At 50.6% G+C, this 55,353-nt stretch carries 64 protein-coding genes and 1 pseudogene (1 of these 65 cut by a window edge); 35 read left to right on the top strand and 30 right to left on the bottom strand.

The window, feature by feature from the left end:
- Positions 1–73 precede the first annotated feature (73 nt).
- From AAHF05_RS23060 to AAHF05_RS23030, 7 genes are all read left to right on the top strand, one after another.
- The gene (locus AAHF05_RS23060) at positions 74–934 is read left to right on the top strand and encodes a broad-spectrum class A beta-lactamase TEM-1 (protein WP_000027057.1); all 861 of its coding nucleotides are present in this window, start codon (positions 74–76) and stop codon (positions 932–934) included.
- A gap of 329 nt (positions 935–1,263) precedes the next feature.
- Positions 1,264–1,644 (top strand): hypothetical protein, encoded by a 381-nt coding sequence (locus AAHF05_RS23055; RefSeq protein ID WP_001371925.1) that lies wholly within the window; start codon positions 1,264–1,266, stop codon positions 1,642–1,644.
- Positions 1,645–1,701: 57 nt separating this feature from the next.
- Positions 1,702–2,367: a hypothetical protein gene (locus tag AAHF05_RS23050; RefSeq protein WP_000490638.1), complete on the top strand. Its 666-nt coding sequence runs from the start codon at positions 1,702–1,704 to the stop codon at positions 2,365–2,367.
- 59 nt (positions 2,368–2,426) lie between these two features.
- Positions 2,427–2,798: a hypothetical protein gene (locus tag AAHF05_RS23045; RefSeq protein WP_000916940.1), complete on the top strand. Its 372-nt coding sequence runs from the start codon at positions 2,427–2,429 to the stop codon at positions 2,796–2,798.
- 54 nt (positions 2,799–2,852) lie between these two features.
- On the top strand, positions 2,853–3,158 hold the full coding sequence (locus tag AAHF05_RS23040; RefSeq protein WP_223152485.1) for a hypothetical protein: 306 nt from the start codon (positions 2,853–2,855) through the stop codon (positions 3,156–3,158).
- Positions 3,159–3,183: 25 nt separating this feature from the next.
- Positions 3,184–3,477, top strand: a complete 294-nt coding sequence (locus AAHF05_RS23035) for a hypothetical protein (protein ID WP_001100635.1) — start codon at positions 3,184–3,186, stop codon at positions 3,475–3,477.
- Positions 3,478–3,654: 177 nt separating this feature from the next.
- Complete coding sequence (locus AAHF05_RS23030) at positions 3,655–4,059, top strand: H-NS family nucleoid-associated regulatory protein (RefSeq protein WP_001287391.1); 405 nt, start codon at positions 3,655–3,657, stop codon at positions 4,057–4,059.
- A 606-nt stretch (positions 4,060–4,665) separates the two neighbouring features.
- Here the strand turns inward: AAHF05_RS23030 and AAHF05_RS23025 are convergent.
- From AAHF05_RS23025 to AAHF05_RS23010, 4 genes are all read right to left on the bottom strand, one after another.
- The gene (locus AAHF05_RS23025; RefSeq protein ID WP_000784387.1) at positions 4,666–5,523 is read right to left on the bottom strand and encodes an HNH endonuclease signature motif containing protein; all 858 of its coding nucleotides are present in this window, start codon (positions 5,521–5,523) and stop codon (positions 4,666–4,668) included.
- Between the two features lie 15 nt (positions 5,524–5,538).
- On the bottom strand, positions 5,539–5,847 hold the full coding sequence (locus AAHF05_RS23020; protein WP_001224686.1) for a hypothetical protein: 309 nt from the start codon (positions 5,845–5,847) through the stop codon (positions 5,539–5,541).
- Positions 5,848–6,395: 548 nt separating this feature from the next.
- On the bottom strand, positions 6,396–6,821 hold the full coding sequence (locus AAHF05_RS23015) for a hypothetical protein (RefSeq protein ID WP_000278471.1): 426 nt from the start codon (positions 6,819–6,821) through the stop codon (positions 6,396–6,398).
- 252 nt (positions 6,822–7,073) lie between these two features.
- A complete protein-coding gene (locus AAHF05_RS23010; protein ID WP_065945227.1) occupies positions 7,074–7,274 on the bottom strand; it encodes a hypothetical protein in 201 nt (66 codons plus the stop codon).
- Between the two features lie 33 nt (positions 7,275–7,307).
- Here AAHF05_RS23010 and AAHF05_RS23005 point away from each other — a divergent pair, with 33 nt between their 5' ends.
- On the top strand, positions 7,308–7,466 hold the full coding sequence (locus AAHF05_RS23005) for a hypothetical protein (protein ID WP_223230173.1): 159 nt from the start codon (positions 7,308–7,310) through the stop codon (positions 7,464–7,466).
- 32 nt (positions 7,467–7,498) lie between these two features.
- On the opposite strand, the gene merR is transcribed toward AAHF05_RS23005, so the two are convergent.
- Positions 7,499–7,954, bottom strand: coding sequence for an Hg(II)-responsive transcriptional regulator (gene merR, locus AAHF05_RS23000; RefSeq protein ID WP_001166628.1), 456 nt, complete (start codon positions 7,952–7,954; stop codon positions 7,499–7,501).
- 71 nt (positions 7,955–8,025) lie between these two features.
- Between merR and merT the strand changes: the two genes are divergently transcribed.
- The 7 genes from merT to AAHF05_RS22965 all read left to right on the top strand — a co-directional run bounded on the left by merT (position 8,026) and on the right by AAHF05_RS22965 (position 11,753).
- Positions 8,026–8,391 carry a mercuric ion transporter MerT gene (gene merT / locus AAHF05_RS22995; protein ID WP_001294656.1) on the top strand — a complete coding sequence of 122 codons (366 nt, stop codon included), beginning with the start codon at positions 8,026–8,028 and terminating at the stop codon, positions 8,389–8,391.
- A gap of 15 nt (positions 8,392–8,406) precedes the next feature.
- Entirely contained in the window at positions 8,407–8,682 is a 276-nt protein-coding gene (gene merP, locus AAHF05_RS22990; RefSeq protein WP_000732275.1) for a mercury resistance system periplasmic binding protein MerP, read from the top strand.
- Positions 8,683–8,709: 27 nt separating this feature from the next.
- Entirely contained in the window at positions 8,710–9,135 is a 426-nt protein-coding gene (merC, locus tag AAHF05_RS22985) for an organomercurial transporter MerC (protein WP_000522996.1), read from the top strand.
- A 38-nt stretch (positions 9,136–9,173) separates the two neighbouring features.
- On the top strand, positions 9,174–10,859 hold the full coding sequence (gene merA, locus AAHF05_RS22980; RefSeq protein WP_000209296.1) for a mercury(II) reductase: 1,686 nt from the start codon (positions 9,174–9,176) through the stop codon (positions 10,857–10,859).
- A gap of 17 nt (positions 10,860–10,876) precedes the next feature.
- Complete coding sequence (gene merD / locus AAHF05_RS22975; RefSeq protein ID WP_001277466.1) at positions 10,877–11,242, top strand: mercury resistance co-regulator MerD; 366 nt, start codon at positions 10,877–10,879, stop codon at positions 11,240–11,242.
- The gene (merE, locus tag AAHF05_RS22970) at positions 11,239–11,475 is read left to right on the top strand and encodes a broad-spectrum mercury transporter MerE (protein ID WP_001087807.1); all 237 of its coding nucleotides are present in this window, start codon (positions 11,239–11,241) and stop codon (positions 11,473–11,475) included. The genes merD and merE overlap by 4 nt, the downstream gene beginning before the upstream one ends.
- A 65-nt stretch (positions 11,476–11,540) precedes the next feature.
- Positions 11,541–11,753 carry a DUF3330 domain-containing protein gene (locus tag AAHF05_RS22965; protein WP_000993245.1) on the top strand — a complete coding sequence of 71 codons (213 nt, stop codon included), beginning with the start codon at positions 11,541–11,543 and terminating at the stop codon, positions 11,751–11,753.
- Positions 11,754–11,761: 8 nt separating this feature from the next.
- Here AAHF05_RS22965 and lspA read toward each other — a convergent pair whose 3' ends face one another.
- Together lspA and AAHF05_RS22955 are read right to left on the bottom strand one after the other, a co-directional pair.
- A complete protein-coding gene (gene lspA, locus AAHF05_RS22960; RefSeq protein ID WP_000118563.1) occupies positions 11,762–12,838 on the bottom strand; it encodes a signal peptidase II in 1,077 nt (358 codons plus the stop codon).
- Positions 12,835–15,240 carry a heavy metal translocating P-type ATPase gene (locus tag AAHF05_RS22955; RefSeq protein ID WP_001287661.1) on the bottom strand — a complete coding sequence of 802 codons (2,406 nt, stop codon included), beginning with the start codon at positions 15,238–15,240 and terminating at the stop codon, positions 12,835–12,837. Before AAHF05_RS22955 ends, lspA begins: the two co-directional genes overlap by 4 nt.
- Before the next feature lie 85 nt (positions 15,241–15,325).
- Here AAHF05_RS22955 and cadR point away from each other — a divergent pair, with 85 nt between their 5' ends.
- Both cadR and AAHF05_RS22945 read left to right on the top strand, forming a co-directional pair.
- Complete coding sequence (cadR, locus tag AAHF05_RS22950) at positions 15,326–15,760, top strand: Cd(II)/Pb(II)-responsive transcriptional regulator (protein ID WP_000405672.1); 435 nt, start codon at positions 15,326–15,328, stop codon at positions 15,758–15,760.
- A gap of 90 nt (positions 15,761–15,850) precedes the next feature.
- Positions 15,851–16,855 carry an IS110-like element IS4321 family transposase gene (locus tag AAHF05_RS22945; protein WP_000427623.1) on the top strand — a complete coding sequence of 335 codons (1,005 nt, stop codon included), beginning with the start codon at positions 15,851–15,853 and terminating at the stop codon, positions 16,853–16,855.
- 181 nt (positions 16,856–17,036) lie between these two features.
- Here AAHF05_RS22945 and AAHF05_RS22940 read toward each other — a convergent pair whose 3' ends face one another.
- The 9 genes from AAHF05_RS22940 to AAHF05_RS22900 form a co-directional block, all read right to left on the bottom strand.
- Positions 17,037–17,561 (bottom strand): hypothetical protein, encoded by a 525-nt coding sequence (locus tag AAHF05_RS22940; protein WP_001805097.1) that lies wholly within the window; start codon positions 17,559–17,561, stop codon positions 17,037–17,039.
- Between the two features lie 12 nt (positions 17,562–17,573).
- Positions 17,574–17,984: a hypothetical protein gene (locus tag AAHF05_RS22935; RefSeq protein WP_000985909.1), complete on the bottom strand. Its 411-nt coding sequence runs from the start codon at positions 17,982–17,984 to the stop codon at positions 17,574–17,576.
- A 100-nt stretch (positions 17,985–18,084) separates the two neighbouring features.
- The gene (locus tag AAHF05_RS22930; protein WP_000134171.1) at positions 18,085–18,291 is read right to left on the bottom strand and encodes a hypothetical protein; all 207 of its coding nucleotides are present in this window, start codon (positions 18,289–18,291) and stop codon (positions 18,085–18,087) included.
- 60 nt (positions 18,292–18,351) lie between these two features.
- Positions 18,352–19,677 (bottom strand): type II toxin-antitoxin system HipA family toxin, encoded by a 1,326-nt coding sequence (locus AAHF05_RS22925; protein ID WP_000088044.1) that lies wholly within the window; start codon positions 19,675–19,677, stop codon positions 18,352–18,354.
- A gap of 4 nt (positions 19,678–19,681) precedes the next feature.
- Positions 19,682–19,975: a helix-turn-helix transcriptional regulator gene (locus AAHF05_RS22920; RefSeq protein WP_012477377.1), complete on the bottom strand. Its 294-nt coding sequence runs from the start codon at positions 19,973–19,975 to the stop codon at positions 19,682–19,684.
- 400 nt (positions 19,976–20,375) lie between these two features.
- A complete protein-coding gene (locus AAHF05_RS22915; RefSeq protein WP_012695445.1) occupies positions 20,376–21,764 on the bottom strand; it encodes a hypothetical protein in 1,389 nt (462 codons plus the stop codon).
- Positions 21,765–21,768: 4 nt separating this feature from the next.
- Positions 21,769–22,266 (bottom strand): membrane protein, encoded by a 498-nt coding sequence (locus AAHF05_RS22910; protein ID WP_000340139.1) that lies wholly within the window; start codon positions 22,264–22,266, stop codon positions 21,769–21,771.
- A 202-nt stretch (positions 22,267–22,468) separates the two neighbouring features.
- Entirely contained in the window at positions 22,469–23,125 is a 657-nt protein-coding gene (locus AAHF05_RS22905) for a trypsin-like serine protease (protein ID WP_000462754.1), read from the bottom strand.
- A 658-nt stretch (positions 23,126–23,783) separates the two neighbouring features.
- Positions 23,784–24,176 (bottom strand): hypothetical protein, encoded by a 393-nt coding sequence (locus AAHF05_RS22900; protein WP_000341066.1) that lies wholly within the window; start codon positions 24,174–24,176, stop codon positions 23,784–23,786.
- Positions 24,177–25,096: 920 nt separating this feature from the next.
- Here AAHF05_RS22900 and AAHF05_RS22895 point away from each other — a divergent pair.
- Both AAHF05_RS22895 and AAHF05_RS22890 read left to right on the top strand, forming a co-directional pair.
- Positions 25,097–26,083 carry a hypothetical protein gene (locus tag AAHF05_RS22895; RefSeq protein ID WP_000211823.1) on the top strand — a complete coding sequence of 329 codons (987 nt, stop codon included), beginning with the start codon at positions 25,097–25,099 and terminating at the stop codon, positions 26,081–26,083.
- Positions 26,080–28,119, top strand: a complete 2,040-nt coding sequence (locus AAHF05_RS22890; protein ID WP_000166877.1) for an ATP-dependent helicase — start codon at positions 26,080–26,082, stop codon at positions 28,117–28,119. Before AAHF05_RS22895 ends, AAHF05_RS22890 begins: the two co-directional genes overlap by 4 nt.
- Positions 28,120–28,121: 2 nt before the next feature.
- On the opposite strand, the gene AAHF05_RS22885 is transcribed toward AAHF05_RS22890, so the two are convergent.
- Together AAHF05_RS22885 and AAHF05_RS22880 are read right to left on the bottom strand one after the other, a co-directional pair.
- A complete protein-coding gene (locus tag AAHF05_RS22885; protein ID WP_000880375.1) occupies positions 28,122–28,376 on the bottom strand; it encodes a hypothetical protein in 255 nt (84 codons plus the stop codon).
- A 140-nt stretch (positions 28,377–28,516) separates the two neighbouring features.
- Positions 28,517–28,737, bottom strand: a pseudogene (locus AAHF05_RS22880) (type I restriction-modification system subunit M N-terminal domain-containing protein); the annotation flags it as partial.
- A gap of 625 nt (positions 28,738–29,362) precedes the next feature.
- Here AAHF05_RS22880 and AAHF05_RS22875 point away from each other — a divergent pair.
- Together AAHF05_RS22875 and AAHF05_RS22870 are read left to right on the top strand one after the other, a co-directional pair.
- Complete coding sequence (locus tag AAHF05_RS22875) at positions 29,363–29,704, top strand: hypothetical protein (RefSeq protein ID WP_001151572.1); 342 nt, start codon at positions 29,363–29,365, stop codon at positions 29,702–29,704.
- Positions 29,705–29,795: 91 nt separating this feature from the next.
- A complete protein-coding gene (locus AAHF05_RS22870) occupies positions 29,796–29,987 on the top strand; it encodes a hypothetical protein (RefSeq protein ID WP_000398479.1) in 192 nt (63 codons plus the stop codon).
- 240 nt (positions 29,988–30,227) lie between these two features.
- Here AAHF05_RS22870 and AAHF05_RS22865 read toward each other — a convergent pair whose 3' ends face one another.
- The 8 genes from AAHF05_RS22865 to AAHF05_RS22830 form a co-directional block, all read right to left on the bottom strand.
- Complete coding sequence (locus tag AAHF05_RS22865) at positions 30,228–30,683, bottom strand: hypothetical protein (RefSeq protein ID WP_000374058.1); 456 nt, start codon at positions 30,681–30,683, stop codon at positions 30,228–30,230.
- Positions 30,684–30,773: 90 nt separating this feature from the next.
- Positions 30,774–32,015, bottom strand: a complete 1,242-nt coding sequence (locus AAHF05_RS22860) for a VWA domain-containing protein (protein WP_001053340.1) — start codon at positions 32,013–32,015, stop codon at positions 30,774–30,776.
- Positions 32,016–32,443: 428 nt separating this feature from the next.
- The gene (locus tag AAHF05_RS22855) at positions 32,444–33,019 is read right to left on the bottom strand and encodes a TerD family protein (protein ID WP_000301247.1); all 576 of its coding nucleotides are present in this window, start codon (positions 33,017–33,019) and stop codon (positions 32,444–32,446) included.
- A 68-nt stretch (positions 33,020–33,087) separates the two neighbouring features.
- Positions 33,088–33,666: a tellurium resistance membrane protein TerD gene (terD, locus tag AAHF05_RS22850; RefSeq protein ID WP_000116680.1), complete on the bottom strand. Its 579-nt coding sequence runs from the start codon at positions 33,664–33,666 to the stop codon at positions 33,088–33,090.
- A 48-nt stretch (positions 33,667–33,714) separates the two neighbouring features.
- Positions 33,715–34,755, bottom strand: a complete 1,041-nt coding sequence (terC, locus tag AAHF05_RS22845) for a tellurium resistance membrane protein TerC (protein WP_000255079.1) — start codon at positions 34,753–34,755, stop codon at positions 33,715–33,717.
- A gap of 22 nt (positions 34,756–34,777) precedes the next feature.
- A complete protein-coding gene (locus AAHF05_RS22840) occupies positions 34,778–35,233 on the bottom strand; it encodes a tellurite resistance TerB family protein (RefSeq protein WP_000007449.1) in 456 nt (151 codons plus the stop codon).
- 22 nt (positions 35,234–35,255) lie between these two features.
- Positions 35,256–36,413, bottom strand: coding sequence for a TerD family protein (locus AAHF05_RS22835; protein ID WP_374936477.1), 1,158 nt, complete (start codon positions 36,411–36,413; stop codon positions 35,256–35,258).
- Entirely contained in the window at positions 36,413–36,994 is a 582-nt protein-coding gene (locus AAHF05_RS22830) for a tellurium resistance-associated protein TerZ (protein ID WP_000254137.1), read from the bottom strand. Before AAHF05_RS22830 ends, AAHF05_RS22835 begins: the two co-directional genes overlap by 1 nt.
- 320 nt (positions 36,995–37,314) lie before the next feature.
- Here AAHF05_RS22830 and AAHF05_RS22825 point away from each other — a divergent pair, with 320 nt between their 5' ends.
- The 13 genes from AAHF05_RS22825 (at position 37,315) to AAHF05_RS22765 (ending at position 50,722) form a co-directional block, all read left to right on the top strand.
- The gene (locus AAHF05_RS22825; RefSeq protein WP_012695441.1) at positions 37,315–38,373 is read left to right on the top strand and encodes an ATP-grasp domain-containing protein; all 1,059 of its coding nucleotides are present in this window, start codon (positions 37,315–37,317) and stop codon (positions 38,371–38,373) included.
- 9 nt (positions 38,374–38,382) lie between these two features.
- Entirely contained in the window at positions 38,383–39,525 is a 1,143-nt protein-coding gene (locus AAHF05_RS22820) for a phosphoribosyltransferase domain-containing protein (RefSeq protein WP_001280115.1), read from the top strand.
- Positions 39,518–40,291 (top strand): hypothetical protein, encoded by a 774-nt coding sequence (locus tag AAHF05_RS22815; RefSeq protein ID WP_001040058.1) that lies wholly within the window; start codon positions 39,518–39,520, stop codon positions 40,289–40,291. Before AAHF05_RS22820 ends, AAHF05_RS22815 begins: the two co-directional genes overlap by 8 nt.
- Position 40,292: 1 nt before the next feature.
- Complete coding sequence (locus AAHF05_RS22810; protein ID WP_001585166.1) at positions 40,293–41,372, top strand: cysteine protease StiP family protein; 1,080 nt, start codon at positions 40,293–40,295, stop codon at positions 41,370–41,372.
- Positions 41,372–42,328, top strand: coding sequence for an HpcH/HpaI aldolase/citrate lyase family protein (locus AAHF05_RS22805; protein ID WP_011152965.1), 957 nt, complete (start codon positions 41,372–41,374; stop codon positions 42,326–42,328). Before AAHF05_RS22810 ends, AAHF05_RS22805 begins: the two co-directional genes overlap by 1 nt.
- 10 nt (positions 42,329–42,338) lie before the next feature.
- Entirely contained in the window at positions 42,339–43,547 is a 1,209-nt protein-coding gene (locus AAHF05_RS22800) for a DUF4236 domain-containing protein (RefSeq protein ID WP_011152964.1), read from the top strand.
- Between the two features lie 17 nt (positions 43,548–43,564).
- A complete protein-coding gene (terW, locus tag AAHF05_RS22795; RefSeq protein WP_001176767.1) occupies positions 43,565–44,032 on the top strand; it encodes a tellurium resistance protein TerW in 468 nt (155 codons plus the stop codon).
- Between the two features lie 462 nt (positions 44,033–44,494).
- Entirely contained in the window at positions 44,495–45,133 is a 639-nt protein-coding gene (locus tag AAHF05_RS22790; protein WP_001253657.1) for a VWA domain-containing protein, read from the top strand.
- A gap of 22 nt (positions 45,134–45,155) precedes the next feature.
- Positions 45,156–45,797: a TerD family protein gene (locus tag AAHF05_RS22785; protein WP_000116681.1), complete on the top strand. Its 642-nt coding sequence runs from the start codon at positions 45,156–45,158 to the stop codon at positions 45,795–45,797.
- Positions 45,797–46,435, top strand: coding sequence for a VWA domain-containing protein (locus AAHF05_RS22780; protein ID WP_001253658.1), 639 nt, complete (start codon positions 45,797–45,799; stop codon positions 46,433–46,435). Before AAHF05_RS22785 ends, AAHF05_RS22780 begins: the two co-directional genes overlap by 1 nt.
- Before the next feature lie 84 nt (positions 46,436–46,519).
- A complete protein-coding gene (locus AAHF05_RS22775) occupies positions 46,520–47,560 on the top strand; it encodes a TerY-C metal binding domain-containing protein (protein WP_001253656.1) in 1,041 nt (346 codons plus the stop codon).
- The gene (locus AAHF05_RS22770; RefSeq protein WP_000081059.1) at positions 47,560–49,197 is read left to right on the top strand and encodes a PP2C family serine/threonine-protein phosphatase; all 1,638 of its coding nucleotides are present in this window, start codon (positions 47,560–47,562) and stop codon (positions 49,195–49,197) included. Before AAHF05_RS22775 ends, AAHF05_RS22770 begins: the two co-directional genes overlap by 1 nt.
- A 25-nt stretch (positions 49,198–49,222) precedes the next feature.
- Positions 49,223–50,722 carry a helix-hairpin-helix domain-containing protein gene (locus AAHF05_RS22765; protein WP_001284318.1) on the top strand — a complete coding sequence of 500 codons (1,500 nt, stop codon included), beginning with the start codon at positions 49,223–49,225 and terminating at the stop codon, positions 50,720–50,722.
- A 165-nt stretch (positions 50,723–50,887) separates the two neighbouring features.
- On the opposite strand, the gene AAHF05_RS22760 is transcribed toward AAHF05_RS22765, so the two are convergent.
- The gene (locus AAHF05_RS22760) at positions 50,888–51,970 is read right to left on the bottom strand and encodes a hypothetical protein (protein ID WP_001232447.1); all 1,083 of its coding nucleotides are present in this window, start codon (positions 51,968–51,970) and stop codon (positions 50,888–50,890) included.
- A gap of 360 nt (positions 51,971–52,330) precedes the next feature.
- On the bottom strand, positions 52,331–52,543 hold the full coding sequence (locus tag AAHF05_RS22755; RefSeq protein ID WP_001285422.1) for an Hha/YmoA family nucleoid-associated regulatory protein: 213 nt from the start codon (positions 52,541–52,543) through the stop codon (positions 52,331–52,333).
- A gap of 169 nt (positions 52,544–52,712) precedes the next feature.
- Here AAHF05_RS22755 and AAHF05_RS22750 point away from each other — a divergent pair, with 169 nt between their 5' ends.
- Positions 52,713–53,888 (top strand): tyrosine-type recombinase/integrase, encoded by a 1,176-nt coding sequence (locus AAHF05_RS22750; RefSeq protein WP_000795949.1) that lies wholly within the window; start codon positions 52,713–52,715, stop codon positions 53,886–53,888.
- A gap of 301 nt (positions 53,889–54,189) precedes the next feature.
- Here AAHF05_RS22750 and AAHF05_RS22745 read toward each other — a convergent pair whose 3' ends face one another.
- The gene (locus AAHF05_RS22745; protein ID WP_001198595.1) at positions 54,190–55,095 is read right to left on the bottom strand and encodes a hypothetical protein; all 906 of its coding nucleotides are present in this window, start codon (positions 55,093–55,095) and stop codon (positions 54,190–54,192) included.
- Positions 55,096–55,104: 9 nt separating this feature from the next.
- On the bottom strand, positions 55,105–55,353 hold the 3' portion of the coding sequence (locus AAHF05_RS22740) for a DNA replication terminus site-binding protein (RefSeq protein WP_000119428.1). The gene runs 714 nt beyond the window's last position; the window shows 249 of its 963 coding nt (coding positions 715–963); its start codon lies beyond the right edge, outside the window; the stop codon is at positions 55,105–55,107.

The following is a 55,353-nucleotide window of genomic DNA, read 5'->3' as shown; positions in this document are numbered from 1 at the left end:
ACATTCAAATATGTATCCGCTCATGAGACAATAACCCTGGTAAATGCTTCAATAATATTGAAAAAGGAAGAGTATGAGTATTCAACATTTTCGTGTCGCCCTTATTCCCTTTTTTGCGGCATTTTGCCTTCCTGTTTTTGCTCACCCAGAAACGCTGGTGAAAGTAAAAGATGCTGAAGATCAGTTGGGTGCACGAGTGGGTTACATCGAACTGGATCTCAACAGCGGTAAGATCCTTGAGAGTTTTCGCCCCGAAGAACGTTTTCCAATGATGAGCACTTTTAAAGTTCTGCTATGTGGTGCGGTATTATCCCGTGTTGACGCCGGGCAAGAGCAACTCGGTCGCCGCATACACTATTCTCAGAATGACTTGGTTGAGTACTCACCAGTCACAGAAAAGCATCTTACGGATGGCATGACAGTAAGAGAATTATGCAGTGCTGCCATAACCATGAGTGATAACACTGCTGCCAACTTACTTCTGACAACGATCGGAGGACCGAAGGAGCTAACCGCTTTTTTGCACAACATGGGGGATCATGTAACTCGCCTTGATCGTTGGGAACCGGAGCTGAATGAAGCCATACCAAACGACGAGCGTGACACCACGATGCCTGCAGCAATGGCAACAACGTTGCGCAAACTATTAACTGGCGAACTACTTACTCTAGCTTCCCGGCAACAATTAATAGACTGGATGGAGGCGGATAAAGTTGCAGGACCACTTCTGCGCTCGGCCCTTCCGGCTGGCTGGTTTATTGCTGATAAATCTGGAGCCGGTGAGCGTGGGTCTCGCGGTATCATTGCAGCACTGGGGCCAGATGGTAAGCCCTCCCGTATCGTAGTTATCTACACGACGGGGAGTCAGGCAACTATGGATGAACGAAATAGACAGATCGCTGAGATAGGTGCCTCACTGATTAAGCATTGGTAACTGTCAGACCAAGTTTACTCATATATACTTTAGATTGATTTAAAACTTCATTTTTAATTTAAAAGGATCTAGGTGAAGATCCTTTTTGATAATCTCATGACCAAAATCCCTTAACGTGAGTTTTCGTTCCACTGAGCGTCAGACCCCTAATAAGCCAGCCTTTCTTGGGATGATTGATGATGTTGAACACGCTATAAAGCGAAAATGCCCCTTTTTAACCTATAGGTTGGGCACTATGAGTAAGATACAATCAAATCGCCAGTCAGATGGCTAATTTCATTTTGACCAAAGCGGGCTATTTCAAGCGTTATCGCTGAGACGAGGCTTCAATGACAAGTACACTTGACCCATCACACAAGCAAATTGAAATGTGGCGCAGAGCTACCGGTTCCGAAGGTGGACTCAACGAATACCGCAACTGGGTTCTGGAAAATAGTATGAGATTTACAGCATACGGTATCCATACCGTTATCGTCGAAGGTGAGGCGAAGCATATAACAGCGCTTGATGATGTTACCCTCTGTAACGAGTGGGCGAAGCTTAAAAGAGAAAACAATAGGCTTTACGCAGCAAATGAAAAAATTTGCTCTGGCTGGCGTGGTTTTGTGTTGCGTTTGTTAGGAATAACACTGTCATGCAGAAAACCGGTCATCTTACTGGGGGCAGACGCGAAGAATCAAAATGATGCCGTGAAAGGGGCTGATTTGTAATTTTCAGGCGAGCCCACCGTTCTTAGAAAGCTGTTCTATGGGTATGTAAGGAAGATAATGTTCTCTGAACGCTCAGTACACTTAATCACTTCCTGTACAAAGGGCAAGAATCATCAGGGCCACGTCTGGCCGACATTGGACATAGATCCAAAACAAACCCCGGACGACGCAGCATATGCCTGGAGTAACATTGTAGACGACGCCAGAAGTAATCAGGCGGTACCGGCATTGTCCTTGTATTCAGGTAATCACTGGTCTACGGCAAAGGAAATTTTAAACTCAACCAGAAATCTGGAGTTGTGGATAATCTCTGCCGGGATGGGGTTTTTAAATAGTCGAGATCGGGTGCCCTCTTACGAGGCGACATTTCATCAAGTACCATTCAGGCATGATCTCTGGTGGAAAGCCATCACAAAATCACTAGGAAAGCATAACCGTTGCGCAACTATAAGCCAGTTAATGCAGTCCAGTCCGAATGATGAATATTTGATTGCGGCTTCGCCTGTTTATATTGCTGCTGTCCAGAATGACATCCTGAAGGGCATTGAGAGTTTGACTCATCCTCTTACGCAACTAACGATCGTGACATCAGGGGCATATGCTGGCCCACTTGAAGAATACTTAATTAAGAGTTCTTCTAGGATGATGAAAGAGCTAGAGTGCAATATGGTGTGCCTGAATATAAAACTGGCTCAATACATACTTAAAAGTGGTAGTCGTTAGAACTAGACTGTTAATGATACAATTCTCCTGTTATTTTATTTTTATAAAAGGTCTCAAATATGCTCAAAAACAGATTTTCTTTATTGTGTCTTGCTGTGGCATCGTCACTTACTCTTACTGCTTGCGATGTAGTTGATGCTGCCTATGACGAGACTTTAAATGATAATGCACCCGAAATTGTAATAGCTGGAGGATTCAAAATTGATATCCAAGGTAATGCAGTTCCGGTTGAGGGATATGATAATTGCTCTTTGAATACTCTTCAGGGAAGCGTTGATACGGATAAATCAAATTGTATTGTTCTGGATAGAACACGTAAAAAAGTACCGGTTCTAGTTCATTTGTCATCCGGTCCCGTCAAAGAAGAATGGAAGATCGAGCACCAGGTTGAAAAACCAAATCCGGCAAAAATTTCATCCAAACTCGTATGATTAGACCTGACGGTAACTTTGTAGTGCCTGCATCCTCAGAACGAGGGATCTTTAGTGGCAAACATTACAGTCAAGCCAGCTAAGTCAAGTCTATCCGTTCAAACAGAAAAAGGTTTCTTAAAAATGACGTTATCCGCTGCATTGCAAGGCACTTTTAAAGAGATGAGGAAAGACAATACAGTAGGCATCACAGTTCAAACTTGTTCAGATATTTTTGACAGCAATGTTCCTCCGGCTTATGTTTTCTGGCTTTATCGTCTCAAAGCGGGAGAAACTTTGCCGCGCGGAAGGTTCTTCAGAAAAAGAAAGCCAATCATCAATGTTATGGCAGTTGTTCATGATGCTGCATTCGAAAAATAACTGCGCTATCAGGAAAGTTACTTTTATGAACGTAATTGCAGCTGGAATTTTTTGCTTTATTTTTTACCCTACAGCTTTCGCTTATGCTTGTTATAAAAAGAGATGGCTAGAGTGGATTTTTCTTACTTTAATTATAATTTTTGCTTCTGCCATTTCGATTCAACAATACAATGAAGCGAATTTTGTAAGTGAGTTAAATTACCCTATGTTTATCTCCGCCATATATGGCCTGTCACTGGCATGGTTTCCTTTTCCGATTGCTTATGTTGTTCTGCGCTTCCTTCTTGATGATTTACAGCATGAGTACCCTAAACAGTGAGCAGATTTTAAGACTCATGAACAACATCGAAAGCACGAAACAGTCTGCACAAGGAAGATAAGGAGTATTCTTAGCAAGATATCTTTGTACCTGAAGACATAAAGCTGGCATCTTTTTCCTTATAGAGTGTATTATGATTAAGTAAATCCTTATCAAAGAATTAGAAAGTGAGGTCGTATGTCTGAAGCACTCAAATCGTTAAACAATATTCGTACTCTTCGCGCCCAGGGCCGCGAGCTGCCTTTAGAAGTACTTGAGGAAATCCTCGAAAAGCTTAATGTCATTGTTGATGAGCGTCGTCAGGAAGAATCATCCAAAGCTGCCGAACTGCAAGCTCGTCAGGAGAAACTTGACGCCCTGCGTAAGTTAATGGAAGAAGATGGTATCAACCCGGAAGAGCTGCTTGGCTCATTCCAGGCCAAATCTACGGCTACCAAGAAAAGCCGTGAACCACGCCCGGCCAAATACTCATTTACTGATGAAAATGGCGAAACAAAAACGTGGACTGGACAGGGCCGTACCCCCAAAGCTCTGGCAGAACAAATTGCAGCCGGTAAAAGTCTTGATGATTTCCTGATCTAACTTTTGCCACCAGTTTTGATAGAGGCCACTTCGGTGGCCTTTTCTCATACGGAATCAATTTCAGGTACAGAACATATGAAAAATTCAGAACCTAAGAGCTGTGATCCCTATGTGGACAGTTTGATTAGAAATGCAGATGCAAAGGAAGCCAGGTCATTTCTCAAAATATTGAAGCCCTTACCATTCCTTATCGTTATCATCGCTGTATTCTTTTTTTGGGTATCGTTTTCCCGTTTATTATCCCAGGTCGCGTAAAACCTTTTTAAAGACTCTTCTTTACCAGATATGCTCCCTCACCGGGATGGTTTCAACCTCTTCAGTTTCCCATATTGGCAAAACCTTCAGGAAATAAGACGATACCCTCCACGCTTTCCATTAAAGCGGGATGACGACGCCCAGTTCTTACGACCAGACTCCACGTTTTCGATTAGGATGCCTTTGGGCCCTTCTAACGAGGCCACCTCAACAACTCGCACTTTCCGGATCAGTCTTGGATCCACTTCTTCCCAGATCTGGCCAACTGTAATATCTTTTTGGGTTTGCATTTAATCTCTCGCTGTCATTTAGTGAACAAGACTAATCCTCGCCGTGGTTCAGCTTATGGCTTTATTTACGCTGACGATCCTTAGCCTTAAATTTTTGCCATCGTATCCGAAGGTTTTCGATGTTAACCGGAACCTGCATGCGTGTCGTCTCTATCTCATTCCCATGCCATTTCAGGAGATCATCATCCAACTCCCGGGCCTCCCGGCTGAAGTAAATTTTCATAGTGTCAGGGTTTATGGCGCAATGGTCATTGTCGAACAGTGTATGGATATCACGGCGAAGTAAAATTCCGTTCGTTACGTCGGGAATGCCTTCTTCATGACGTGGCGTTAAGTGCGCGGCCTCAGTACGCCAGGGGGACCTTACGCCGGTGACAACACATCGCCCGTAGCAATTCAACCTAACATCCCGGGCGAAAGGACCTTGGTCAGGACTGGTGACAGAAGTACATTCCTGGCCCTCTTTGTAGATACGCTTCGGGAAGTCGATAGTGGTTTGAGCTGTTTGGGAAAGTGACACATACGTAACCCCTTTGTATCTCTTTATCCCACCATTAAAAGTGGTAGGAATCGAGCTGGTTATGGCCACCAGTTTCACATCGCCCATTTCGACGATCTTAAGGCTCTTATTAGCGGCTACATGTAACTGGATGAATTTACCTACGTACACATCATGGTTCTCATCTTGTCTTTCAACACACAGAACGACATGGTCGAAGGTTCTCTTGTCAGAGATTACCCAGTTGCCGGTTTTCACACGGCCTGCTTCACTCACCCCTGCGGTAAGATCGGGTATGAGCGTCCCCTGCATGCCGTCAGTTCGAATTGAAAGAATTTCACCCGATAAACCCAGCTCTGCAAGCTCACTAATAAACGGTCTTTTCATCCGGCTTACCGGTTTTGGCTTCGTCATTTTCATCTTTGCTGTAACACCTCAGTACCCCATTGCTCGTTCCTGGCGGGACAGCCGTTCATCAGCAGCCTGAAGACGCTCATCACGCCGCCGTGCTGCCAGAACCCGTCGTTCTGAAAAAGACATAGCCGCTACGTTTGGTACGCTGAGCTTACCGTCACCGGCACAAACGTCACAGCGAACATCAAATGCTCCGGCAAAATACTTTTCACGCATTTCTGGCTCCCACTCAGCCATTTCTGATTGGGTGAATCCATTTTCAAAGGCCGGGTTTTCCATGGTCCCGTGGCCTTCGCACTGGTGACAGATTATGTACTTAAATTTGCGCATGTAACGCTCCTGTATATGATGGATGAACCACTCTCGTTCAGGGTTATGGCGAAATGTTTATCGCCGCAGCGAGAGATTCAGTCTTGCTATCAATATTCCTGAAGGTTGTCCGCCTGATTTCAGGGAAAGCATTCATTCACTGGCCGGTTCTACCTTATTATTCATACAGATTAAAGTAGTTGTGCCTACTACTGCGGTCACCTTCCTTGACAAAGTAAGCAAAGTTTGAAAAATTTAACACCGACGAAAGGCCATACCTTCGTTAGTGTGCGAAAGCCGCTTGCGAGCGACGGAATAGGTGAAAGCTTTAGTCAGGGTTAATTACCCTGTCTGCGGTGATGGGATGGCTCAGGCGTATATCATCACTCCTTCCAAAGTCCGTACACACTCTTTCAGCCTTTGCAGAAATGCAGGGGCTGTTTCATATCAGACAAGCGCAATGAAATTTTCAAATGCTTTCCAGAAATTCAAAGGCCTTAAGCTTTATCTGTATCTTACGGTCCCCGCACGGAAAGTAACTTTCCTGAACAGGAACCGCCTTGCCAGCCTTAACTTTCTAAACGGTTAAAGTTACACCAGGCTGTAAATGGTGAAACAGTTTTTGAAGCCCATGAAACACCGCTGTCGGAAAGATAACTAGCCCCAAGACGTCTAACTTCTTTTTGATGTAGAGCTAATTCTTTCGGATCGGCAATATCTTCCACCACGCTCATCATGGCAATCTGAACTCCGGGAGATGCCATTTTATAAGCTGTCGAGCTTGCAACTGAATTTTTCAGGATTGCCAATCTTTCTTTTTCTGGTCGCCCGTTGTCAGACGTATTCGCGTACGTTGTACCCGCAACTAACAATGGAAGACTGGCGTTGGCACAGAACTGCATAACGCGTTTTTGCTGGAGCTGTAATTCAGTGGCTGCAAATGCTTTACTGCATCCGAGGATCCCGATAATCATCACTAATGCTGTTTTATACATAAAATTGAAACCGTCCTTATTGAACTTTAAATGTTGCGGTTAACACTGTGTGGAGATGTATGGACTGGATAATACCCACATGCCTGCGCCTGCCAGTATACCGGCTCAGGTATTAAACCTAAGAGATCTGGTGCACCGGATTTTACCTTTTCATTTCGGTTTTATCTTGAGCCTGGCTCTTGAGTTTAAATTTAAAGGTATGGCGCATGCAGGTTTCACTGACGGGTTTTCACACATCCCGGCTGTAACCCATCATTGTTCATGAGCCAGGCCCTGGTATCCTGCCCAGCGTACGGCCAGCCGCTCTAAGTCCAGATCGTACACCAGCGGTGTGATTTTACGGCCTTCAAACAGCTCGCCCAGCTCAATGCCTGGCTTAAAATGAACGGTCAGGGTGGCCGGATCTATGCCCATAAGATCGGCATCAAACAGAGCATGCATTGTTGGAGTCATCAGGATGCCATTAGACGGATTGTACCGGGTTCCATGTTCAATGTGTGCCGCATCCAGGACACCGCCATTAACCCAACCGGTTACCGCACAACGGCCCGCGAAATTCTCGATGAGCAGAGCTTTAAATTTACCCTGTGCCACGCCACTACGTTGCGTCACTACGCGCTCGCAGTGCTCACCCTGGATATCTAGGGGTCGTCTCAGAATTCGGAAAATAAAGCACGCTAAGGCGTAGTCACCCCGTGACTCCCCCGCGCCGATGCAGCGAGCTTCGTTCCGTCTTGCAGTGACGCAATCAGCGGGCAGGAAACGTTCCCTTTCCGCGCATGGCAGGCGCACACCAGTTCAGACAGCACGGCCTCCATGCGTGCCAAGTCGGCCATCTTCTCGCGCACATCCTTGAGCTTGTGCTCGGCCAGGCCGCTGGCTTCCTCGCAATGGGTGCCATCCTCCAGCCGCAGTAGCTCGGCGATTTCGTCCAGGCTAAAGCCCAGCCGCTGGGCCGATTTCACGAACCGCACTCGTGTTACATCCGCCTCGCCATAGCGGCGAATGCTGCCATAGGGCTTGTCTGGCTCCGGCAGCAGGCCCTTGCGCTGGTAGAACCGGATGGTCTCCACATTGACCCCGGCCGCCTTGGCAAAAACGCCAATGGTCAGATTCTCAAAATTAATTTGCATATCGCTTGACTCCGTACATAACTACGGAAGTAAGCTTAAGCTATCCAAACCAAATTTGAAAGGACAAGCGTATGTCTGAACCACAAAAGTCTGAACCACAAAACGGGCGCGGCGCGCTCTTCGCCGGTGGGCTGGCCGCCATTCTTGCGTCGGCCTGCTGCCTGGGGCCGCTGGTTTTGATCGCCTTGGGGTTCAGCGGGGCATGGATCGGCAACCTGACGGTGCTGGAACCCTATCGCCCGATCTTCATCGGCGCAGCGCTGGTCGCGCTGTTTTTCGCCTGGCGGCGCATCTACCGCCCGGCGCAAGCCTGCAAACCGGGTGAGGTCTGCGCGATTCCCCAAGTGCGAGCTACTTACAAGCTCATTTTCTGGATCGTGGCCGCGCTGGTCCTGGTCTCGCTCGGATTTCCCTACGTCATGCCATTTTTCTATTAATCACAGGAGTTCATCATGAAAAAACTGTTTGCCGCCCTCGCCCTCGCTGCCGTTGTTGCCCCCGTGTGGGCCGCCACCCAGACCGTCACGCTGTCCGTGCCTGGCATGACCTGCGCCTCTTGCCCGATCACTGTCAAGCACGCGCTTTCCAAGGTTGAGGGCGTGAGCAAGACCGACGTAAGTTTCGACAAGCGCCAGGCCGTCGTCACCTTCGACGATGCCAAGACCAACGTCCAGAAGTTGACCAAGGCGACCGAGGACGCGGGCTATCCGTCCAGCCTCAAACGCTGATCCGTTAACCGAACTCGGGAGCGACACATGGGACTCATCACGCGCATCGCTGGCAAAACCGGCGCGCTCGGCAGCGTCGTTTCCGCGATGGGCTGCGCCGCCTGTTTTCCTGCCATCGCCAGCTTTGGCGCGGCCATCGGACTGGGCTTCTTGAGCCAGTACGAGGGGCTATTCATTGGCATCCTGCTGCCGATGTTCGCCGGCATCGCGTTACTCGCCAATGCTATCGCTTGGCTCAATCATCGACAGTGGCGACGCACGGCGCTCGGCACGATAGGCCCGATCTTGGTGCTGGCAGCGGTGTTTTTAATGCGGGCTTACGGCTGGCAGAGCGGTGGACTGCTCTATGTCGGCCTGGCCTTGATGGTTGGGGTGTCGGTCTGGGATTTCATCTCGCCAGCACATCGCCGCTGCGGGCCGGACAGCTGTGAATTGCCAGAACAACGTGGCTGACGGCAACAGCCGTAGCCACCACAGAAAAGGAAAAATACATGACCACCCTGAAAATCACCGGGATGACCTGCGACTCGTGCGCGGCTCACGTCAAGGAAGCCTTGGAGAAAGTGCCCGGCGTGCAATCGGCGCTGGTGTCCTATCCGAAGGGCACAGCGCAACTCGCCATTGAGGCGGGCACGTCATCGGATGCGCTGACTACCGCCGTGGCCGGACTGGGCTACGAGGCAACGCTTGCCGATGCGCCACCGACGGACAACCGCGCCGGCCTGCTCGACAAGATGCGCGGCTGGATAGGGGCCGCTGATAAGCCCAGTGGCAACGAACGCCCGTTGCAGGTCGTCGTCATTGGTAGCGGTGGAGCCGCGATGGCGGCAGCACTGAAGGCCGTCGAGCAAGGCGCGCAGGTCACGCTGATTGAGCGCGGCACCATCGGCGGCACCTGCGTCAACGTCGGTTGTGTGCCGTCCAAGATCATGATCCGCGCCGCCCACATCGCCCATCTGCGCCGGGAAAGCCCATTCGACGGCGGCATGCCACCCACACCGCCGACGATCTTGCGCGAGCGGCTGCTGGCCCAGCAGCAGGCCCGTGTCGAAGAACTCCGTCATGCCAAGTACGAAGGCATCCTGGACGGCAATTCAGCCATCACCGTTCTGCACGGTGAAGCGCGTTTCAAGGACGACCAGAGCCTTATCGTTAGTTTGAACGAGGGTGGCGAGCGCGTCGTGATGTTCGACCGCTGCCTGGTCGCCACGGGTGCCAGCCCGGCGGTCCCGCCGATTCCGGGCTTGAAAGAGTCACCCTACTGGACTTCCACCGAGGCCCTGGCGAGCGACACCATTCCCGAACGCCTTGCCGTAATCGGCTCGTCGGTGGTGGCGCTGGAGCTGGCGCAAGCCTTTGCCCGGCTGGGCAGCAAGGTCACGGCCCTGGCGCGCAATACCTTGTTCTTCCGTGAAGACCCGGCCATCGGCGAGGCGGTGACAGCCGCTTTCCGTGCCGAGGGCATCGAGGTGCTGGAGCACACGCAAGCCAGCCAGGTCGCCCATATGGACGGTGAATTCGTGCTGACCACCACGCACGGTGAATTGCGCGCCGACAAGCTGCTGGTCGCCACCGGCCGGACACCGAACACGCGCAGCCTGGCATTGGAAGCGGCGGGGGTAGCCGTCAATGCGCAGGGGGCCATCGTCATCGACAAGGGCATGCGCACCAGTAGCCCGAACATCTACGCGGCCGGCGACTGCACCGACCAGCCGCAGTTCGTCTATGTGGCGGCAGCGGCCGGCACTCGTGCGGCGATCAACATGACTGGCGGCGATGCGGCCCTGGACCTGACCGCAATGCCGGCCGTGGTGTTCACCGACCCGCAGGTCGCCACCGTGGGCTACAGCGAGGCGGAAGCACATCACGACGGGATCGAGACCGACAGTCGCCTGCTAACACTGGATAACGTGCCGCGTGCGCTTGCCAACTTCGACACACGCGGCTTCATCAAGCTGGTCATCGAGGAAGGTAGCGGACGGCTCATCGGCGTGCAAGCGGTGGCCCCGGAAGCGGGTGAACTGATCCAGACGGCGGTGCTCGCCATTCGCAACCGTATGACCGTGCAGGAACTGGCCGACCAATTGTTCCCCTACCTGACCATGGTCGAAGGGCTGAAGCTCGCGGCGCAGACCTTCAGCAAGGACGTGAAGCAGCTTTCGTGCTGCGCCGGATGAGGAAAAGGAGGTGTTCAATGAGCGCCTACACAGTGTCCCGGCTGGCCCTTGATGCCGGGGTGAGCGTGCATATCGTGCGCGACTACCTGCTGCGCGGATTGCTACGGCCGGTCGCGTACACCACGGGCGGCTACGGCTTGTTCGATGACACCGCGTTGCAACGGCTGCGCTTTGTACGGGCTGCCTTCGAAGCGGGTATCGGCCTGGACGCACTGGCGCGGCTGTGCCGGGCGCTGGATGCTGCGGACGGTGACGGTGCGTCTGCGCAGCTTGCCGTGTTGCGGCAACTCGTCGAGCGTCGGCGCGAGGCCCTGGCCAGCCTCGAAATGCAACTGGCCGCCATGCCAACCGAACCGGCACAGCACGCGGAGAGTCTGCCATGAACAGCCCAGAGCACTTGCCGTCTGAGACGCACAAACCGATCACCGGCTACTTGTGGGGCGCGCTGGCCGTGCTCACCTGTCCCTGCCATTTGCCGATTCTCGCCATTGTGCTAGCCGGCACGACGGCCGGCGCGTTCATCGGGGAGCACTGGGGTATTGCAGCCCTCACGCTGACCGGCTTGTTTGTCCTGTCTGTGACGCGGCTGCTGCGGGCCTTCAAGGGAAGATCATGACCGCTTCCCAGCCAGCCGAGAGTGGGCAGCTTTGAGCTTCGCTACCAATCTGGAGGAGTACCACCATGAACGCAAACGCCCCGAACACTGCCAGTTGCACCACCTGCTGCGTATGCTGCAAAGAAATTCCGCTCGATGCCGCCTTCACCCCGGAAGGCGCGGAATACGTCGAACATTTCTGCGGGCTGGATTGCTATGAACGCTTCCAGGCACGCGCCAAGGCCGCGACAGAATCTGACATTGCGCCTGTCCCTGGCGGTTCGCAGCCGTCAGATTGAGGCATAGCTTAACCGGACACCTCGGCCTCTGTGCCTTTACTGCTTTTCGGTACAACCGTCAAGAACAGGCAGAGCGCTCCGATAGTTATCGCCACATCAGCGAGGTTGAAGGCGGGCCAGTGCGCAAGTCGCCAATGGAAGTCAAGGAAATCAACAACCTGTCCACGCAGCACACGATCCGCGACATTGCCCAGCGCACCGCCGAGGATCAGGCTGTAGCCCATCGCTTCGAGACGTGGCCGTTGCTGGCACAGCATGCGCCCCAGCCAAGCAGAAACAGCCAGACCCAGCGTGATGAAAAAGTAACGTTGCCAGCCACCAGCGTTCGCCAAAAAGCTGAATGCCGCACCCGGATTCAGGACATGAACGAGGTTGAAAAACGGGGTGATTTCGACTTGCTCACCGTAGGCAAACGTGCGGATGATGGCGAACTTCGTGAGCTGATCGGTCATGACAGCACTGGCGGCCACGGTGAACCAGACCCAAGCCGATGTGCGGCGGGCCGATTGCCACACAGGGGCGGCCAACGGCAGCAACCACCCGGCGAGTGCCGTGCAGCTCCATCCCAGCGTCCACCCCGCCAACACATCGGCCGGAAAGTGCATTCCGGCCGCGATGCGCGACCAGCCGACCAATGTGGCGTACAGCATTAAACTGAGACGACCACGGCGGCCCATCAAAGGCCAGAGCGCACCGACCACCATCGCGGCATAGGTGGCATGCCCGCTGGGCAGGCTGTAGTGAAGCTCTTTGTCCCCGATGACGCGCGCCAGGTCGCCAAGGACGGCAGGCGGGCGTGGAAAGTCGAACCATAGCTTCAAGGCGGTGGCGACCAATAACGCCAGCAAGAAGGCCGCGCTAAAACCAATAAGGCGATGCCGAACGGCCGTACCACGCGCCGGGTTTGTAGCCGATTTCGACCACCACCACAGACCCAACAGCATCAGCGGCGCTGTCCAGTAACTTCCCACGAGGCCAAAGAACCATGCCAGTGGTTTCAGCGTGGCGGGCGTGCCTGTGTTGATGGCTTGAAACAACGCGATGTTCAGGCCACCCCAGTCATAGAGAAAGAGTTTCCAGCTCATCGGCGCAACAACCTCAAGCCGTTGCCGACAACAAGCAAGCTGGCACCCATATCGGCGAACACAGCCATCCACATGGTCGCGTGACCCGTGAAGGTGAGCACCAAAAATACCGCCTTGATGCCAAGGGCCAGCACAATGTTTTGCATCAGCACCTGTGCTGTCGCACGCGACAGGCGCACGAAGGTCGGAATCTTGCGCAGGTCATCGTCCATCAGGGCCACGTCGGCGGTTTCAATAGCGGTATCTGTGCCCGCCGCTCCCATTGCAAAGCCAATGTCCGCACGCGCCAAGGCCGGTGCGTCGTTGATGCCATCACCGACCATGCCAACCTTGCCGTTTCTGGACAATTGCTCCACTTCGCGCAGTTTGTCGTCGGGCAGTTGGTTGCCTTGCGCGCGGTCAATGCCGGCTTGTGCGGCGATGGCCTGTGCCGTGTGGGGGTTATCGCCGGTCAACATCACGGTGTTGATGCCCAGAGCATGCAGCTCGGCGATGGCTCTCTTGCTGCTGTCCTTGATGGTGTCCGCAACGGCGAATAAGCCATGTACCCCTTTTGCGCCCACCAGCATCACGACGGTCTTGCCAGCGGTTTCCAGCGCAGCGATGCGCTGCTCCAGCTCTGGTGTGCACTGCCCCAGCTCTTCGAGCATCCGGTGGTTGCCCAGATGGTAGGTCGCACCGTTGATTTGGCCTTGCACACCCCGACCGGGCAGCGCGTTGAATTCGGCCACGTCGAGCAAGGCAACCCCGTCCGTCTGCGCGGCCTGTGCCACCGCCTTGGATACAGGATGGTCCGAGCGGGCCGCCAGACTGGCAGCGATGCTGCGGCTGTCCGAGGCGAGTGCATTGCCCCATGTGACAAAGTCGGTCTGTGCGGGCTTGCCGTGCGTGATCGTGCCGGTCTTGTCCAGAGCCAGCCAGCGCAGCTTGCGGCCTTCTTCCAGATAGACGCCACCTTTGATGAGAATGCCGTGGCGGGCGGCGGCGGCCAGGCCGCTGACGATGCTGACCGGTGTAGAGATCACCAGTGCGCACGGGCAGGCGACCACCAGCAGAACCAATGCACGGTAGATCCAGTCGAGCCATGCCGCACCCATGAACAGCGGCGGCAACAACGCGACGGCGATGGCAACGCCGAATACAACGGGGGTGTACCAGCGGGCGAACTGATCGACAAAACGCTGAGTCGGCGCACGACTACCTTGCGCAGCCTCTACCGCGTGAATGATCCGGGCCAAAGTGGAGTTGTTGGCCAAGGCGGTGACGCGGTACTCGAACGAGCCGGATTCGTTGATCGTGCCAGCGAACACCGAATCACCGGGGGATTTTTCGACCGGGAGGCTTTCACCCGTGATCGGGGCTTGGTTGACGGCAGAGCGGCCTTCCAGCACCTCACCATCAAGGGCGATGCGCTCACCTGGTTTGACCCGGACGCGGGCGCCGATGGTGATTTGCTTGGCGCCCACCTCGCGCCATGTGCCGTCAGCCTGCTGTACCGTGGCCTGTTCCGGGGTCAGGTCGAGCAGGCCACGGATAGCGTTACGAGCGCGATCCAGCGATTTGGCTTCGATTACCTCGGCCAGCGCGAACAGTACCATCACCATTGCCGCTTCGGGCCAGTGGCCGATCAACATGGCACCCGTGACCGCAATCGACATGAGGGCGTTCATGTTGAGATTACGGTTCTTGAGCGCGATCCACCCCTTCTTGTAGGTGGAGAGGCCACCCGTGAAGACCGCGACAAGCGCCAGAACGACAACCGACCAGTGATTGCCGTTGTGGAGCCAGTAGACCGCCTCGGCCGCCGATGCAGTGACCAAGGAGATGCCCAGCGGCCACCAGTTGGTCGGCGTGGTCACAGGGGCGGCGGATGGAGATGCGACCTCTGCCGTGTCCACGACCTGCGCCTCGAATCCAAGCGCTTGCAGTGCCACGAGCACGTCTGGCAGAACCTGGTTCGCATGGCGTACCGACAGCGTGCGCTGCATCAGGTTGAAATCGAGATCAGCAACACCGGCCACGGTGCCGAGCTTGTTGCGGATCAACGTCTCTTCGGTCGGGCAATCCATCTTGGCAATGGACAGCTTGGTCGTCTGCTCGGCCGACGCCTGATCCATGCGCACAGCTTGCATGCCGATGGCCTTCAGCGCCTGCTCGACGGGAGACAACGAAGGCAATTCGTGTCGCACGGTCAAGGTACGTTGCATCAGGTTGAATTCAAGACCCGCCACCCCCGCCAGACCGGCCAGTTTGCTTCGGATCAGCGCCTCTTCGGTCGGGCAATCCATGTTCTCGATGCGGTACACCGCTTGAGCCGATCCGGTTGCCAGCGGGGCCGGTGCCGTGGGTTGGATGATCGGCTCAGTCGTGCAGCCACACCCCTTTGAAGCGCATTCGCTCATGAGTAACTCCTGAAAATCTTCTATTCAGCCTCCATTAAAATCTCTATAGTCACTATAGAGTCAAGTGATAATTGGAGATTGATGCATGGAAATCAGAATTGGCGACCTCGCCAAGCGCTCTGGGTGCGAGGTCGTGACCATCCGCTACTACGAGAAGGAAGGGCTACTGCCAAAGCCAGCGCGAAGCGGTGGCAACTTTCGGTTGTACGGTGAGGCGCACATTGAGCGCTTGCAATTCATCCGTCATTGCCGTTCGCTCGACATGACGTTGAGCGAGATTCGCGCATTGCTGGGTCTGCGAGACAACCCGATGCAGGACTGTGGGGAGGTCATCACGCTGCTGGAGGCCCATATTCAACAGGTGGAAATGCGTGTGTCCGCGCTGTTGCAGTTAAAACGGCACTTGGTTGATTTGCGCGAGAAGTGTTCTGGCTCTCGATCTGTAGAGGCGTGCGGCATTTTGCAAGGGTTGGGCAATTGCCATGGTGAAAGTGCCACGAACAGTCAAACATCTGGGTAAGTAAGGGCTTAGCGTGCTTTATTTAATGAGATGGTCACTCCCTCCTTCCCGGTACTATGCTGAGGACAGGCTTTCATTCGGAGAACTATCATGGAAAACATTGCGCTCATTGGTATCGATCTGGGTAAAAACTCTTTCCATATTCATTGCCAGGATCGTCGCGGGAAGGCTGTTTACCGTAAAAAATTTACCCGGCCAAAGTTGATCGAATTTTTGGCGACATGCCCCGCTACAACCATCGCAATGGAAGCCTGTGGCGGTTCTCACTTTATGGCACGCAAGTTGGAAGAGTTGGGGCATTCCCCAAAGCTGATATCACCACAATTTGTCCGCCCGTTCGTTAAAAGCAATAAAAACGACTTTGTCGACGCCGAAGCTATTTGTGAAGCTGCATCGCGTCCGTCTATGCGTTTTGTGCAGCCCAGAACGGAATCTCAGCAGGCAATGCGGGCTCTGCATCGTGTCCGTGAATCCCTGGTTCAGGATAAGGTAAAAACAACCAATCAAATGCATGCTTTTCTGCTGGAATTTGGCATTAGCGTTCCCCGAGGAGCTGCCGTTATTAGCCGACTGAGTACCATTCTTGAGGATAATAGTTTGCCTCTTTACCTCAGCCAGTTATTGCTGAAATTACAACAGCATTATCACTATCTTGTTGAGCAGATTAAAGATTTGGAATCCCAGTTGAAACGAAAGTTGGACGAAGATGAGGTTGGACAGCGCTTGCTGAGCATTCCCTGCGTCGGAACACTGACAGCGAGTACTATTTCAACTGAGATTGGCGACGGGAAGCAGTACGCCAGCAGCCGTGACTTTGCGGCGGCAACAGGGCTTGTACCTCGGCAGTACAGCACGGGAGGTAGGACGACATTGCTGGGAATTAGTAAGCGAGGTAATAAAAAGATCCGAACTTTGTTGGTTCAATGTGCCAGGGTATTCATACAAAAACTGGAACACCAGTCTGGCAAATTGGCCGATTGGGTCAGGGATTTACTGTGCCGGAAAAGCAACTTTGTCGTCACTTGTGCTCTGGCAAACAAGCTGGCCAGAATAGCCTGGGCCCTAACGGCACGACAGCAAACTTATGTAGCATAACGGCAGAAATACACCGGTTTAAAGAATTACTGATCTGGTTTTGCGAATACTGATATTGATGATACTAACGGCCCACCGGCCTGTTGAGGAACCTGTAAAACGGAAAGGCTCATTGAAGCCGTATATTTTCTGGAGGTTCATCAGGCGCGGAACTCATCAAGGCGCGGGAATAAAATCCCATTCAGACGCCGGATAGATTCAAGCAAGCCAACTTGTCGTCAAAATCGGTGTTGCAAAAACGGGAGTGACCATAGATTCCGTTTTCTGAGACGACCCCATCTACGTCAGGTTTCCGCTTTGGTTCGCTGGTGGCCGTCTCAGCTTGTTTTAGGGTGGAACGTGGATAGGCCAGGTTATATGCTGCGCCTGTGGTCATTTGCTCGATGACCGCAGGTGCATAACCTTCTGCTTCCAGCTTACGATATGCAGCCCGGTAGTCTCTTTGGGTTTTCAGCGGGTATATCTTTCCGCCTTTACCATCGAAAGCGATAAACCAGAAATCGTCCGTGCCAGTTTCCAGATTTCTGCAACGTTTCAGATGCCATCCGCCTTCTCTCGCCCAGATGGTACGGTTATTTCTGGCATTCGTTTTGTCATAACCGTTCTCGTCAAGCCAGCTATCAAAGCTGGTCAGCCCCAGATCCTGAACCTCCAGAGAAGGCACTCGAATGACCTGCAAGGTATGGCGGGGTCTTGGCTCTCTCATCTTGATCTCTTCCTAGCGCTGGTCTGGGAAATACGGATATTGCGGGCCATATTCATAGTCATGCGGGCCTGGCTCAACTTCCCAGAATGGACGGCCGCTAATTGTCTTTGGACCGCGCTCGTTTACGATGTCTTCTACATCCTGAATATTAAATGGCATCGTTGCCAGTAACAGCTGATCTTCGGGTGTCAGCGTCACAGTTGCACCGTCGATACGGCTGTAAAGGTCGGCAAACTGTTTACCTGCACCGTGCAACCGGTGCTCCGCTACACTTCTGATTGCGTGTAAGTCCAGCTCCGCCGCTTCCATGCGATCCACGTATAGTTTCATTTCTTTACGCAAAGCGCTCAGCTCACGGGCTTTAATAAACCCGCAGGCGTACCCACCCAGGGCGATAACTGCAATGATTGCTAAAATTGCCATTTTTTTCTCTCACGTGATTGCGGCCGTTACTCTAGTCTTAATGTGAAGTCTGGGAATTCGCTGGATGTTAAGTACGTTTTCATCCCCAGACTGACAGATGCTAAGGCGCGATCCCAACACTCCATTTGTAAGTATCAGGCCCATCTTCTCCGCTGGTGGCATCTGCTACAATCTGTGCATAACGTTCTCCAGCAAGTTCTCTTACCATCTGATCCACGACCCATTGCAGATGATGCATTTCATCGGTTCCGCCGTAACGACAAGCCAACTCAATAGCCCGCTCTATTCTTTTTTGTTCTTCAGTCATACTGAATCCTCACGCTTACATCAGCTATTCTGAAAACATGCACACTATAAATTGCGGCTGTCATTTCTCAGCCAGGCGCCTGCATTGCTGCCTCATTCCATCAAAAATACTTTCCGCAAGCTGCTGGGGGAACTGGTCCGGAAGAAGCCCGCTAACACGTTCAATGACACCCGGGGTTCTGGCGATGATTTCCTCTATCATCGCCTCTGTCTGCTGTTTACTCAGGCCGGTTATCTCACCATGCCTGATCCAGTGGCGTCGTTGTATTCGATATATCTGGTAATAGTTGCTACTGCCACGTACGGCCATCGCCAGTTTGCACTTCTGCCAGGATATCTGATTGTTCCCATGACCGATCACCGGCCATGCCGACAACACATCATAGAGTGGTGTAAGGTGATAACGTCCCTGTGGCCCAATAGAAATACTGAAATTTTTAGCGTGGCCATCTGTTGCGGCCATCATCCAGAAAACTATCTGCGTCATAAAAAACTGCGCTTTGTCACGCTCAGCACGGTCTGAATTACTCAGAACTTCCATAATTTCCGATATACCTGGCCCGCCGTCCGCCTGATATTTTCGTAATGGCGAAATGCCCAGGGCCTGACACATATCCTCCTGGGGTAAACGAATGATCCATTGTCCGTTTCCTGACCATTTTCGGTCAAAACGTTCTACCACCAGCGCTTTCTGATCTTCAAAGTGAGCAATCTGCGTTCTTGCCACGGGGAGCCCGTACTGTTCGAGAAGTACCGAGCAGAGCCATTCATTTTCAACCGACGAGCGCATGTCGGCTTTCATGTTCCCCACAAGTCCGAGCGGTAGCTTGAATATATGCGTCGTTGGTGTATTACCCTCCGGCATACACCACCGATCTTCATGCCACAGTAGGGCTGTTTTCTCCTGAGCACCGGCAATAGATAAACGTAAGTCGTCGTTATCTTCTGGCCTGCCCGGTAGCAATGTCTCCGTGGTATTACGCAAAGTTGCCGCAATTTCTGATTCAGTAAGCGGGTGATACTTCACGGAATATAAATCTGTGGGTTCATCTCCGTCATGAAGCAGCTGTATCGCGCCCACGCAGTCTTTTCCCAGCTCCGTCAGAAGATCAAAAGGCTCCAGGCTATCGGCCTTGTAACGCATTGCCAGACGTCTGCGTATGCCTTCGCTGTCCGGGAGTAAATTATCAAAATAGTCACGTACCACATTTCCACGCCAGACCTGGTTCCCGGGAGTAAAAGGAAGGGACAATGACAGCGGCCTTCCCTGTTCGTCTGCACTCCAGTCAGGAAGGTATTGTAAGCTGTCTACCCCTTTACTTTTTTCCCAGTATCCGACTTTGATTCCGTTCATCCAGATTGCCAGACGCTGCTGTTTCCGGCTCATATCGTTACCATTTCTCCTGTCGTGCAGGTGAGTTTGATTTAAGCATTTCTTCCGTCTGCTTCCCCTCTGAAGAGGCGGTTGTCGAGGAGAAGCTGATTTTTACGCCCAGGATAGAAAACACCTTGAATAGCCGTTCAATGCTCGCACTGGCAGGGTTGGCTTCCAGACGTGAGTATGTCTGTTGAGTGACCCCTAACCTTTCGGACAGGTCTTTTTGCGTCAGGCCATTCGCCTTGCGAAAACCAATGAGCAAGGGACGCAACTGGTTGAGCGTGTTTAACGGGTAATCATTATTGATCATAAGCTGGCCTCAGTAGTTCCTCTGATACACCTTGTACGCTGTTTTCTAAACATACACCCTAAAAGCTGTAATATCAAATTAACAGCCTAAAAGCTGTTAAATAGAGAGTACAACCTTTAGGCTGTTACTAAGTGGCAGCATAAATCTTTATGAGGTTTGATATGAGAGAACTATCAATAATAAGCCGTTACGCTCGTACAGCATCCGGTAAGAGAGCTGACAGATCAGGATCATCGGTAAACGAGAAGCGGAGTATCTTATGGCCCTGTTGTGAGCTGTATAAATAACTACGAGCTACTCTCTGCCTCGGGGAGGAGGCAGAGAGAGTATTAAAAGCAAAGGCAGACATTTTTAGCAGCTGGTGGGCTATGGGGTTCCGGAGGTGCTCCGGTGAATGTTACTTGACTGGCAAGTTTCCTGCTATGATGGTCAATGCCTCGATGCTGTCTATATTGTTCTGAAGCCGTTCCAGTTCTGCCTTTTCAATACCGGCCCAAAGCTTTAAGTGTCGCTGATAAAGGGACCACTTGAGTGAGTGAAAACCATTCCAGGCCAACCCCATCCAGGAGGCGTAATTCGCATTGAGAATATTGCCGGTGATATACATTTTACCTGCGTTAACAGCACTGGAAGTTCCATAACCCAGGGCAAGCATCATCCGGAAGCGTGGATTTAGCCGCAACGGCATGGTATCCAGTAAGGTCTCCCCAAAAGCTCCTTTTCCCAGCGATACCTGTTTCGCCACATAGAAAACCCGCATCAAAACTTCCATTATGCTCATCGGAATACTTGTCACGATAAACTGACGAAAGTCATACCCGTTGACATACATGTACTCTATTTGTTTGCCGAAGTTAGAACTCCCCACAGGGATCCCCTCAAGCATACGAAGTAGCCCCATAAAAGGAGCCGGTAACCCCATGCCACGGTTTCCTTTTGCTGAGGGGGCATTAACATCCGATGCCAGGTGTCCAAACATTCTGGCGATGAGCCTGAAAATATTGGTTTCGTCTGTAACGCCTTTACTGGAAGGATAAACCACGATCTGTCCATTCTGAACCACCGTACAGGTCCCGTTCAGCATATCCTTTATACCGAAAATAATGCCCAGTACGGGATCGTGTGACAAAGCTCTTAAGCGGTGATTTGTGGGAGACAAAACGCCACCGGCCGCACCCACTAAATCGCTGCTGATCGAACTGTCTGGTGCCCCTATAGGGAACAAATCTGAGAGTTTTGTACTCAGGTCCTCCGGCAAAATGGCATTGAAGGCTTTCTGCACCTGTTTATTGAAAATACCATCCACTTCTGCCGTAAAGCTCACCGTAGGTTTTGGCGGGGCTCTGACGCAAAGTAAATCCAGCATGGATGCTATGAGCCCGCATCCGCAGGCAATAGCATAATCCCAGGCGTCGAGTGCGTAGCGATCATTAAATTCTTTAATATGATTCTGGATCCGGGCATCTACAACAGCCAAGTCATCCGTGGAGAGTATTGTGGCCAGTCCAATATCACCGCATACACGCTGGTTAGCCTCGCTATATATAGTCTTGAGACCAGTAGAATGCATGGCAGTATCTGAAGGGGTCATTTCTCGCAGATGATGTTCTTTAAGCGCCAGATGCTCCGCTTCATCAAGTTCAGTGCCGCTGATTAGCCCGGTCAACTGTGCCTTAAGGCTCTCTATATCACTGTTAATTGTCTCGTGAGCGTTCGCGATATCCTGACCACGGAGCTGAATATAACGGATGGCCCTGAACTCATCATCATAAGGAGACTGACTCATGTGTTTACCTCACCGCGACCAGGCTACCTTTTGGAGCTTTCTTAGTAAGCATGTCGATTGTTGCCTTGATGCCAGCAATTTCTGCCTTAAAATATTCCGCATTCGACATCAACCTTTCCTGAACTTCGTAGAGCTTTTGGATGGCCTGACTAAGGGCGGCTGTCAGTTTCGCATTTTTTTTGTGTTTCACTATCGCGTACCCGCCAATCCCTAACACAGCTACAGGTGCGGCCAATACCGCAATGCCTGCAACCATACCGCCACCGACGATAGACCCTGCTGTAGCGAGCCCGGAGGTTATGCCTGCTGCTGACACTCCCGTTGTACCAAGCGTATAGAGAGCACCGAAGGAAGCCGCTGCGCCTACGCCTGACCCCGCCAAAGCTGCTGCGCCCTCAGTAATACCCGGGAACTTATTTTCAAGCGCCTGAAGAGCACTTGTAACTTCATCCATTGCCTTCTTGCGAATTTTTTCGAGCTCTTCAGTTTCGGTAGCGTCCATTACAGGCCTCGTATTCATAACTTGCTGTGTGATAGGTGAAAAAGAGCACCATAAAAGTGATGAAGAAATCATGACTTACTATTGTGGCACTTTCGAGTTCATGTTTGTCAGTTTCAATGCTGTTGCTGTTAGTAAGGGCAGACGCCATATCGGGCAGACCCAAAATAACTATCGTGCCAGCGTCATTTTGGAACTGACTTTGCTAAAAATCAGTAGCGGACTGAACAGACATGTGTGGATTTGAATCTGGGCAGGTTCCAGACATTATTCCAACCAGACTTCCAATGACAAAATGCTCGTCATTCTCGGAGACGACATAGGGTCCACCAGAGCAACCATCGGTGTTGAAATGTGCTATTACAAAGCGAGTTGTGAGATGTTGGGGAGAATGATTTGAGCAATTTAAAGGCCAAATGCCTGAAACTTCACCAGGGAATGTCGAAATTGTTGTCTCATTCATTGGATATCCGACACCCAATGTACCCATGCCAGCTGCGGGAGCCAGGACCTTAAAGTAACTACTTACAGGCTGTTGTATTCCAGCTGGTAATACGATTTCTGCACTGTCAACAAACGGAATGCCGTCTTTAAAGTCTGCCCTGTCATTAGCCTCATTGAGAATGAAATCGACTAGAACAGGCTCTTCGTTCACCAGTCCTTGATGGTTAAGAAATTTGACGTAAAGTTTAAGTGTATTGCTGACGGGATAAATTTTTCCAAGAGCATTGGTAACAACATGGGCTGCGGTGAGAATCTTTTGCTGCTGACCATTATCGAAACCAAACGCAGTTGCTTCGAGATGGCTACTAAAATGAGGATCATTGCTTACATAGATTTTACAAACGTAGTTTTCAAACATTATTTCCTCCTTTTGCCGGTACCTAATCAGTTACACGGCTGCATGTTATAAACAACTAAACTCGCTTCCTGATATTTGAGTTTGTATGTTTTGCCAGGCACCAGCTCACCTCTGAAACACGGTTAGTCTCCTCCATGACATGGTTATGGCGATGGTCAGAAACTGTTATCGACGAAAGGCTGGAATTCCTTTAATGGCATTATCCATTTCAAGTCGTATGTCCTGAACGGGAGCGTATATTTTTATGATTCCAGATCTTAACCCTGAAACATTCCCCGTATCAAAACTGACCCGTTACAGATAAGTCACCACCGGTGCTGTCGATTAATTTAGTGAATTGCATGTCCTCATCCCATAAAGGGTAGGGCCTACCCCCGGCATCGAGCAAACCTGACCACCCTGCCCTTATTAAGACCCCACATGCGGCAATGGTGCCCTGTCCACGCCGCCCGCGAACTTTGAGGAAATGGGGAGAAAATAAAAAGAAAACAAAAAGTTATCGGCTGAAGTACCGGCGCAGATCGGGAATCAGGCGAAGCCTGACAGCACGTTAGGGCCTGGCAGGGGGCTTGAGGGATGAGGACATGCAATTGTGATAACCTTCCCGCCACGGGGTCGGTTAAATTCGTATCCTGCCGGTGCAATTCCAACGGCCGCGTTACCAGTTCGCCGGGTAGCATGGCCAGCAAAGCCAGGCATCGAGCACCCGGGTTTCACTGACGGCCGCTGCATAGACGCCGGTATCCGGGAAGAAATAAACCGGGGTGGCGTTGTTCAGCTGGTCGCCTTCATCGGCCAGAGCGCCGATCACCTCATGAGGCTTAAGCAGCATATCCGTTAAATATTCATCCGGGTGGATGGCATTCAGCGATATGGCCATCTCCAGAAATTCATCCAGGGTATGGCGGGTACGATACCCCCGGAAAACCTCGTATGAAGGCGTGACGCATTCACCATCCAGGGAACAGGCATCGTAACCGGCCAGCTGCTCTTCGGTGAGTCCGGAGGCATGCTTTGCCACAAGATTCGTAAATTGCTCTTTATCGTCCATCACAATCCTTACGCTGTAGGGGCCTGTTTGTGTTATCACTGCTTCCGGTTTTTACTTCGCACAACCCGGCAGGTATCCGGTCGCCCGGGCGTCCTTTGCGGTCTTGTTCGCCCTTCGCCTGAATTACGTCAAATCCCTTTCACTACCCGGCCGCAGGGTGACACCTCCCCTTTTCTCCGGAAGCGAAAGAGGAAGAACAGTTTAACAGCCCGGATCCTCAATAATTTTCGCGTAACGGACTAAATAACCGGTTTATGCAGCTTCTGATAACCACAGACCGCGATAGAATAAAACGTCTGGTGAGGAACCGGAGTGTTATGTAAGCGGGGGGTTTAACTGGGTATCTGTGTAGTCCTATTTAGCCAGATATCCCGAATAAAAACCTCAACGATTAGGTAAACGAAATGGATGGATTCTGGTCGATGTTCTGTTTGTTTGTCGTGGTAGTTTCACTGCATAAAGCCCTTTCTGTAGCAGCAGCACGAGCAGACGCAGCAAAATTAAATATGCTTCTCAGAATGAGAAAGTTTAAAAAGTAGCTTTCAAGACATCTGAGAATTCTTTTAAATCCTCAGAGGAAGTTATATGTTTAGGCTATTTGCAAACTAAGGTTGGAATTCCATCATTCTAGCCTTAGATCTTTGATCAAGTGAAGTTGCTCACTTGGTTGGATTTTACCGTTTCCTGACGGCTTTTCAGAAGCGAGGGCTGGTTGGAATGCCTTCCAGCTAGAAGTCTTGCAGATGCTCTCCGGGCATTAACTCATTGTCGAATCTGCACCAGTATCACTAGGTTGTTGAGCGGGCGATTAGCTTTTTCACTGAGCCGCTGTACACTCGACTGCTTCAAGAAGCACTACTTACCATTTGCCTGCCGTAAGGTCTGTTCTTAGCTGGATTTTTTTGGGAGGATACGCAGTCATGACAACTCAATCCAGCTCAATACAATACGCTTACGCGCTAGACGGCGAGGGCACCCTCACGCACATTGGCGCTGCCCTGCGCTCACATACTTACACCTGCCCAGGTTGTAAGAGCCCCCTGACCCCGGTAATGGGCGAGTTCAACGCTAAGCACTTTCGCCATTCGGAAGAATGCTGTGCCCTTGAAACCTATCTTCACAAGTGCGGCAAAGAAGCATTCTTCTATCGCTACCAACAAGCTCTCAGCCGTGAAATGCCTATTAGCCTTGAGCTGGAGCGCCGGGTTGCCTGTAATGGTTCTCGTTTAGCCTTGGTTAGAGACGAAGCACGTCAGTGCGTAAAATCCGTGCCTGCACGCTACAACTTGACTCAATTTTTCGATCAGGCAGAGCTGGAAAAACACGATAAGGTCACAGGGCTGCGACCAGACGTGATGTTGTATGATACGACTGGCGAAAGGCGTTGCTACGTAGAGATTTGTGTCACACACCCCTGCTCTCAAGACAAGATCGAAGCCGGTATCCCGATTCTTGAGTTTAAGGTCCAATCTGCCTCTGATATTCAGATGTTGCTTACCGGGGCCTACTCGATCAAGGAGAAGATCCTGAGAGTATTCAACTGGCTTCCCCCGTTTCAATCTGTGGACACCTGTAGCGGCGTCTGCTCAGTAGGTAACGTGGATATGTCTGTCTGGAGTTTAAGTGGTTCCGGCCGACTCAACGAACAAACGATGCCGCTCGCTGAAGTGGATTTAACAATCAATTCTGACGTGAACACATGGCCTAGATCGTTAGGGGCCGCTGAGCTGGCTGATAACTTACGAGCTTTTATCCGTCACGCCGATCCTCATTCACTATTTCCCAACTGCATTATGTGCGAGCAAGCAGGCCGATGGGAGGATGGCTATCTGCAATGTCACAGTAAGGCAAAGATCGTTCCCTACACCGAGGCCCGTCAGTGCGCCAATTACAAGGTTAAGGCATGACCAAAAGACTGACTTGGGAGCAGAAAAGTATTGTCAGCCATGACACCGGACATGCGTTGGTAAAAGCCGTACCTGGTAGCGGGAAAACAACCACACTTGTAAAGCGCGTTGAGCGGCTGGTCAAGACGGGAACTGATCCTCGCTCCATTCTGATCCTGATGTACAACAAGTCGGCGCAGGTGAGCTTCACGGAGAACTTGAAGACGGCACTGATGTCGAGCGTGATTCCAGAAATCCGCACGTTCCACAGCTTGGCCTTAAAGATTGTTGGTTACGGAGAACGCCAACAGATAATCAAGAAGAAAGACCTCATTACTCCAAGCGACTACCGCTATGAGCAACTGGTAAAGCAAGCCTACCGCTATGGCTTTGACCATGAGGCGAATTATATTGACCCCAATGAAATTGAAAACTTCGAGCTGTTTATTGCTCGCTGCCGGGCGGCGGCCGTAACTCCTGTTGATGCTGCCAATGATCCAACGTTCAGCAACATCAAACGGGAGTTTATTCACGCCTATGGCCGCTATTGTGAGCTGCTGGAGGAAAACAGTCTGCGAACCTTTGATGACTGTTTGATTGAGGCTGTCGCACTGTTGCGTAATGACAGCAGCCTTGGTGCCCACTTCAAGCACATCATTGTTGATGAATATCAGGACGTTAACCTGATACAGCATGACATGACCCGCTTGCTATCTAAGTCGGATACGTCGGTTATGGCTGTTGGTGATGTTAACCAGTGTATTTATGAGTGGCGTGGTGCTCGACCAGACTTTATCGGCGGACTGTTTGAAAGGCACTACCCGAATACGAAGGTGTTTCAACTGTCATGCACGTTCAGATTTGGCCATGAGCTTTCCTTGATGGCTAACTCGGTAATTCGGCGCAACTCTACAAAGCTGACCAAGCTTTGTGTCAGTCATCCTAGCACCCCCAAAACAGAGGTCAGATTGCACTTTGATAACTGCCTATCCAAGGTGCTATCAAACCTCTCGGTGAGCAGTGGAACACAAGCCATATTGTCCCGCACTAAGGCGAACCTTGCTGAGGCGGAAATTGCTTTACGCCTGTGTGGGCTACCTTATCGCTACCTCAATGGTTCAAGCGCATTACACACCCGCACCGAAATCGGGATACTGGTAGTTGGCGTCTTGCTGTCTGTGTACGGCGATCTGCGGCTACTGGAAAACCATCCCAACAAACAAGCGATTGTTTACGGCTTTCTGAAGGAGGCTGGTTTTAGATGGCAGAAAGGGCAATTCAAAGCGGCGCTCAGTGGATTGATGGCTCCGCACGCCGACCTATGGTCTGCTCTAGGTCAGTTATTCGAGGGCGCACAATACCAAAAAGATCGGCTGGGCAGGCTCGCCACTATCTGCCAGAAAGACGGAGAGGAAACGCCTGCTATCGATGTGTTACGACGCCTGAGTATGGAGGGTTTCATTGATAGTGTTGGCTCTGAGGGTGTAACTCGCACTGGATCGAACGACCAGCAACGAGGGGTCGTGAGGATCGGGGAGCTACTTGACTCCAGTAAGATCGATTCCCGCACGTTTTTAAACCTTATCTTGAATCCAGGCGAGGCTGCTACTGACTGCGATCCCTTCATCCTTTCCACACTGCATGGTTCCAAGGGGCTGGAGTGGGATAACGTAATACTGATCGGGCTGAATGAGCAGGAATTTCCTGGCGGCAAACCCGATGATGTTTACAGCGTTCGCACATCGATGAACACCCCTCCGGCCGAAGAGGAAATCGAGGAGGAACGTCGGCTGTTTTATGTCGGTATCACTCGCACAAAACAGCAGCTAAATCTGGTGGTCCCTCTTGATGAAGGGCTTGCGCGGTGGCTCAAAAACCGCTGGGATAGCACCCCGAAGAAGTCACCGATAGCTACTCGCTTCGTCTATGAGGCTGGCTGGACTGCTTGTGCGGTTACCAGTGATGCGATCTATAACAGCACGGTAGAGAAACAGAAGGCTGACTTCAGCAAGTTTCACCAATGGTATCTAAGAGATCTTCAGCGGCTAAAAGTCTAGGGCTACCGATACTTTTCGATTTCAGACAGGTGCTCGTTATCCAGATCAATTGTGGCTTTTCTTTCAGAAGCGAGCTTCTTCGCTCGCTTTGCATACTGAAGCCCCTTGGCTGGCTGCTCTCCGCGTAGGATCTGTTCAGCCTGCTTGCTCGTGCTGTGCCCCAGAAAGCGTTCGTACTGCTCGTCAGATACCTCAGTGCCGATCAGTCGTTCGATCCAGCCGCTTTTCGGCGGGTAACTTACGCCCAGCGCAAGCAACTGCCTTTTCTGTACCCACTATTTCCGGCGCGGCCGGCTTCAATCAAGGCTTTGGTTAGAACTACAGCCATTTGGGGACTCTCATACACAAACCTGAACCATGCGGGTCTGATTGGCGGTCAAGATAGCAGCGCATCGAAATCAACACTGAACTCTGCTTCTAAGAACTCAATCGTGGCTGGTTGGCTATCGAGCGATGCTTCCCGTGTAGACTCCAGTGCGCACTCCAATCGACGCAGCAGAGTAAACGGCAAAATGATCTTGCCGAAGTCGGTATGCTTGAAATCCCCCCCCACAGGTCTTCCGCGTTCTTCCAAATGAAATCAGCTTGCGAAGCAGCCGAACCTACGAACTCTGCCATCTTGGCCTCCAACCAACTTTTGCACGAAACGGCACATCTTCCAAAAGAGGGTTGTCAACCAAGTTTTGCACAAAACGGACTTTGATCCATTTCTAACTAAAATCTACAATCCAACCTCAGATTGCAAATAGCCTATGTTTATTACAGATGGTATGGTTCGTGTTTTTGTTTATTCGATGGCAACTGTACTCTTTCTGCCGCTTGGCTTGTTGAAAAGCACGTGGTGGTTTTCACCATTGTTTGCGATAGCTGCTATTGATTACTTAATGTTTCTGCGTCGACAAGGCTAGTTGCTGAACCTCATACCTCAGAGCAATCTGTATGTTTTTTACACCACTGGTTAAAAGGTCAGGCTACGTTCCTGACGTTTTTTAAAAAACAGTTTTATGTTTGATGCGTTACTGGTCTGTCTGGTAACCCAGTGGTACATTACCATTATTAAGGCTGGCTGGCGGTGGTGCATCATGCTTAAACGACCCTCTCTGAGCGTACTTTCCGACAGTCCTGTGCACCGCACCACTTACCCGGCAGGCCTATGTCTTGGTTATTCTTCGTTGTACCTTTTTCTTCAGCTTTATCCCTGACATGTCTGTCTGAACAGTTCTAAGCAAACCGGAATGTTGTCATGGCCAAAGTACAAGGGCTCTTTGTTGGATACCGAAAATTCGCTGTTGATCGTGACTGGCTTCGTCAGCAGGAAGAACAACGTTATCGGGATCGCCAGCGACAATTTGATGAATGGTCCAGGAAATGGGTCACTGTAACCAGGCTCAAAGAGACTCGTTTATGGACTGACGGAGCCATCAGGCGATGGTTGGGTGAACCTCAGCAGCAGGGTAAATATAAAGTTTTCCCCGTTGAAGCGGTTTTGGCTGCTGAGAAGTTGAATGAGTTTCGGCTCTGGCTTAAACCCCGACTGGAAAAGAAACGTGCCCAGCACCACCACTTTTTAATTCCATTTCTGTAAAGTAGAAACAACGGCAGTTCCGGCCGCATTCAAGGCTTCGGCATCTGGTCAGAAATAAAGCGCCATTTTTCAGTATAAGGGAGGTTAGATAGTGGAAGGTATTGAGACACTGAGTTTGCAGCTTGATGAGAATGAAACTATGGCCCTTGCTCAATTAGTTAAACGTCTGAGCTGGAGCGATCTTCGTGGCTGTGCTGTGAGTGACGAAGAAGCCTGGGTAATGAAAAGCGCAATTGAAAAATTACAACAGGCGTTAAGGGAAGAAGGTTATGCGCCTCGATGAGGCTGGCTTCGTTCTTTATTCCGATAACAAATTTGCTTAAGGACTAACTATGAGCCAGCACTGGTATGAGGTGAAAAGCAATCAGGGAATTGTTCAGGTGATTGTTGGGAGAAGATATTAATGTAATGCGTTTCTGCATTACATCAAGCAGATTAGCTTTTTCTGGTCAAAATAGACGATGTGATTTTTCTTTAGCCGAAGTCCATCCGCTCCCCACGCAACCGGTAAAGGTTCGCAGGTTTAATAAAGATAGGTTTCGTATCTCCCTAAGGGTGGGATAGGTAAACTCATAATGGCATCTGTGTTTACTATGTAAGTATTCGGGTAAAATTCATCTAATACAGTAAAGTTTAGTTTCTTACAAAAGCTTAATAAATATGGGTTTTTCACGTCTTCTATTACAACATCGCACCAGGGATTCGATTCACAGCAAAGCTTCAGAAAAGACTTAAACCATCCCTTGTTTTGTATTTCTTCCGGAAGCCGTACCACATGTATGGTCAGACAATCTCCATGATAACGATTAGTACTTTGTCTAAGCCCTACAACAATCCCCTTTTCTTGAATCTGTACACCTGCCTGATGCTCTTTCATGTCGGGCGTATAGTGCCTTGCTCTGTTTAACCAGGCCACCAGCTGCTGAGCCGTACTTGGTGATTCTTCAGCTATCCATTTCAGGTACTTGATGCGGTCCATATGCGCCTCCCTGTACGATTTCCAATGAACAAAGGCTCTACAGTATTAAGCTGCTGTAGAGCTCATTCAACCAAGCTCAAACTGTGCGTATTAAAGGATGCCTAACCTTTTTGTTTCATCGATCCACGGTCTGAATTCTTCCAGTAGATTATCATATAACTTTTCATCGCTAATCGAACCGAAATCATCCATGGCAAAGAAGTGGGTGTTATCAACCCGGCGGTCAGTAAAGTCATCCAGATTTTTGAGGATACCGTAGCTTGAACCACCCAGGCCGACAAACTTCCAGAAGATGGGGTAGTTGGCAGAACGCCGGATTGCATCTTTAATCGCCCGGGTCTTGCTGATCCCGCCATCGGTAATAAATACAACATACACCGGGATTTTCGAGTCCTTAAAGTAGTCGACTATTTCTTCCATCACAGGAGGCTCGTTGTTTGTCCCTCCGAGGCCCGGCAGGTTCTCCCAGGCTGAACGCTTTCCAGCCCCGCGAATGGACTGAATATATGTGTCCAGGTTGTCCAGTGTGACGTTTGGATACTTCTTATGCTTCTCTCCAAATCCCCAGACATCCATTTCACCGTCGTCGTCGAACTGGGCGGCAAGAACGGCGATGCGGTCCAGCACAGACTGAACGTTACCCTTACTGAACTGGCCACTCATTGAGCCGGATGCGTCAAGTACAAATGCAACCGCTGCCTCAAGGGTGTCCAGTTTATTTTTAGTAAGACTGACCGAGGCTTTTTTAGCGAGGCTTACAAGGCGCGGAGATCTGGTTTCCAGTTTCTTTTCCAGACTGATACGAGCAGGCTTTGCTGGCTGCGGAGCTGGCTGTGCGACATCAACGCCATAGCTAATGGCCAGAGGCTCAAGACCACCGTTGAAACCCTGCCCGAGCGCACGAAGCTTCCAGGCGCCATTGTGCCGATATACTTCACCCAGGATAATTGCTTTCTCACTGCGGCCCTGAGTCTCAGCCTGGAACTCAGCGATTCCTTGAGCCTGCATGCTCAACGAACTGAGCCCACTGATGGTATCTTCACCATCAATGACAACTGTGATTGCAATTTTACTGATGTTCGCAGGAACACGATCCAGTGCTATCTCAATGCTGGACTGCTGAGAACCGGTAACGAGCTTTACTGCCCCTTCAGGAGAAGACAGATTATTGTAAAAGATAAAGTCAGAATCGCCGCTGACCTTTCCCTGAGCATTAAGCAGGAACAGGCAGGTATCGGGTTCGCCTTTAAAGCCGGATTTGGTAGGGTACTGAAGATTCAGCCTGATCGCAGATTGCTGAAGTGGTATGTTTTGTCCGGATTGTAGATTCACATTAACTCTCCTGATTTTTGATTATTTTAAAGCGCAGCGTTTATATAGGTTCCCCTGGCTTAGTTCAGGACGCTGGATTTCTGGTGAGGCGTATATATGGTGTGACACCATATTTCATCACGTTGAAGTTTCTATACCTGTTGAATTGGAATTTCCATTGGTCGGGTATTTTATCTTCCAGAACCCGTGCCTTCATAAGTCGCAAACGTAACATATATCAGAGGGGCATGCTGTTGATATAAGGCACGGAATACAGGCTTTAACCAGCAACCAGAGAAAAATCCGTTTCCTGCCTTTAAAAGGCTCACGTCAGAATTAACATCTCTCTGCTTTCTGAGATTCCCGAACCCTTTCTGCCCCCCCCCTCCTGATAGCGGATCGCAACCAAAAAAAACCCCGGCATTGCCGGGGTATGATTCAGCGTTATTTTAGATGTTAACGCCGTGCTGGGAGGCAAGAGCCGCCAGGCCACCGGCAAAGCCCTGACCGACAGCTTTAAACTTCCACTCAGCGCCATGACGATACAGTTCACCGAAGACCATAGCGGTTTCGGTTGAGGCATCTTCAGACAGATCGAAACGGGCAATTTCCGTGCCGTTGTCGTTGTTGTAAACGCGCATGAAGCTGTTGCTCACCATGCCGAAGTTTTGTTTACGCGCTTCTGCATCATAGATGGTAACGGCAAACACCAGTTTTTTGATATCTGCTGAGACTTTGGTCAGATCGATTTTGACCTGCTCATCGTCGCCGTCGCCTTCACCGGTACGGTTGTCGCCCTGGTGCTCTACCGCGCCATCAGGGCTGGTTTTGTTATTGAAGAAAATGAAATGCGCATCTGACAACACTTTACCGTCTTCGCCTACTGCGAACACGGAAGCGTCCAGGTCAAAACCCTGACCATCGGTTACACGGGCATCCCAGCCTAGGCCAACCATAGCAACATTCATGGTTGGTGCTTCTTTGGTCAGAGATACATTGCCGCCTTTTACGAGAGAAACTGCCATTTTTAGCTCCTGCAAACAGTTGAATGAGGGCTGCATTAACAGCCCCGGGTAGAAAAGTTACTTTTTGATCAGGACGCGTTAATGCCGTACTGAGCACATACAGATGCCAGACCACCAGCATAACCCTGACCTACTGCGCGGAATTTCCACTCACCATTGTGGCGATACAGCTCGCCGAACAGCATGGCAGTCTCAGTGGACGCATCTTCGGTCAGATCGTAGCGAGCAACTTCAGTCTGGTTATCGTCATTAACCAGACGAATAAACGCACCGGATACCTGACCAAAGCTCTGGCGACGAGCCTGAGCATCGTGGATGGTCACAACGAAGATGATCTTGTCAACTTCAGACGGGACGGCGTCCAGTTTAATTTTCAGCGATTCATCATCACCATCGCCCTCACCGGTGCGGTTATCGCCGGTGTGCGTTACGGAACCGTCGGATGACGTCAGGTTGTTATAGAAGATGAAATCTGAATCGCCGCGCACTTTGCCGTTTGAGGCCAGCAGGAATGCTGAAGCATCCAGGTCAAAGTCCTGACCGTCTGTTGAACGCGCATCCCAGCCAAGGCCCACCAGGACGTTTTTCATTGACGGAGCTGCTTTACTTAGGGAGACGTTCCCGCCTTTGGAAAGAGAAACACTCATAAAATAACCTCTTCGATTAGTAATTGTTCAGGTTAACACTTAAGGGGATTAACTCCCCTTTTCCTCAGATTCAGGTTTGCCCGGGAACATGACGCTTGCGAGAATGCCCAGCGCCAGTACACCCAGTACAACATACAGGCTGGTTGTTGCCGCGATGCTGTAACCATGATGCCAGATGTGATCGGTCGCATTCAGGCCGAGTTTTGCCGCGATGAAGAACAGCAGCACGATAACGGCCTTCTCCAGATGAACCAGGTACTGTTTCAGTGCCTCAAGGACAAAGTACAGAGTACGCAGGCCCAGGATAGCAAACATCATGGCACTATAGACGATAAGCGGTTCACGACTGACGGCAATGATTGCCGGTACCGAGTCAAACGCGAACATTACGTCCGAGAGTTCAACCACAGCCACACACAGGAACAGCGGGGTCGCATACAGCGCCGCTTTTTTACCACGGCCAATGGTGACATCGCTGTTTTCTGGTTTCGCCAGTTCAGCATCCACTTCCTTCTGGTTAAGCAGGAAGGCATGCCCTCTGAGCTTCGGCCAGATAGGGAAGAAGCGTTTAACCATGCGGTAAGCCAGATGCTGGGAGTAATCCTCAATTTCATCATCGTCATCACCGCTTTTAAGCATCATGACCGCTGTCCAGGCAACGATAATAGCGAAGACAACTTCAACATACGGCCCCAGACTCAGCAGGCTCGTACCGATGGCGACAAAGATGCCCCTGAAGACAATGGCACCAATGATCCCCCAGTAGAGAACACGGTGGCGATAACGATCCGGAACGGCGAACCAGGAGAAGATGGCCATCATGACGAACAGGTTATCGACCGACAGCACTTTCTCCAGCGCATAACCCGTGACAAACAGACTGGCAACCTCAGCACCGTGGTGGATATAGAGGAAACCGGCAAATGCCATCGCAACCACAACCCAGAATACGGACCAGAGCGCCGCACTCTTCAGCGAAATAGGCTTGTCATCACGGTGCATAAACAGGTCAATAAAGATGGCACCGACTGAAAGCGCAATAAAAACAATGACCGTTTCAGTCGGGAAGCCGATGTGTGTGGAAACCATATTTTACCCTTAGGGATGTGGATCAGAGGCCAAATTCAGCCGGGTCGAAGCCCAACGCGATAGCGATCTCGCGGGAGGCCAGTTTCTCGTCCTGATCGAAGTTACCGTCACTTTTCGCAACGGCAATACCAACACGTAAGGCCAGCTGAGCGGCCTCAGGCTGATCTTTCAGCGCCAGGATGTATTTCATGGTTTCGCCCTTGCCGATTTCAACATCGAAATCGAAGCTTGAAACCAGTTTATTGAAGAACTCAATCACCTCATTGGTATCGAAGACCTTCAGCTCTTCTGAAGAGCGCAGAAAGCCCATCATTTTCTGCTTTTCTTCCGAACTTACGCCGTCACTCGATACGGCAATACGGGCACATACAGCAACGGTGCCCTGCATGAATTTTTTGTTTTTGAAACGGCCAACCTGGCGGGTCAGTTCGTCACGGCCTGAGTTAATGGCACCTTTAACTTTGTCGAAAAAGCTCATACCTGTTTCCTTTGTTGCTGTGTTATTTAGAACCGGCGCTCCAGCGAAATCCCCAGCCAAATGCCCGGTCCATTTCGTCCTGGCCTTTGAAGTACTGGTTAATTCGCTCGACTTTAATTGCGCCGTTTTCGTTTACGAGTCTGGCAATGGCGCACAATGTGCGACGGTTTTCACCTTCGGTCAGGCGGGTCTCAATGGGCGGTTGATCCGGCACATGAATGGTGACCACACCATCAGTCTTGTCCCAGCTGGGAACACCTTCATAAATAAAGGCGTAAATCAGCACTTCGCGGATATGCTTCCATTCACGTCCATTGATATGCAGCCACTCGCCGTCTGATACATCACCCGTCCGGTCATCGCCCTTGAGCTGAACATACGGTTCATCGCGATAATCACCGAATGCATTACCGAGCGCCTGAATGACCGATTTATACCCGTCCTGAAGCTCAACAAAGGCCCCCAGATCCAGGTCGATTCCTTTGGAGCCGAACATGCCTGCAAAGCCTGATTTGCCGCTGCCCCGGTGCCAGTTCAGGTTGATCCGGATTTCACCGAAGTTATCCCGTTTGGTCAGGCTGATTGCAGGCTTCTCTTTTGTCAGCGATACCTTGCTCAGGCTGATTTTTGTCTCAACTGGCGGAGGGGTTACAACCGGAGGAGTCGGGGCTGCGGGAGCCGGTTCGTCGGCAATATTTACGCCGAAATGCTCTGCCAGCGGTTTAAGTCCACCGTTGAACCCCTGCGCAACGAAGCGGAATTTCCAGTCATTATTACGACGGTAAAATTCACCCAGAATTAAGGCTGCTTCCTGACGGCCGCTCAGTTCGACACTGCCGCTAACCAGGCCGGTAGCCCCTTGCTCCACGTCGATGGAAAGATTACGAAGACCGGACACCGTCTGCCCACCGTCACAGGCCACGGTGAACGCAATTTTCTGGACATCAGGTTTCAGCCGGTTGAGCGCGACAGTAAAGGTTGAGTACTGGCCTTCACTGACCAGGCTGACGGTACCATCATCGTTACGTGGCTGACCATAAAACACCATGTCCGCATCACCCTGCACCTTCCCGTCGGCATACAGGCGAAACGCCGAAGCATCCACCTGGCCGCCCGAGGTGATCCGGACCCGCAACTCCTGGGCTGGAACGGGGGCATTGCCCCCCGGCGTCAGGTTCATTAGCGAATAACCGCTGAAACGATATCGGAGTGCATATCGTCAATTGTGCGGCCGCGACAGGCATGGCCAAGGGCGGTAAAGTCCCAGTTGCCGTTATTACGGCGCAGCGAAGAAATAACGATCCCGGTATGTGAGCCCTGCTCAGTCAGCTTGTAGCGAGCCAGCTCTTTGCCGGTTTGATCGACAACGCGGCAGAACGCGTTTTCGACGTCATTGAACGACTGACCACGGAAGCTGTTTACCGTAAACGCCAGGTATTCAACGTTTGCAGGCAGTCGGGAGAGGTTGACATTAATCACCTCATCGTCACCGTCACCTTCACCGGTCAGGTTATCGCCACTGTGCACAACAGCGCCGCAGGTGGATTCCAGTTTGCGGAACCAGATGGTGTCAATTGTTTTACCGGTGCTGTCCATTAATACGCAGCCAGCATCGAGATCGATTGAGTCGTTGCCTCCAAACAATCCTCCAAGAAGACCTTTTTTCTTAACCGGATCCCAACCGAGACCGAAATGAAGCTGGCTTAATGCAGATGATTCTTTGCTGAGTGATACCGTCTGGTTCTTAACTAATGAAACCATGTTTTATTCCTTAAAATGGTAATGACCGAGACAATCAAAGGTATATTTAGTAACTGACGAAGAAAATCATATCATGATGAAGTTCTCTGACAAGGGAAATTTTGGTAGTTTTCTGTAAAAACACAAAAAGAAATCCTTTTCAGGGTGTTAATTTTCTAAGTTTAATTTAAATATCAATGTGTTATCAGGAATCCAAAAAACCTGACGCACTCCATAACCACAGGAGTTATTAATCATATTATGATTGACATGTAGCTTAGACACTCATAGACTCACTTCTCAATCATAAATTTGCATGGCGTTCCGGATAATTAAAAAAAATGAACAAGAAAATTTGGTTTATGGAAGGTTTATCCTCCCAGCGAGATATTATTCAGGGGGTAAAATCATTTGCAAAAAAAAATAATTTTGCCATTACCGTTTTTGCCTCCCACCGTAACGAAAGAAATGAAATCCTTTCCGTTGCCGACTATTCTTTGACTGAACCTGAAGATCCTCAAAAACGTCTTCAGTTTATCCAGGAAACCATTCAGTCCTACGGCATCCACCATATTCATACTGGCCGTAACAGCCAGTGGTTTGAAGAACACCGTTCAGCCATTGAATCGACCGGTGCCACCCTTACTACCGGTGCAACGGGCGTCGACTGGTTAACTCTGGCTGACGAAAAAGTTACTTTTGCTCAGTTTATGGAGCAAAAGGGTCTCCCGGTCGTACCATCCTGGCGGGTGAATACGCTGGCAGAATTAAAAACACACCTCGCGGCCCCGCCGTTCACTGACAGCCCGGTATGCGTGAAGCCGGTGACGGGTATCTATGGCATGGGATTCTGGCGCTTTGATGACAGTGCTTCGCCTATGGCCGTCTTTAATCATCCCGAACATCGTCTGGTCAGTCCGCAACAGTATATTGCAGCAGCATCAGCTGCTGAGTCGTTTAAACCCCTTGTTTTGATGCCGTACCTGCCAGGCCCGGAATTTTCCGTCGATATCCTCGCGGATAAGGGCGAAATACTCGCAGCCGTGGGACGCCGTAAGGAAGGGGTTATCCAGTATCTGGTAAACGAAGGAAGCGCCTGGGAACTGGCGTGTGACTGCGCCAGGGTTATGAAGGCCGACGGGCTGGTGAATGTTCAGACGCGAAACGATGTGAATGGCAACCCGGTGCTGCTTGAAACCAACATGCGTCCGTCAGGGGGGGTGGGTTATACCCTTCACAGCGGGGTGAACCTTCCTGGGTTATTTGCTGCCTTTAAGCTCGGTCTGATGTCTGAAGATATGGTGCGCCAGAGCGCTAAAAACACCTTTTCTCCGGTTGCGGTGAGATCCATTACGGATGTAATTGCATACCCGGAATCACTCTCTAACCTTCTGAATTAAGGCGTATTTATGTCTGATATCCTCGAAGATATGATTTATCGCCGTACCCTCTCATGCGGTACGATTCAGGTAACCCGCGACCAGGGTGAAGTTTCGCTCGATGACCTGTTTGACATCGCTGAAAGACGTAACCCGAAACGCGCCTTTCTGTTTGTCAGCAAAGTACTCGGCAGGCACATTCCCGTGCCACCCTCAGTCATGCGGCAGGCCTACAGACAGCTTGCCAGCCAGTTCCCCTCGACACTGACAGGACCCGTACTGTTTATCGGTATGGCTGAAACCGCCGTTGGGCTTGGGGCCGGTGTATTTGATGAAGTGCGCCACCAGCATCCTGAATCTGTCTATCTGACCTCTACCCGTCACCCGGTTGATGGCACGTTGCTTTGCGAGTTCAAGGAAGAACACAGCCACGCCACCGATCATCTGATCTATCTGCCAGATGATGAAGAGAAAAGACGTCGTGTTACCAACGCACGAACGCTGGTTTTGATTGATGACGAGGCAACCACCGGTAATACCTTTATTAACCTGCTTTCAGCCCTGCGTAATACCGGCAAGCTTCAACATATTGAACAGGTTATAGCCGTTACGCTTACCGACTGGAGTGGCAAAGCCTTGTCCGAGCGCAGCACCTTACCAGTCACTTCGGTTTCTCTTGTAAGCGGTAAGTGGGGATGGACCCCATTACCTGATGCACCTGTCCCGGACATGCCGAAAGTCAACGTAACTTCACGAGGAGAATGGGACATCCAGGGAAAACAGTCCTGGGGCCGACTGGGGATGCTCGCACCTGCGGCCGATCTCGGCCATGAGGTCTCCGTCCACAAGGGGGAACGTATTCTGGTTCTCGGGACCGGGGAATTCGTCTGGGAGCCGTTCCTGCTTGCTGAACGGCTCGAAGCTGCCGGAGCACAGGCATTTTATGGATCGACCACCCGCTCCCCTATCGCCGTTGGTTATGCCATTGAGTCCGCCATTTCCTTTACGGATAACTACGGGCTGGGCATCCCCAATTTTGTCTATAACGTCGCCCACCAGCAGTTTGACCGCATTCTTGTGTGTACTGAGACACCCGCAGAAAGTATTGACACGCAGCTTCTTAAAGCGCTGGCTGAGGTTGCGGCCGTCGTGGAGATTGTTACCTATGAATAAACCCGTTGTTCTGAGCGACCTTGACGACACGCTCTTTCAGACCCGTCGTAAAATGGTGGACGAGCTGGCCCTGGAGCCATTCCGTACCGGTGCCGTTGATCGCACCCTGAATCCACGAAGCTTTATGACGGAAGAACAGTCCATGTTGGTGGACTGGCTCCTGGAGCAGGCTGAACTCATACCCGTTACCGCACGGGGAACTGAAGAAATCAGCCGCGTACGGATCCCTTTCCACTCCTGGGCAATCACCACTCACGGGGCCGTCATTCTCACGCCAGAAGGCAAACCCGACGAGGAGTGGAAGGCCCATATGCTCGGCCAGCTGGCTCCCTATCAGGAAAAGCTGACATCGATGCAGCGTCTGATCACTGAAATGATGGACGCAAAAGGGATCAATGCCTGGGCAAGGCTGAACTTCGAATACGGTGAAACGGCGGTTTATATGGTGATGAAGCACCGCGACAGCACCCGCCTTGACGAGCTCAATGCCATTGCAGATGAGATAGAAACGGTGTTTCCGACCGAGGGCTTCTACATCCACCGCAACAGTAATAACGTGGCCTGGCTTCCCACCGCGGTTGAGAAAGGGCTGGCAGTCAGATGGCTTCTTGAAAAACTTCGGGCTGAACGCGGAGTCTTCCCCGTAATTGGTCTGGGCGACAGCCTGAGCGATCATCGTTTTATGAAACTGTGCAGCTGGTTTGGCATCCCGCGTCAGAGTCAGTTTGCAGATGCCATTTCACAGCGAATTTTTGGAGAAAATTAAAATGCAGCCACATGACACATTTACCGGCTCATACCAGCCCGGTGACGTGGAATTTCTGCTAAAGCCGGTAGTCATTGAGATGACGCCGGTTGAGCAAAAAGAAGAGCTGATTCAGTCAGGGAAGAAACATTATTCGGACATGCTCAGTCAGGAGCCAGCGCCAACACAATGGCATCTTGATTTGTTTCACCGGGCGCTGGATCGGGGCGCAGAGAGACTTGCAAAAGAAGTCACACAGCTCGCTATTGCTCTGGCCGAACGCTTCGGTGATGAGCCCATTGTACTGGCCAGTCTCGTCAGAGCTGGCGTGCCGCTCGGCGTTATGCTGCACCAGGCCCTGCGTGACATGGGGAAAACCTCATGGCATTACGGTATCAGCATTATCCGGGATCGTGGAATTGACGGTGCAGCCCTCGACGTCATTGAAGAGCGCCATGGTACCAGCGGTATTGTCTTTGTTGACGGATGGACAGGTAAAGGCGCAATTACCGGAGAGCTTGTACGCGCACTGAAAGATCGCCCGGGCTATCCTGAGCAGCCGCGACTGGTTGTCCTGGCCGATCCCTGTGGCTGCTCCTGGCTTGCAGCCAGTGATGATGACTGGCTCATTCCTTTTGGCATCATGGGTGCGCCGGTATCAGGCCTGATCTCCCGGTCAGTATGGTCCTCTGAAGGATTACATGGGTGCATGGTTTGCGAGCATCTCAGTGAATTCGAATGCAGCCGGATGCTTGTCGATACCGTCGCCCATTTCCGTAAGAAGTTAACCCCGTCATCCCTCGCTACCCTGAGCTGGAATATGGAGTCAGCCCGGGTCTTATGGCAGACAAGTCGCGACGTTATCGCGTTCCTGGCCGATGAATTTAAAGTGGACAGCGTCAATCGTATTAAACCCGGTATTGCTGAAGCAACCCGGGCTGTATTACGTCGGGTACCGGACCATGTATTTGTGCGTTCTATTGACGACCCGGACGTTGCCTTGCTTGTAGGGCTTGCTCGTGAAAAGGGAATAGTTGTTACAGAAATGGGGGGAACCCTCGGCCAGTATCGGGCTGTAACCATTATCAAGAAGGTACTCTGATGAAAAATCGTCTTTCTCCCTGGAATCTGGGAGCCACGCTATACATGCCTGCAACACGGGAAGATATTGCTGATGCCGTCCTGCACGGGAAAATCCCGGGTTTGCGCTCTCTGGTGATTTGCCTGGAGGATGCTGTCAGTGAAGCAGACATCCCCATCGCCCTCAAAAATCTGGAGCACCTGCTGCACGAGCTCAGTAACAGCATGCGTAGCCTGGGTAAAAATGACTGGCCTCTGGTGTTCATTCGCCCTCGGCATGCCGAAATGGGCAGATGGTTAAAAGCGCATTATGATCTTTCCGCTGTCGATGGGTTTGTGTTGCCGAAATTTACCCTCAGTTCGTTAGCTGAATGGTGGGATATCATGGGCGGGACTCACCTGTGCATGATGCCAACGCTGGAAACAGAAGACGTCTTTGACGTGGTTCAGATGCGCGAGCTGGCCACTCGCCTGGTGGAACATCCCTGCCACGACCGCATTATTGCGCTTCGAATCGGCGGCAACGATCTTATGAACGTTGTGTCGCTTCGCCGCCCCCGGGACCTGACGCTGTATGACAGCCCGATGGGCTACGTCATCAAAATGCTCGTTTCAGTCTTCGGCCCGCGTGATTTTGCCCTGACCGCGCCCGTATGTGAGCATATTGACGATCATGCCGTTATGGCCAGAGAGCTGGCTCTTGATATGGCACATGGGCTTGTTGGGAAAACGGCCATTCACCCGGGTCAGATAGAGGTCATTCAAAACGCGCTGATGGTCACTCAGGGTGAGTATTCTGACGCTCTGCGGATCCTGAACTCTACCCAGGCCGTGTTTAAGTCGCAGGGAGCAATGTGTGAACCCGCCACACATCGCCGCTGGGCGGCTGGCATTCTGGACAGAGCTCGTTTTTATGGGTTACAGAACGAGCAAAGCGCTGATGGAATCAGATTACTTACCGTGACCCAGCATCATTAAGGAAATCATAATGGGGTTCAGGTTCAGAAAGTCGATCAACATTATTCCTGGCGTTCGCCTCAACCTGAGTAACGGTGCACCGAGCCTGAGTGTCGGGCCGAGAGGTGCTTCCGTTTCTTTTGGTAGCCGGGGGACCTATGCCAATCTGGGCTTGCCCGGTACCGGGCTGAGTTACCGTACCCGGCTTGACCGGGCCGCGCGTTCCGGAGGTGGAAACCGGACGGCAACCGACCCGGGGCTCAGACAGGCGCTTGAGCAGGAAGCCGCTGAACTCATGTCAGCGGTAACCGCAATCCGTAATATTCACGAGCTGACGCCGGATCCAAAAACAGGCATCAGCTGGGCAGAGCTGGAAGCAGTATACCTGCATAACAGAACGTCGCCTTTTCAGGTTCCGGCACCGGTGCGTCCAGAAAAGCCAGACTACCTTGCATTGCCGGAAAAGCCTGCCGAGAGCGAAGGCATTAGTTTTCTGGGTAAATGGTTTGAATCGGAATCAGCTAAAGCTGAGCGCCACGCCGAAAATCTTCGCCGGTGGCAGCAGGAGCTGATTGATGTGGAGCGTGAGAATACCCTTCGACAGCACCGGTACCAGCAACAACGGACGGCCTGGGCCGAACAGTATGCAAACTGGAAGTTTGAAGCAGAAGAACATGAAAAACGGCTCGCCACGGCTCAGGCAGATGCCCGGCAGCAGTTCCGGACAGACGCCGCGTTTTTCGAATCATACCTGGCGGGTGTGCTGGCAGAAACTGAATGGCCGCGTGAAACGATTGTTGCATTTGAAGTAAAGCCGGAGCTATCAGCAGTCCTGCTGGACGTTGATTTAGCTGAGATTGAAGATTTCCCTGATAAGATTTACGGCGTTAATGCCCGGGGCACGGAGCTGACGGAAAAAGCCATGACGCAAAAAGCCGTACGCGAAAACTATGCCCGCCACGTCCATGGCTGCTTGTTCCGCCTGGTCGGTATCGTTTTACATACGCTACCTTTCGACAACGTGATTGTGTCAGGCTTTACGCAACGGGTCAGTAAGCGGACCGGCTATCTGGAGGATGAGTATATCCTGTCCTGCAAATGCACTCGCAGCCAGATGTCGTCAGTAAATTTTGCAGGCATAGAACACATTGATCCGGTTGAAGCGTTAGGCGATCACCCGGTTATTCGAAAGATGAGCAGTACCTTCATTTTTCAGCCTATTGAACCACTAACCCTTTAAGCAGGCTAAATCTTACGATGCAATTAAATACCAGACAGGCCCGGATTTTTAAGCTTGCCAACTTACTGGGCACCGGCAAGCCCGTTTCCGCTGCCGACATTATAACCAGTCTGGAATGCTCAGAGCCGACATTAACCCGGGCCCTCAAAGAGCTACGCGAGTCATATTCTGCGGAGATCAAATACAGCAAGGCAGGTCATTCCTACCATCTCGTTAATCCGGGCCAGCTGGATAAAAAGACCCTTCGCCGGATGAATGAAGCGCTCGCACAGAATGCTGAACTGAAAACCGGTGAGTCTACAGGGAAGGTCGTACTCGATAAGGATAAAAAAACAGCCGTGTCCTTATCGCTACGCATGCGGATCTTAAGAAAAATTGACCGTCTGGCTGCGCTGAGTGGCTCGACCCGAAGTGAAGCGGTAGAGAAGCTGGCTCTGCACTCCGTTGACGAACTGATAAAAGAATACAGCGCTAAAAAGTCCTGACGCTAAATCTCAGACCGGGGTGAAAACCCCGGTTTTGTCATATTTTACCTCTGTATTGGCGTGACGTAGTTTTGATCTATTCTCCTCCCGCAATGCCAGCAGCGCCTTACTGACTACAAAACCTGGTGTCTTGACATCCTCTTGTGCTACACATCAATCTTTGGGCGTTTTACACTCCATTCATGCAGATCTGTGATGTATGATGAATTTCATACATAAGACAGTTTATTTGTCCGAGTTTTTTCAGAAATCTTATATTCCAGTCCGGTCTGAATTATTTTTCTGTTGATAAGAGGCCATTCACATGTCGGTAATTCTATGGTGGTTAACTTATTTCTTTAATGCCGCTTCTGAGTATTTAATCTCCACCCGACAGATGTCGTGCCGTTTTATCAAATCAACAAACCCTGGCCTCTTCCTGAAACTACTCTCCTCTTCCGATCTCTTAAGAAGGAATTACATTTGAGACGCTTACCCGTATATCTGCTACTCGACACGTCCGGCTCTATGCACGGAGAGCCTATCGAAGCGGTTAAAAATGGCGTTCAGACGCTGCTTACCACGCTGAAACAGGATCCGTATGCACTCGAAACGGCTCACGTGTCAGTGATCACCTTTGATTCTTCAGCCCGACAGGCAGTCCCCCTGACAGACCTCCTGAGTTTCCAGATGCCAGCACTAACAGCCAGCGGCACCACGTCTCTTGGCGAAGCGCTTTCCCTCACGGCCAGCTCCATTGCCAAAGAAGTACAGAAAACGACGGCTGACACTAAAGGTGACTGGCGTCCCCTTGTATTCCTGATGACGGATGGAAGTCCGAATGATGACTGGCGTAAAGGCCTGAATGACTTTAAAGCGGCCAGAACCGGCGTTGTTGTGGCATGTGCAGCCGGGCATGATGCCGATACCAGCGTCCTCAAAGAAATCACTGAAATCGTGGTTCAGCTCGATACAGCTGACAGTTCGACGATTAAAGCTTTCTTTAAATGGGTCAGTGCGAGCATTTCGGTAGGCAGTCAGAAAGTGGAGTCCAGCAAAAAAGAAGTGATCGGTCTTGAAGACCTGCCACCGCCGCCGCCAGAAGTAAATGTGGTCTTATAATTTTATTGATTAAGGGGATATCATGTCTGTCAGTCTGAGCAAAGGCCAGGGCGTAAGCCTGAAAAAAAATGAATACGATCTCTCGTCCGTTACTATCGGCCTCGGTTGGGATATTAATGAGGAAAAGAAAGGTTTTCTCGGCGGGATCTTTGGTAAAAAAGAAGAAGAATACGACCTTGATGTGATCGCTTTCCTGTGTAATTCAGCCGGAAAGGTGACCGATCTCGGCAATGTGGAAAATGGTAAACCAACGCTTGTGAATGGCGATATCATCTTTTTCAACAGCCTTCGCCATAAGTCAGGCAATATCTGGCTGACGGGCGATAACCGAACCGGAGCCGGTGACGGTGACGATGAGCAAATTATTGTGCGCCTGAATTCCCTTGACGCTCAGTACGAGAAAATTGTGTTCATCGTTCAGATCTACAATGGTGAAAAGCTCCAGCAGCACTTTGGTAAAGTTCAGAATGCCTTCATCCGGGCAGTAGATGCCCGTAATATTGAAATGGCACGATTCGATCTTTCTGGCGGACCCGCCTTCGCCAGCCAGCGCTCCATGGTCTTTGCCGAGCTGATACGCGAGGCTACAGGCTGGAAACTCAGGGCAATTGGTGAGCCTTCAGAATCAGATTCGTTTGTCTCGCACCTGAGGAATTACATGTGATGCGCCGCCTGCCTGTTTACCTTGTTATCGACACATCCGGCTCGATGCGCGGTGAGTCAATCCATTCCGTTAACGTTGGAATTCAGGCGATGCTTAGCGCTCTTCGCCAGGATCCCTACGCCCTCGAAAGCGTTCATATCTCCATTATCACCTATGACAATGAGGCGCGTGAGTTCATTCCTCTCACGCCGCTGGAAGACTTCCAGTTTTCTGACATCGTTGTGCCAAGCGCAGGCGGGACGTTCACCGGTGCTGCCCTTGAATGTCTGATGCAGTGTGTTGAACGGGATGTACGTCGCTCAGATGGTGATACCAAAGGAGACTGGCGTCCTCTGGTATTCCTGATGACTGATGGAACCCCTTCTGATGCCCTGGCGTACGGTGAAGCGGTAAAAGCGATTCGCGGCCGGGGATTCGGATCCATCATTGCCTGCGCCGTTGGTCCTAAAGCAGGCCATGAGCACTTAAAACAGCTCACCGATAAGGTTGTGTCTCTGGAGACGCTAGATTCAACCGCGTTTGCAGGTTTCTTTAAATGGGTATCGGCCAGCGTGTCTTCCGGCAGCACAAGCGCGGGGATTAATAACGGAACTGATACCCTTCCCCCTCCTCCACCAGAAATCCAGCTGGTGCTCTGACAGACAGAAAGGTGCTGTTTCCGGGCAGCACCTTTCTGTACAGCAACGTTTTCTGCTGGCCGTACCAGCCGTACGAGGAAAATTATGAGACGCCTTCCCGTGTTTTTTGTCCTGGACTGTTCAGAGTCCATGATTGGTGAAAACCTGAAAAAAATGACTGATGGTCTGCAAATGATCGTCGGAGATTTAAGAAAGGATCCACACGCACTTGAAACAGCCTGGGTCTCGGTAATCGCATTTGCCGGTGTAGCCCGTACGATTGTACCTCTTCACGAAATTGCCTCGTTCTACCCTCCCCGCCTTCCCGTTGGCGGCGGTACGAGCCTTGGAGCTGCATTGCGTGAGCTGACCGTGCAAATTGATACCCAGGTCAGAAAAACCACTCATGAGGCTAAAGGCGACTGGAAACCCGTCGTGTATCTCCTTACCGACGGACGTCCGACTGACGACACAACCGCAGAAGTGAAGCGCTGGAAGGATCACTACGCGAGTAAAGTGAATCTCATTGCCGTTGGCCTGGGGCCGTCAGCGGACCTGAATATCCTGCGGCAACTGACAGAGAATGTCATGCTGTTCACCGAATCTCAGGAAGGGGACTTTACCCGCTTCATCAAATGGATCACGGCCTCGGTTACGGCGCACAGCCGCAGCGTCGGGGACGACAAACAACCTGAGCTCAGCCAGACTGAATACATAGTCCGGCTGGCCAAGGACGAGCCAGTAAAAGCGTACGACGAAAACTGCGTTACGCTTACCGGCCGTTGCAGCAAGACCCGTCGTCCGTACCTGATGAAGTATGAACGGCCACCAGCAAGGGTTTCCGGGCTCGATTTCAGTCTGAACCTGAACAGCTTTAATATTGCCGGATGCTATCCCATCGATGAGGACTATTTTGCGTGGTCAGATGCCACCGCTACCGGTTTGCAGGTAAATACCAGCGAACTGCATGGCGTACCGGGTTGCCCCCACTGCGGTAATGCCAGTGCGTTTGCCCTGTGCTCATGCGGAAAGTTGCTGTGTATTGACGGCCCGGATGACGTGATCTGCCCGTGGTGTGAAACAGGCCTGTCATTCAGCAATGATGGCGGAAACACTAACTTCGACGTAAACAGAGGGAGAGGTTGATGTCGCAAAATGCTTTACTTGAAGAGAAGATTATCCGCTTAGTTCTGTCTGAGCTGGGCCACCCTGTTGAAGGTGAGCGGCTTTTACTTCTATCGCAGGACCCATCCCTTACCGAAGAAATTATGCGGCTTAAAGAGCGGATTGAGAGCCTTGCACAGGGTTTATCTGCGCGGGTTAGCGAAGGTGATAACGACGCAGAGATTGCCGCCTCGTCAGCATCCAGTCTTTCCGATCAGCAACAAACGGTCGTAAGTGTTGCTGATAACCCGGGCATTGACGCTACCGATACATCAGCACTGCAACCCCTGCCAGAAAATGAGCCTCATCCTCCGTTCTGGAAGCTGATGCCTTATTACGAATTTGATAAACCAGCACAGAGGGAAGACGAAAACCTGTCTTCCCTGGTATTAAAACCCGGGCAGATACCGACAGGCCAGCAGCGGGCCAGCTTAGCTGTGCCACCTGCCGTTCCCCCGAGAGCTAAAATAACGATCCCCAACGCCCGCGCAGGCGAACGTTTCTCTTCGCCGGTTGCTATCGTTCTGGGTGAGGGCCAGCAGGCTACTGTCAGGGACGTTGTCTTTCCCCGGAACATTGGCCTGTCTTTTGACAAAGAACAGGAGTTGCTGACAGGTACTCCCACCGAAAGCGGCGATATAGAGCTTTCAGTAATCTGGTCATGCACGTCGCACGACGAATGTGAAACAAAACAGCTATTTATAATCAATCCCGATCCGAGAAGCCTGTGGAAGGTGGTAGAGCCACCAGCAGACGCTCCCTACCCTAAGTCCCATCTGGACGCTGCTGGCCTGGTCAGGGGTGATATACGTATTGCTGCCGCCAGTCGCCGGGGACGCTCTCATGAGCATGCCGGAAGCTTCAGAGATGACGACTTCTACATCAACCACTGCCAGGAAACAGGATGGTCTGTCATGCTGGTCGCAGACGGAGCCGGTAGTGCGGTAAATTCCCGGGAAGGCTCCCGGATTGCAGTCAAAACGGCTGGCGATTACCTTTTAAATCAGCTCAGTGGTGTGAAAGGCGTCCATTTAAAGCAGCACATCACGGCGTGGGAAGGGAGCGATCAGCAGGCAACAATAAACGCCATGCTTCATCATTTTAAACAGGCAGCTACGCTCGCGGTCAACAGTATCCAGAACGAAGCCATTTGTGCAGAACAACCTGTGAAATCCTATTCAACAACCCTTCTGGCAACTGTAGCGCTACGAACTGATAACGAGCTGTTTGCGGCTGCATTCTGGCTTGGTGATGGTGCGATAGGTGCATACAGCCCTTCCGGTAAAGTCAGGATACTGGGAAATCCCGATAGCGGAGAATACGCAGGACAAACCCGTTTCCTTGACCAGAGCATTATCGCAGACCCCTCGTTTAGCGGCCGCATCAGCGTGGGTAAATGGAATGATGTATCTCACTTGATCCTCATGACAGACGGCGTCTCAGACCCTCTGTTTGAGACGGATAATGGGCTTCGCAGTGACGAAAAATGGACCCGTCTCGTTGATGAGCTCAACCCTGTCCTTACAGACGCCAGTATTGCGCCTGAGAGGTTAGGCGACTGGCTTAACTTTTTCTCCACAGGGAACCATGATGACCGCACTATTGCGGTGTTGTGGTAAGGGATACGCTTTTTCGGTGATCAATATGGCAAATATCGTTACGTGCAAAACAAAGGACGGCGAAACAGTCCAGTATGTTGACGAGGTAATTGGTTCGGGCTCGATGAAGGATGTTTACTTTTCGCCTGATAAATCATACGTCGTCGCTTTTTATCATAAACCGCAGAACGAGCAGGCCCGGGATCGGATTGATATGATCACCGGACGCTACAGGCAAAACATTTTTGGCCAGTCCGGAGGTGAATACTGGAAGGACCTGTTTTGCTGGCCGACCCATGTTGTTGAGCATGGGCATAAAATCGGCATCGTGGTTCCAACCTACAAAAGCTACTTTTTCTTTAAATACGGCTCTAAAAACGATGATTTTCTTGGCATAAAAGGTCGTGAAAAGGAAGGCAAATGGTTTGCCAGCGCCAGCAACCAGAACAAATTTCTCGACCCACGTGAACGAGGCAATACGCTTACCTATCTCAAGGTCTGTCTGCTGCTGACAAGAGCCGTCAGAAGGATGCATGCGGCAGGTCTCTGTCACAGCGATCTAAGCTATAAAAACGTGCTTATCGATCCAGAAATGGGACATGCCTGCATCATTGACGTAGACGGCCTGGTTGTCCCTGGAAAGTATCCTCCCGACGTGGTGGGCACCCCGGATTTTATCGCTCCGGAAGTGGTGAAAACCAGTCATCTTTCCAAAGAGGATCCGAACCGCGTATTGCCAAGCATTACTACTGACCGTCATGCGCTGTCGGTGCTTATCTACATGTATCTGTTCTTCCGTCATCCGCTACGTGGCGGAAAAATACATGACATGTCGGATGAAGTACGTGATGAGACCTTATCTATGGGTGAGAAGGCACTCTTCATTGAACATCCGACAGACAAAAGCAATGCAGTCAAAGTCAGTCAGCTATCGTCCTTTTCACTGCCCTGGGCTGACCCGGAGAAAATTCCTTACACCATCATGGGCCCTTATCTGACACCTTTGTTTGAGCGCGCCTTTATAGATGGCTTACACGATGCCACTAAACGCCCGACCGCCGATGAGTGGGAAAGCGCCCTGGTTAAAACAGTCGATCTGATACAGCCCTGCCAGAACAAGGCGTGTGAACAGAAATGGTACGTTTTCTCGGGTAAGACAAAGCCGGTTTGTCCCTACTGCGGTACGCCATACAAGGGTAAATTACCGGTTCTAAATTTATATTCTTCCCGAAAGGAAGGCAGTTATCGTCCTGACGACCACCGGTTGATGGTGTGGAGCGGGCAGTCAATCTATGCGTGGCATGTGAATCGCCTCATTGCGCCAAATGAGCGTACAACCGATTTGCAAAGGAAACGAGTTGGGTATTTTGTTTTCCATAACGATCAGTGGTGGTTAGTAAATGAAGGCATAAATGGGCTTATGTCATTACCGGATAAACGACAGATTGCCATTGGGGAAAAAATTGAACTGACGAATAACGCTCAGTTTGTTCTGTCAAAGGAGGAAGGCGGCAGGCTGGTCGTCGTTCAGTTAGTAGAAAACTAACGGACGCCCATAACGACTAAAACGTTCTGGCAGCATACTGAACCTGTTTAATGAATCACTATATTAAGCTGTGTCAAATTTAAGCTGCCAGAAAAACTGACTGTCTGTGCCGGATATGCGGTACACCTCCTGCGGCAAGGGTTTAATGCGCAAAGCCCAATTTATTTATAAGAGTGAATAGTTTTGTGGCTCTACCCTGCCGCTCTCCTTTCCTGTGTCATGGTTTTTAACATCTGAAATACTGACATTGTTAAGCCGGTGATTGTATAAGGCGATGCGGACAATCTCATGAAGATATTCAAGTTCGTTTTGTGTCAAGGACTGGCCTTCCTGGGTTTTTGAAATCATTTCCTGCCAGCAGATCAGTCTTTCGTAACTGACATGTTCGCTGTTTTCCAGGCAGTGCAACCTGAAATAGCGAAGGAACAAAGGAAATTCATCGGTCTGAGCGATGTCATAAGCCCGAACCGTTAACCTACACAGACATACAATCGTATCCTGCTGTAACCTGACTAACGCGTTATGACTGCCCGGAAGGATATCAGGCAATTTCATCTTACAGTCAGCAAGGCGCTGAAGAAGAGGCCCTTCCTCTGAAGGCTCCCGTCCCCGATACTCCTGAAGAGGTTCAGATTCAAGTTCATGCATTAATGGATGATATAGCCATTCCCGGGAACTGGTCTCATCAATGATCAGGCTTTCAATGCACTCACTGTATGTTGTTTTACGTCGCCCGAGCTGCACCTGACTGATTTCATATTCAATATCTGGAAGATCGATACGCAATGCGGCAACTCTTTCGGAAGGATGAAGGTGGTCAAAGGTTAACTTCGCAGAAATGCTACGATCCCTGTCCAGAAAGACGGCCACACATAAATCATTAACCTTTACGAACAGATCAGCTGTGCCTCCGAACATACTGCCGCTTCCAATAACCTCATTCAGTGAAACCGGCCCACCATCGTCGCCAGCGAGAAGATTTGGGAAACCAAGAACCTGGTGCTCGTTGATGACTTCAATAATTTTTCCCCGGATGGCTTCCATCAGACCATCACAGTCACCGGCTACAGCAGTACTGTGTGAGAAATGCCAAAGCTTGACCTCCCCCTGCTTTGCTAACAGATCAGTTTTGCAAGCGGGGCAGATGCAGTTACAGTCGATACCCCGGCTGACCTCTGTAATATCTAAAAAGAGTCCTGATTCTCTCTGGAGTCCAAATGGAATACCAAATGTGTAACTCTTACGCATGGCTGCACCCCGTTTTTGATAATTATTCAAACTATATCCGAAATAACGGAGGAGGATTTCTGTAAAACGAATTAAAAGAAATGATTTTTTAGTTTTCCAGATTAATGTTTGACAAGAATCAAATGAGAGCCTTACAAATATGGAGAGAGAAGTTTAGGTAAAGTAACTTTTATCACAACTTCTAAAATTAAGGAGAATATCGGATGTATTTAGCAGTGGGCTTGGCTTATGATTAAAGTCTTTCTCCGAACTTAATAAGAAAGTTAAAAAGACAGGCTATTACAGTGCCTTTAGCCCCGAAAGGGGCATAAACTATTTTCAAATCCAGACACAGTCTTTTTGTTGTGCCAATATCAATAATTACTCGCGAACAAAGGTCCACACACTCGCAGGAACTTTGTCATATAACTTTTTCATTGTCAGTTCAGCTTTACGATGATCATAAGCACCAGAAATTTCAAGAGAGGCGACACCCGAGTTTTTTTCACATAACCTTTCAAATACTTTTTCGAGCGTTTCGAACGAACTACACTTACGGAATTTCATTAAATAAGACTGCTTTGTGTCAGACATAATCAACCTTCTTTAGACAGGCCTCAACTGGCCAGGGATAATCTTAATATCATTTTTCACTTAAGCCTAACGATTTCACAACCTTTTTCGTTGTTTCCACCCTGTTCATAACCAGGTACATGAGTGCTAAAATGACTGTAAATAAAACCAGTGTATCCCGGTGAGCAGGATGAAGAATCAATCAGTGATCAGACAGTTTTCGGAAAGCGAATTGCATCAGCAGCTGGAAACGTTCGGCAACCATGATAAACAGCTTTCACGCTTGATCCGTTACTTTTCCCATCTGAGATACAACACAGCTAAAACCTATCTGCACTGGCTACGAGTATGGAACGAATGGTATCAGGCGAATGCCCGGTTGCATACAGACTGGCCAGTAAGTTCGCTCCCCGTGTCTGAGGAAGCTCTGCTGGCGTTTATGGGGCATCTTGAAGGCAAATTGTCACGAAGCAGCATAAACAGCTGTCTTCAGGCCTTAAACAGTATCCATAAAAAAGGGCTTAACCTGCCCGGGATTATTACGTCTGAAGCATGGTACATGCTGGAAGCCTTAAAACAATCGGAAGCCCGGAAGCGAAAGACGACTAAACAGGCAACTCCCTTTCTTATTGGCGATCTCAAGGCTCTGATAAAGTTACGCAGTACTACAAACTCAGTTCGTAAGCTTCGTGACCTGTGCCTGATCTGGACAGGCTTTGAAACACTGCTCCGTTCATCCGAAATTCGCCGTATACGTCTGAAAGATCTGTCTCTGGATAGTATGACCGGTGAATTTAACCTGACGGTATACCGTACAAAAACGAACATCAGTACACTTCTTACCTACCGGCTGACACGTCAGTTAACTAACTGCCTCTTGAGATTGATGAACCTTGTGAAAATGGATCAGCACAGTCATCCGGATGAATACCTTTTCCAGGCCGTAAATTTCCATGATACAGGCTATATGCCACCCGGCTGGAAGCTTCGGAGTAAAGGGAATGAGCTATCTGAGCTTCTTAAACGGCATAACCTGCCCTACCGTGCTAAACAAAGTCTTCTGAACGATGAAGATGAGGAAGACACTGTGGACGATGCCGGTATGCTCAGCAAAAATTCCCTTTTACGGGCATTTAAAGAAATGTGGAATGAGCTTTATCCAAATGAGACTAAAACCCGTTACTGGACAGGGCACAGCGTTCGTGTAGGCGGTGCGATACAGCTGGATATTGAAGGTTACTCGCTACCACAGATTATGGAAATGGGGAACTGGTCGAATGAAGAAATGGTTATGCGCTACATTCGCAATATTGAAGCTGGTAAAAAAGCCATGATCAAGCTTATGCGAAATGCCTTTGATGAATAGCGCCCTCACGGGCGCATAACTTTATTTTTTCTTGAACGGGTTAAGTCTGGTGAGATTAGAGAGTGCCCCTCCCGGAGGCAAAATTCCCGTCCTTTTATATTTGTACACGCCATTTAATTTCATTGTCTGGATTCCAAGATTAATAAGCGTGACAAGTTTAAGGGTATACAGGAGTGTAAATTGGGGAGCAACCTGAATAAAAACTAATAACAAGCCTGCACACATTACACGTAGCCATGCCGCGTACTCCATGCTCAGCGGACGCTTGAAATAGAATCTTTCGAGCAAATCAACTGTCTTATTACTGATCCACGCCGCCGCCACTGAGAGTAACAACACGATGCACACCATAATGCCCAGTTCCATTTTCACTCCCTTCTCTTTTAGTCTGTTTAAGTTGAGGCTTAGCCACAGTAGTTTTGTTTTTTGCTTTTTTCTTAGGTTTGGTATGGTGAAACAGAAAACAATCCACCATTACCCAACCATTTTTATATCGAGCCACCAGCATCTTCTGGCTGGGGTAATGAGCATGAAACAGCATTTTCACGTCCATGGTGCCCATCAACGACTGTTTGCGCTTTAGCTCATCCTCAGCCATCTGAAATTCTTGTAAGAATTCTGAAGACAGACGCTGACGCAGAATTCTTATGGCACTGGAGTTTTCATCATTCTTTGCCAGGTGCCCGAAGCGTACAAGTGCCTTGTGGGTTATCTGGATGGGTCCCAGATGAGAGCTGAGCTGTTCGTACTGCCAGAAGTAGGTCAAATCCACCTTAACCCAGCTGATGCTGTCCAGCAGAGCCTCGTTCATGATGGTTCCGGACATAGGTACCATTGTCAGCCTGGCCAGACGCATATGTATGTAGTCCGTAAGCAACCTCAGCGACTCAGGAACGTTTTTATTGAGTAGGAGATGCTGAAGCACCGGGGTTGCGGTCTGCCAACACAGATTGCGCCCGTCAGGCAGGAAAGCAAACTTTTGATCGTCAGGCGCAGAGTTCGAAGCGTTTTCCTTACGAAGCAAAAAATAATGGCCGCACAGCAGCTCTGCTCTTACCTGGTCCTCGTCAGGGTCATGTCGGGCTTTACTTAGATCAACGGTTAGCACAACGCGGTTAATCGCATCAGCGTGATATTTTTTTACCCAGACGCAGACACGATAGAGACGCTCATCGATTTTCTGGCTGGCTGTGGAAATCCATTGCATTGTTGTTCCTTAATTTTCGGGGCTGACAATGAAAATGCCCAGCTCAGCCCCCGGCACGAGTTCTGTATATTTCAGGCTCAGCTTCCGTTGGTTGGACGGACCCTGGCTGTTTTCAGGAGCCCAGTCAGAGAGCGTTTTTAATTGAGGTATGTTGCCTGCTGCGAAAATGGGCAAGGATGCTTTTACTACTGAATAATCAGTCTCAGCATATTTATTCCCGTTTCGTTCCTGCCCTTCAGGCCTAAATGCAAAAATGTG

It is taken from the genome of Enterobacter adelaidei, assembly GCF_041937165.1.
Classification (GTDB): Bacteria; Pseudomonadota; Gammaproteobacteria; order Enterobacterales; family Enterobacteriaceae; genus Enterobacter; species Enterobacter adelaidei.
Note: the sequence above shows the minus strand (reverse complement) of the source record. Positions and strands in the feature narration are given on the sequence as shown.

Bases quoted from the DNA above. Each gene is read 5' to 3' on its own strand.
- AAHF05_RS22925 (WP_000088044.1), bottom strand. From the start codon at position 19,677: ATGAGCCGGAAACAGCAGCGTCTGGCAATCTGGATGAACGGAATCAAA.
- AAHF05_RS22815 (WP_001040058.1), top strand. From the start codon at position 39,518: ATGAATAAACCCGTTGTTCTGAGCGACCTTGACGACACGCTCTTTCAG.
- AAHF05_RS23020 (WP_001224686.1), bottom strand. From the start codon at position 5,847: ATGCGCAAATTTAAGTACATAATCTGTCACCAGTGCGAAGGCCACGGG.
- AAHF05_RS23035 (WP_001100635.1), top strand. From the start codon at position 3,184: ATGAACGTAATTGCAGCTGGAATTTTTTGCTTTATTTTTTACCCTACA.
- AAHF05_RS22945 (WP_000427623.1), top strand. From the start codon at position 15,851: ATGGAAAACATTGCGCTCATTGGTATCGATCTGGGTAAAAACTCTTTC.
- AAHF05_RS22940 (WP_001805097.1), bottom strand. From the start codon at position 17,561: ATGAGAGAGCCAAGACCCCGCCATACCTTGCAGGTCATTCGAGTGCCT.
- AAHF05_RS23060 (WP_000027057.1), top strand. From the start codon at position 74: ATGAGTATTCAACATTTTCGTGTCGCCCTTATTCCCTTTTTTGCGGCA.
- AAHF05_RS22805 (WP_011152965.1), top strand. From the start codon at position 41,372: ATGAAAAATCGTCTTTCTCCCTGGAATCTGGGAGCCACGCTATACATG.
- merE (WP_001087807.1), top strand. From the start codon at position 11,239: ATGAACAGCCCAGAGCACTTGCCGTCTGAGACGCACAAACCGATCACC.
- AAHF05_RS22760 (WP_001232447.1), bottom strand. From the start codon at position 51,970: ATGCGTAAGAGTTACACATTTGGTATTCCATTTGGACTCCAGAGAGAA.
- AAHF05_RS22910 (WP_000340139.1), bottom strand. From the start codon at position 22,266: ATGGACGCTACCGAAACTGAAGAGCTCGAAAAAATTCGCAAGAAGGCA.
- AAHF05_RS22905 (WP_000462754.1), bottom strand. From the start codon at position 23,125: ATGTTTGAAAACTACGTTTGTAAAATCTATGTAAGCAATGATCCTCAT.
- AAHF05_RS22965 (WP_000993245.1), top strand. From the start codon at position 11,541: ATGAACGCAAACGCCCCGAACACTGCCAGTTGCACCACCTGCTGCGTA.
- AAHF05_RS23050 (WP_000490638.1), top strand. From the start codon at position 1,702: ATGTTCTCTGAACGCTCAGTACACTTAATCACTTCCTGTACAAAGGGC.
- AAHF05_RS22745 (WP_001198595.1), bottom strand. From the start codon at position 55,095: ATGCAATGGATTTCCACAGCCAGCCAGAAAATCGATGAGCGTCTCTAT.
- AAHF05_RS22955 (WP_001287661.1), bottom strand. From the start codon at position 15,240: ATGAGCGAATGCGCTTCAAAGGGGTGTGGCTGCACGACTGAGCCGATC.
- AAHF05_RS23030 (WP_001287391.1), top strand. From the start codon at position 3,655: ATGTCTGAAGCACTCAAATCGTTAAACAATATTCGTACTCTTCGCGCC.
- merA (WP_000209296.1), top strand. From the start codon at position 9,174: ATGACCACCCTGAAAATCACCGGGATGACCTGCGACTCGTGCGCGGCT.
- AAHF05_RS22865 (WP_000374058.1), bottom strand. From the start codon at position 30,683: ATGGACCGCATCAAGTACCTGAAATGGATAGCTGAAGAATCACCAAGT.
- AAHF05_RS22750 (WP_000795949.1), top strand. From the start codon at position 52,713: ATGAAGAATCAATCAGTGATCAGACAGTTTTCGGAAAGCGAATTGCAT.
- AAHF05_RS22755 (WP_001285422.1), bottom strand. From the start codon at position 52,543: ATGTCTGACACAAAGCAGTCTTATTTAATGAAATTCCGTAAGTGTAGT.
- merD (WP_001277466.1), top strand. From the start codon at position 10,877: ATGAGCGCCTACACAGTGTCCCGGCTGGCCCTTGATGCCGGGGTGAGC.
- AAHF05_RS23045 (WP_000916940.1), top strand. From the start codon at position 2,427: ATGCTCAAAAACAGATTTTCTTTATTGTGTCTTGCTGTGGCATCGTCA.
- AAHF05_RS22820 (WP_001280115.1), top strand. From the start codon at position 38,383: ATGTCTGATATCCTCGAAGATATGATTTATCGCCGTACCCTCTCATGC.
- AAHF05_RS22785 (WP_000116681.1), top strand. From the start codon at position 45,156: ATGTCTGTCAGTCTGAGCAAAGGCCAGGGCGTAAGCCTGAAAAAAAAT.
- AAHF05_RS22840 (WP_000007449.1), bottom strand. From the start codon at position 35,233: ATGAGCTTTTTCGACAAAGTTAAAGGTGCCATTAACTCAGGCCGTGAC.
- AAHF05_RS22890 (WP_000166877.1), top strand. From the start codon at position 26,080: ATGACCAAAAGACTGACTTGGGAGCAGAAAAGTATTGTCAGCCATGAC.
- AAHF05_RS22770 (WP_000081059.1), top strand. From the start codon at position 47,560: ATGTCGCAAAATGCTTTACTTGAAGAGAAGATTATCCGCTTAGTTCTG.
- AAHF05_RS22800 (WP_011152964.1), top strand. From the start codon at position 42,339: ATGGGGTTCAGGTTCAGAAAGTCGATCAACATTATTCCTGGCGTTCGC.
- AAHF05_RS22915 (WP_012695445.1), bottom strand. From the start codon at position 21,764: ATGAGTCAGTCTCCTTATGATGATGAGTTCAGGGCCATCCGTTATATT.
- terC (WP_000255079.1), bottom strand. From the start codon at position 34,755: ATGGTTTCCACACACATCGGCTTCCCGACTGAAACGGTCATTGTTTTT.
- AAHF05_RS22935 (WP_000985909.1), bottom strand. From the start codon at position 17,984: ATGGCAATTTTAGCAATCATTGCAGTTATCGCCCTGGGTGGGTACGCC.
- AAHF05_RS23005 (WP_223230173.1), top strand. From the start codon at position 7,308: ATGTTCAATGTGTGCCGCATCCAGGACACCGCCATTAACCCAACCGGT.
- terW (WP_001176767.1), top strand. From the start codon at position 43,565: ATGCAATTAAATACCAGACAGGCCCGGATTTTTAAGCTTGCCAACTTA.
- AAHF05_RS22900 (WP_000341066.1), bottom strand. From the start codon at position 24,176: ATGGACGATAAAGAGCAATTTACGAATCTTGTGGCAAAGCATGCCTCC.
- AAHF05_RS23025 (WP_000784387.1), bottom strand. From the start codon at position 5,523: ATGAAAATGACGAAGCCAAAACCGGTAAGCCGGATGAAAAGACCGTTT.
- lspA (WP_000118563.1), bottom strand. From the start codon at position 12,838: ATGAGCTGGAAACTCTTTCTCTATGACTGGGGTGGCCTGAACATCGCG.
- AAHF05_RS22830 (WP_000254137.1), bottom strand. From the start codon at position 36,994: ATGGTTTCATTAGTTAAGAACCAGACGGTATCACTCAGCAAAGAATCA.
- AAHF05_RS22810 (WP_001585166.1), top strand. From the start codon at position 40,293: ATGCAGCCACATGACACATTTACCGGCTCATACCAGCCCGGTGACGTG.
- terD (WP_000116680.1), bottom strand. From the start codon at position 33,666: ATGAGTGTTTCTCTTTCCAAAGGCGGGAACGTCTCCCTAAGTAAAGCA.
- merP (WP_000732275.1), top strand. From the start codon at position 8,407: ATGAAAAAACTGTTTGCCGCCCTCGCCCTCGCTGCCGTTGTTGCCCCC.
- AAHF05_RS22825 (WP_012695441.1), top strand. From the start codon at position 37,315: ATGAACAAGAAAATTTGGTTTATGGAAGGTTTATCCTCCCAGCGAGAT.
- AAHF05_RS23015 (WP_000278471.1), bottom strand. From the start codon at position 6,821: ATGTATAAAACAGCATTAGTGATGATTATCGGGATCCTCGGATGCAGT.
- cadR (WP_000405672.1), top strand. From the start codon at position 15,326: ATGGAAATCAGAATTGGCGACCTCGCCAAGCGCTCTGGGTGCGAGGTC.
- AAHF05_RS23055 (WP_001371925.1), top strand. From the start codon at position 1,264: ATGACAAGTACACTTGACCCATCACACAAGCAAATTGAAATGTGGCGC.
- AAHF05_RS22855 (WP_000301247.1), bottom strand. From the start codon at position 33,019: ATGGCAGTTTCTCTCGTAAAAGGCGGCAATGTATCTCTGACCAAAGAA.
- merR (WP_001166628.1), bottom strand. From the start codon at position 7,954: ATGCAAATTAATTTTGAGAATCTGACCATTGGCGTTTTTGCCAAGGCG.
- merC (WP_000522996.1), top strand. From the start codon at position 8,710: ATGGGACTCATCACGCGCATCGCTGGCAAAACCGGCGCGCTCGGCAGC.
- AAHF05_RS22875 (WP_001151572.1), top strand. From the start codon at position 29,363: ATGGCCAAAGTACAAGGGCTCTTTGTTGGATACCGAAAATTCGCTGTT.
- AAHF05_RS22930 (WP_000134171.1), bottom strand. From the start codon at position 18,291: ATGACTGAAGAACAAAAAAGAATAGAGCGGGCTATTGAGTTGGCTTGT.
- merT (WP_001294656.1), top strand. From the start codon at position 8,026: ATGTCTGAACCACAAAAGTCTGAACCACAAAACGGGCGCGGCGCGCTC.
- AAHF05_RS22775 (WP_001253656.1), top strand. From the start codon at position 46,520: ATGAGACGCCTTCCCGTGTTTTTTGTCCTGGACTGTTCAGAGTCCATG.
- AAHF05_RS22835 (WP_374936477.1), bottom strand. From the start codon at position 36,413: ATGAACCTGACGCCGGGGGGCAATGCCCCCGTTCCAGCCCAGGAGTTG.
- AAHF05_RS22765 (WP_001284318.1), top strand. From the start codon at position 49,223: ATGGCAAATATCGTTACGTGCAAAACAAAGGACGGCGAAACAGTCCAG.
- AAHF05_RS22780 (WP_001253658.1), top strand. From the start codon at position 45,797: ATGCGCCGCCTGCCTGTTTACCTTGTTATCGACACATCCGGCTCGATG.
- AAHF05_RS22895 (WP_000211823.1), top strand. From the start codon at position 25,097: ATGACAACTCAATCCAGCTCAATACAATACGCTTACGCGCTAGACGGC.
- AAHF05_RS23010 (WP_065945227.1), bottom strand. From the start codon at position 7,274: ATGACTCCAACAATGCATGCTCTGTTTGATGCCGATCTTATGGGCATA.